This window comes from Nonomuraea maheshkhaliensis (genome assembly GCF_039529435.1).
Taxonomy (GTDB): Bacteria; Actinomycetota; Actinomycetes; order Streptosporangiales; family Streptosporangiaceae; genus Nonomuraea; species Nonomuraea maheshkhaliensis.
On record NZ_BAAAMU010000043.1, the window covers coordinates 17,852 to 75,018 of the forward strand.

General features: G+C 70.8%; 51 protein-coding genes and 1 tRNA gene (1 of these 52 cut by a window edge). 26 read left to right on the top strand and 26 right to left on the bottom strand.

Going from position 1 to position 57,167, the window contains the following annotated elements:
- Positions 1–1,184: 1,184 nt before the first annotated feature.
- The 8 genes from ABFX54_RS26980 to rpmH all read right to left on the bottom strand — a co-directional run bounded on the left by ABFX54_RS26980 (position 1,185) and on the right by rpmH (position 7,746).
- Entirely contained in the window at positions 1,185–2,159 is a 975-nt protein-coding gene (locus ABFX54_RS26980) for a ParB/RepB/Spo0J family partition protein (RefSeq protein ID WP_346109206.1), read from the bottom strand.
- A 1,107-nt stretch (positions 2,160–3,266) separates the two neighbouring features.
- Complete coding sequence (locus ABFX54_RS26985; protein WP_346109299.1) at positions 3,267–4,202, bottom strand: ParA family protein; 936 nt, start codon at positions 4,200–4,202, stop codon at positions 3,267–3,269.
- A 137-nt stretch (positions 4,203–4,339) separates the two neighbouring features.
- Positions 4,340–5,044: a 16S rRNA (guanine(527)-N(7))-methyltransferase RsmG gene (rsmG, locus tag ABFX54_RS26990; protein ID WP_346109207.1), complete on the bottom strand. Its 705-nt coding sequence runs from the start codon at positions 5,042–5,044 to the stop codon at positions 4,340–4,342.
- Positions 5,045–5,444: 400 nt separating this feature from the next.
- The gene (locus ABFX54_RS26995; protein ID WP_346109300.1) at positions 5,445–5,933 is read right to left on the bottom strand and encodes a Jag family protein; all 489 of its coding nucleotides are present in this window, start codon (positions 5,931–5,933) and stop codon (positions 5,445–5,447) included.
- 20 nt (positions 5,934–5,953) lie between these two features.
- Positions 5,954–6,904, bottom strand: coding sequence for a membrane protein insertase YidC (yidC, locus tag ABFX54_RS27000; RefSeq protein WP_346109209.1), 951 nt, complete (start codon positions 6,902–6,904; stop codon positions 5,954–5,956).
- A 4-nt stretch (positions 6,905–6,908) separates the two neighbouring features.
- Positions 6,909–7,190, bottom strand: a complete 282-nt coding sequence (yidD, locus tag ABFX54_RS27005; RefSeq protein ID WP_346109211.1) for a membrane protein insertion efficiency factor YidD — start codon at positions 7,188–7,190, stop codon at positions 6,909–6,911.
- A complete protein-coding gene (gene rnpA / locus ABFX54_RS27010; protein WP_346109213.1) occupies positions 7,187–7,549 on the bottom strand; it encodes a ribonuclease P protein component in 363 nt (120 codons plus the stop codon). Before rnpA ends, yidD begins: the two co-directional genes overlap by 4 nt.
- Before the next feature lie 59 nt (positions 7,550–7,608).
- A complete protein-coding gene (rpmH, locus tag ABFX54_RS27015; protein WP_043614899.1) occupies positions 7,609–7,746 on the bottom strand; it encodes a 50S ribosomal protein L34 in 138 nt (45 codons plus the stop codon).
- 446 nt (positions 7,747–8,192) lie between these two features.
- On the opposite strand from rpmH, the gene dnaA reads away from it, so the two are divergent.
- The 11 genes from dnaA to ABFX54_RS27070 all read left to right on the top strand — a co-directional run bounded on the left by dnaA (position 8,193) and on the right by ABFX54_RS27070 (position 21,753).
- A complete protein-coding gene (dnaA, locus tag ABFX54_RS27020) occupies positions 8,193–9,773 on the top strand; it encodes a chromosomal replication initiator protein DnaA (protein ID WP_346109215.1) in 1,581 nt (526 codons plus the stop codon).
- Between the two features lie 541 nt (positions 9,774–10,314).
- Entirely contained in the window at positions 10,315–11,454 is a 1,140-nt protein-coding gene (gene dnaN / locus ABFX54_RS27025) for a DNA polymerase III subunit beta (protein ID WP_346109302.1), read from the top strand.
- A gap of 49 nt (positions 11,455–11,503) precedes the next feature.
- Complete coding sequence (gene gnd / locus ABFX54_RS27030) at positions 11,504–12,448, top strand: phosphogluconate dehydrogenase (NAD(+)-dependent, decarboxylating) (protein ID WP_346109217.1); 945 nt, start codon at positions 11,504–11,506, stop codon at positions 12,446–12,448.
- Between the two features lie 137 nt (positions 12,449–12,585).
- Positions 12,586–13,830: a DNA replication/repair protein RecF gene (gene recF, locus ABFX54_RS27035; protein WP_346109219.1), complete on the top strand. Its 1,245-nt coding sequence runs from the start codon at positions 12,586–12,588 to the stop codon at positions 13,828–13,830.
- Positions 13,820–14,449, top strand: coding sequence for a DciA family protein (locus tag ABFX54_RS27040; RefSeq protein WP_346109221.1), 630 nt, complete (start codon positions 13,820–13,822; stop codon positions 14,447–14,449). The genes recF and ABFX54_RS27040 overlap by 11 nt, the downstream gene beginning before the upstream one ends.
- A gap of 305 nt (positions 14,450–14,754) precedes the next feature.
- Positions 14,755–16,698, top strand: coding sequence for a DNA topoisomerase (ATP-hydrolyzing) subunit B (gene gyrB / locus ABFX54_RS27045; RefSeq protein ID WP_346109223.1), 1,944 nt, complete (start codon positions 14,755–14,757; stop codon positions 16,696–16,698).
- A gap of 21 nt (positions 16,699–16,719) precedes the next feature.
- Entirely contained in the window at positions 16,720–19,218 is a 2,499-nt protein-coding gene (gene gyrA, locus ABFX54_RS27050) for a DNA gyrase subunit A (protein WP_346109225.1), read from the top strand.
- Between the two features lie 3 nt (positions 19,219–19,221).
- Entirely contained in the window at positions 19,222–19,929 is a 708-nt protein-coding gene (locus ABFX54_RS27055) for a DUF3566 domain-containing protein (protein ID WP_346109227.1), read from the top strand.
- A 128-nt stretch (positions 19,930–20,057) separates the two neighbouring features.
- Positions 20,058–20,134 (top strand) — tRNA-Ile (locus tag ABFX54_RS27060).
- A gap of 366 nt (positions 20,135–20,500) precedes the next feature.
- On the top strand, positions 20,501–20,713 hold the full coding sequence (locus tag ABFX54_RS27065; RefSeq protein ID WP_346109229.1) for a hypothetical protein: 213 nt from the start codon (positions 20,501–20,503) through the stop codon (positions 20,711–20,713).
- Positions 20,714–20,997: 284 nt separating this feature from the next.
- Positions 20,998–21,753, top strand: coding sequence for an SCO6745 family protein (locus tag ABFX54_RS27070; protein ID WP_346109230.1), 756 nt, complete (start codon positions 20,998–21,000; stop codon positions 21,751–21,753).
- A 64-nt stretch (positions 21,754–21,817) separates the two neighbouring features.
- Here ABFX54_RS27070 and ABFX54_RS27075 read toward each other — a convergent pair whose 3' ends face one another.
- Complete coding sequence (locus ABFX54_RS27075; RefSeq protein WP_346109232.1) at positions 21,818–22,000, bottom strand: hypothetical protein; 183 nt, start codon at positions 21,998–22,000, stop codon at positions 21,818–21,820.
- A gap of 492 nt (positions 22,001–22,492) precedes the next feature.
- Between ABFX54_RS27075 and ABFX54_RS27080 the strand changes: the two genes are divergently transcribed.
- On the top strand, positions 22,493–22,918 hold the full coding sequence (locus ABFX54_RS27080) for a hypothetical protein (protein ID WP_346109233.1): 426 nt from the start codon (positions 22,493–22,495) through the stop codon (positions 22,916–22,918).
- 79 nt (positions 22,919–22,997) lie between these two features.
- Positions 22,998–23,726, top strand: coding sequence for an SDR family NAD(P)-dependent oxidoreductase (locus ABFX54_RS27085; protein ID WP_346109235.1), 729 nt, complete (start codon positions 22,998–23,000; stop codon positions 23,724–23,726).
- A gap of 39 nt (positions 23,727–23,765) precedes the next feature.
- On the opposite strand, the gene ABFX54_RS27090 is transcribed toward ABFX54_RS27085, so the two are convergent.
- The 6 genes from ABFX54_RS27090 to ABFX54_RS27115 form a co-directional block, all read right to left on the bottom strand.
- On the bottom strand, positions 23,766–24,143 hold the full coding sequence (locus tag ABFX54_RS27090) for a hypothetical protein (RefSeq protein ID WP_346109237.1): 378 nt from the start codon (positions 24,141–24,143) through the stop codon (positions 23,766–23,768).
- 51 nt (positions 24,144–24,194) lie between these two features.
- Entirely contained in the window at positions 24,195–25,487 is a 1,293-nt protein-coding gene (locus ABFX54_RS27095; protein ID WP_346109238.1) for an MFS transporter, read from the bottom strand.
- A 145-nt stretch (positions 25,488–25,632) separates the two neighbouring features.
- Complete coding sequence (locus ABFX54_RS27100; RefSeq protein WP_346109240.1) at positions 25,633–28,014, bottom strand: ATP-binding cassette domain-containing protein; 2,382 nt, start codon at positions 28,012–28,014, stop codon at positions 25,633–25,635.
- Positions 28,015–28,142: 128 nt separating this feature from the next.
- Complete coding sequence (locus ABFX54_RS27105) at positions 28,143–28,493, bottom strand: VOC family protein (protein ID WP_346109242.1); 351 nt, start codon at positions 28,491–28,493, stop codon at positions 28,143–28,145.
- Between the two features lie 146 nt (positions 28,494–28,639).
- Positions 28,640–29,188, bottom strand: a complete 549-nt coding sequence (locus tag ABFX54_RS27110) for a hypothetical protein (RefSeq protein WP_346109244.1) — start codon at positions 29,186–29,188, stop codon at positions 28,640–28,642.
- A gap of 22 nt (positions 29,189–29,210) precedes the next feature.
- Positions 29,211–30,212, bottom strand: coding sequence for a 3-oxoacyl-ACP synthase III family protein (locus tag ABFX54_RS27115; RefSeq protein WP_346109246.1), 1,002 nt, complete (start codon positions 30,210–30,212; stop codon positions 29,211–29,213).
- 192 nt (positions 30,213–30,404) lie between these two features.
- Here ABFX54_RS27115 and ABFX54_RS27120 point away from each other — a divergent pair, with 192 nt between their 5' ends.
- Genes ABFX54_RS27120 through ABFX54_RS27130 form a run of 3 tightly spaced genes read left to right on the top strand, consistent with a single transcriptional unit; the run spans position 30,405 to position 32,346 of the window.
- Positions 30,405–30,656: an acyl carrier protein gene (locus tag ABFX54_RS27120; RefSeq protein ID WP_346109248.1), complete on the top strand. Its 252-nt coding sequence runs from the start codon at positions 30,405–30,407 to the stop codon at positions 30,654–30,656.
- Positions 30,653–31,879 carry a beta-ketoacyl-[acyl-carrier-protein] synthase family protein gene (locus ABFX54_RS27125; RefSeq protein ID WP_346109250.1) on the top strand — a complete coding sequence of 409 codons (1,227 nt, stop codon included), beginning with the start codon at positions 30,653–30,655 and terminating at the stop codon, positions 31,877–31,879. The genes ABFX54_RS27120 and ABFX54_RS27125 overlap by 4 nt, the downstream gene beginning before the upstream one ends.
- An 11-nt stretch (positions 31,880–31,890) precedes the next feature.
- The gene (locus ABFX54_RS27130) at positions 31,891–32,346 is read left to right on the top strand and encodes a hypothetical protein (RefSeq protein WP_346109252.1); all 456 of its coding nucleotides are present in this window, start codon (positions 31,891–31,893) and stop codon (positions 32,344–32,346) included.
- Here ABFX54_RS27130 and ABFX54_RS27135 read toward each other — a convergent pair.
- Positions 32,343–32,567: a hypothetical protein gene (locus ABFX54_RS27135; protein WP_346109254.1), complete on the bottom strand. Its 225-nt coding sequence runs from the start codon at positions 32,565–32,567 to the stop codon at positions 32,343–32,345. The two genes, ABFX54_RS27130 and ABFX54_RS27135, sit on opposite strands and share 4 nt — an antisense overlap.
- An 86-nt stretch (positions 32,568–32,653) precedes the next feature.
- Between ABFX54_RS27135 and ABFX54_RS27140 the strand changes: the two genes are divergently transcribed.
- From ABFX54_RS27140 to ABFX54_RS27150, 3 genes are read left to right on the top strand one after another with little or no spacing between them, the layout of a single operon-like run.
- Positions 32,654–34,252, top strand: coding sequence for a fatty acid CoA ligase family protein (locus tag ABFX54_RS27140; RefSeq protein ID WP_346109255.1), 1,599 nt, complete (start codon positions 32,654–32,656; stop codon positions 34,250–34,252).
- Complete coding sequence (locus ABFX54_RS27145; protein ID WP_346109257.1) at positions 34,249–35,307, top strand: NAD-dependent epimerase/dehydratase family protein; 1,059 nt, start codon at positions 34,249–34,251, stop codon at positions 35,305–35,307. Before ABFX54_RS27140 ends, ABFX54_RS27145 begins: the two co-directional genes overlap by 4 nt.
- Positions 35,308–35,314: 7 nt before the next feature.
- Positions 35,315–36,217 (top strand): alpha/beta fold hydrolase, encoded by a 903-nt coding sequence (locus tag ABFX54_RS27150; protein ID WP_346109258.1) that lies wholly within the window; start codon positions 35,315–35,317, stop codon positions 36,215–36,217.
- Here ABFX54_RS27150 and ABFX54_RS27155 read toward each other — a convergent pair.
- Positions 36,154–38,319 (bottom strand): MMPL family transporter, encoded by a 2,166-nt coding sequence (locus ABFX54_RS27155; RefSeq protein ID WP_346109260.1) that lies wholly within the window; start codon positions 38,317–38,319, stop codon positions 36,154–36,156. The two genes, ABFX54_RS27150 and ABFX54_RS27155, sit on opposite strands and share 64 nt — an antisense overlap.
- 227 nt (positions 38,320–38,546) lie before the next feature.
- Between ABFX54_RS27155 and ABFX54_RS27160 the strand changes: the two genes are divergently transcribed.
- The 3 genes from ABFX54_RS27160 to ABFX54_RS27170 all read left to right on the top strand — a co-directional run bounded on the left by ABFX54_RS27160 (position 38,547) and on the right by ABFX54_RS27170 (position 41,253).
- On the top strand, positions 38,547–39,497 hold the full coding sequence (locus ABFX54_RS27160; protein ID WP_346109262.1) for an MBL fold metallo-hydrolase: 951 nt from the start codon (positions 38,547–38,549) through the stop codon (positions 39,495–39,497).
- A gap of 169 nt (positions 39,498–39,666) precedes the next feature.
- A complete protein-coding gene (locus tag ABFX54_RS27165; protein WP_346109264.1) occupies positions 39,667–40,419 on the top strand; it encodes an SAM-dependent methyltransferase in 753 nt (250 codons plus the stop codon).
- Positions 40,420–40,533: 114 nt separating this feature from the next.
- Positions 40,534–41,253, top strand: coding sequence for a hypothetical protein (locus ABFX54_RS27170; RefSeq protein ID WP_346109266.1), 720 nt, complete (start codon positions 40,534–40,536; stop codon positions 41,251–41,253).
- 349 nt (positions 41,254–41,602) lie between these two features.
- Here the strand turns inward: ABFX54_RS27170 and ABFX54_RS27175 are convergent, their stop codons facing one another.
- Positions 41,603–42,220, bottom strand: coding sequence for an FMN-binding negative transcriptional regulator (locus ABFX54_RS27175; protein ID WP_346109268.1), 618 nt, complete (start codon positions 42,218–42,220; stop codon positions 41,603–41,605).
- A 34-nt stretch (positions 42,221–42,254) separates the two neighbouring features.
- Here ABFX54_RS27175 and ABFX54_RS27180 point away from each other — a divergent pair, with 34 nt between their 5' ends.
- Positions 42,255–43,583 carry an aminotransferase class I/II-fold pyridoxal phosphate-dependent enzyme gene (locus ABFX54_RS27180; RefSeq protein WP_346109270.1) on the top strand — a complete coding sequence of 443 codons (1,329 nt, stop codon included), beginning with the start codon at positions 42,255–42,257 and terminating at the stop codon, positions 43,581–43,583.
- A gap of 20 nt (positions 43,584–43,603) precedes the next feature.
- Here the strand turns inward: ABFX54_RS27180 and ABFX54_RS27185 are convergent, their stop codons facing one another.
- From ABFX54_RS27185 to ABFX54_RS27195, 3 genes are all read right to left on the bottom strand, one after another.
- A complete protein-coding gene (locus tag ABFX54_RS27185) occupies positions 43,604–44,719 on the bottom strand; it encodes a Dyp-type peroxidase (RefSeq protein WP_428834578.1) in 1,116 nt (371 codons plus the stop codon).
- Positions 44,716–45,246, bottom strand: coding sequence for a copper chaperone PCu(A)C (locus ABFX54_RS27190; protein WP_346109272.1), 531 nt, complete (start codon positions 45,244–45,246; stop codon positions 44,716–44,718). The genes ABFX54_RS27185 and ABFX54_RS27190 overlap by 4 nt, the downstream gene beginning before the upstream one ends.
- Before the next feature lie 95 nt (positions 45,247–45,341).
- On the bottom strand, positions 45,342–45,881 hold the full coding sequence (locus ABFX54_RS27195; protein WP_346109274.1) for an MFS transporter: 540 nt from the start codon (positions 45,879–45,881) through the stop codon (positions 45,342–45,344).
- 115 nt (positions 45,882–45,996) lie between these two features.
- Between ABFX54_RS27195 and ABFX54_RS27200 the strand changes: the two genes are divergently transcribed.
- Positions 45,997–46,692, top strand: a complete 696-nt coding sequence (locus ABFX54_RS27200) for a hypothetical protein (RefSeq protein ID WP_346109276.1) — start codon at positions 45,997–45,999, stop codon at positions 46,690–46,692.
- 193 nt (positions 46,693–46,885) lie between these two features.
- Here the strand turns inward: ABFX54_RS27200 and ABFX54_RS27205 are convergent, their stop codons facing one another.
- The 3 genes from ABFX54_RS27205 to ABFX54_RS27215 are packed head-to-tail and all read right to left on the bottom strand — an operon-like array spanning position 46,886 to position 53,218.
- Complete coding sequence (locus tag ABFX54_RS27205; RefSeq protein ID WP_346109278.1) at positions 46,886–49,753, bottom strand: LuxR C-terminal-related transcriptional regulator; 2,868 nt, start codon at positions 49,751–49,753, stop codon at positions 46,886–46,888.
- A 48-nt stretch (positions 49,754–49,801) separates the two neighbouring features.
- On the bottom strand, positions 49,802–49,963 hold the full coding sequence (locus tag ABFX54_RS27210; RefSeq protein WP_346109279.1) for a hypothetical protein: 162 nt from the start codon (positions 49,961–49,963) through the stop codon (positions 49,802–49,804).
- A 48-nt stretch (positions 49,964–50,011) separates the two neighbouring features.
- Positions 50,012–53,218, bottom strand: coding sequence for an AfsR/SARP family transcriptional regulator (locus tag ABFX54_RS27215; protein ID WP_346109281.1), 3,207 nt, complete (start codon positions 53,216–53,218; stop codon positions 50,012–50,014).
- 109 nt (positions 53,219–53,327) lie between these two features.
- Here ABFX54_RS27215 and ABFX54_RS27220 point away from each other — a divergent pair, with 109 nt between their 5' ends.
- The gene (locus ABFX54_RS27220) at positions 53,328–53,846 is read left to right on the top strand and encodes a universal stress protein (protein ID WP_346109283.1); all 519 of its coding nucleotides are present in this window, start codon (positions 53,328–53,330) and stop codon (positions 53,844–53,846) included.
- 9 nt (positions 53,847–53,855) lie between these two features.
- On the opposite strand, the gene pdxR is transcribed toward ABFX54_RS27220, so the two are convergent.
- Positions 53,856–55,223 carry a MocR-like pyridoxine biosynthesis transcription factor PdxR gene (pdxR, locus tag ABFX54_RS27225; RefSeq protein WP_346109285.1) on the bottom strand — a complete coding sequence of 456 codons (1,368 nt, stop codon included), beginning with the start codon at positions 55,221–55,223 and terminating at the stop codon, positions 53,856–53,858.
- Positions 55,224–55,584: 361 nt separating this feature from the next.
- On the opposite strand from pdxR, the gene ABFX54_RS27230 reads away from it, so the two are divergent.
- Positions 55,585–56,718, top strand: coding sequence for an MFS transporter (locus ABFX54_RS27230; RefSeq protein WP_346109287.1), 1,134 nt, complete (start codon positions 55,585–55,587; stop codon positions 56,716–56,718).
- On the opposite strand, the gene ABFX54_RS27235 is transcribed toward ABFX54_RS27230, so the two are convergent.
- Positions 56,696–57,167, bottom strand: the 3' portion of a protein-coding gene (locus tag ABFX54_RS27235; protein WP_346109289.1) for a hypothetical protein. 269 nt of this gene lie beyond the right edge of the window; the window shows 472 of its 741 coding nt (coding positions 270–741); its start codon lies off the right edge, out of view — the gene reads right to left on this strand; its stop codon occupies positions 56,696–56,698. The genes ABFX54_RS27230 and ABFX54_RS27235 overlap by 23 nt on opposite strands.

Below are 57,167 nucleotides of genomic sequence, written 5' to 3' on the forward strand. Positions count from 1 at the left end.
CGGCGGGCGACGCGAATGGCGGGGGACGCGTACGGCGGGCGACGCGAATGGCGGGCGATACGGATGGGGCGCAGCATGCACGCCATCAACCCTCACGTCGCACGCCACGTGAGGACGCCAGCACCGGAACGTGCCCCGGACGGCACACGGCAGACGGCGGCACACGCACCCGACGCCCGGGGGTGCATACGCCGGGCGACCCGAAGCCGCACAGCCCGGGCGGCGGCAACACCGGCACGCACTTCGGACAGCACACAACGGGCGGTGACACGGACACCCGGAGGCCCGCAGACCGGAGGTGTGTGCCCGGGCAGCGTGCGCACCGGGTGCCCCGCACGGCAGGCGGCCCGGTCGTCGCACAGCCCGGACGGGCGCCAGCGCCGGCACACGCGTCGGACGACCCGCGCACCAGGGCGGCGCGCACGGGTGCCGATCCTCACGCGCGCCTTCTGTTCGCCCCGCTCCCCCATCCCTCACGCCCCTTGGTTTCACGTGAAACATGCCCGTGCGGTCGGCTCGCCGACTGCCCCCGGATGTGTTTCACGTGAAACATCGGCGAGCAAGCCGCTCCCATCCACATAGGAACGACACCTACCTACGCCCCCGCTTCGTCGCTGACGAGAGGATGCAAGGCGGGGTGCCGTGTCATGTCCACCCGATCGCACCGCTCATCAGTCAGCGCGGGCAGCCTCGGGTCGACTCAACAGGCCCACGCGAAGGCGCTGTGATCGAGGAAGCAAGCGGCGGGAAGTCACGGAGCCGAGACAACGGGCGGCGGACGGCGATCAGAAGCGGGGCGAAGACGGCGCTGCCTTCGACGAGGTAGATGAGGGAGACGATGAACGGCCGAGCACCCGGACGAGCGAGACGCCAGAAGGAGGCGGAGATGGCGGACGCGCCGGACGCGGGCACCGCCGGACGCGGGCACCGCCGGACGCGGGCACCGCGGGAGGGGTCGTGGGGTCCGGAGGTGCGTGGCGACGGTGGAAGGGGCGGACTGGCGAGAGGCGTCACGACGACGGAAGGGGTGTGCGGTCAAGAGGAGGGAGCGGCGAGGGGCGGGAGGGGGGTGTGAGTCTGGGAGAGGCGTGGCGACGACGGGAGGTCGGGGAAGCGGAGGGTGGCCGACAAGACGAAGGGCGTGTGTTTCACGTGAAACACACGCCCGTTCTACCCTTGAATGCTCACTCCTCAGAATCCCGCATCGCCCGCACAGCCTCCGGAGCCATCGTCCCGATGATCCGCTCAAGGTCGTCGATCGTGGCGAACTCCACGACGATCCGCCCCTTCCGCCGCCCCAGGTCCACCTTCACCTTGGTCTCGAAGTGATCCGAGAGGCGGTCGGCCAGATGGGTGAGGCCGGGGGCGGTGGGCTTGGCGGGCTGGCGCTCCCGGGGTGCCTTCTCGGCCCCCGCGGGGCTGCCCGTGGCGCTGCCCGTGGCGACGATCTCCTCCACCGCTCGTACCGAGAGGAGCTCGGCGACGATGCGCTTGGCGAGCTTCAGTTGCGCTTCGGGGCTTTTGAGCCCGAGGAGGGCGCGCGCGTGGCTGGCGCTGATGACACCGGCCGCCACCGTACGCTGGACTTCGGGCGGGAGGCCCAGCAGGCGGAGAGTGTTCGTGATGTGAGAACGGGAGCGGCCGACCTTCTGGGCGAGCTGTTCGTGGGTCGCCTGGAAGTCGTCGAGCAGTTGCTGATAGGCCGCCGCCTCTTCCAAAGCGTTCAGTTGCTCGCGCTGCAGGTTTTCGATCAGCGCGTCCCGCAGGAGATCGGTGTCCTGGGTGTTGCGCACGATCGCCGGCACCGGATCCAAGCCGACCTGCTGGCAGGCCCGCCAACGCCGCTCCCCCATGATCAGCTCGTACTGACCACCACCCACCGAGCGGACCACGATCGGCTGCAACAGACCGACTTCGCGGATGGATGCCGCCAACTCCTCCAAGCGCTCCAAGTCGAAGACGTCACGTGGCTGACGTGGATTGGGGACGATCGCGGACAAGGCGACCTCTTTGAAGTACGCCCCGGCGATCGGCTTCGGCCCCGTCTCCCCCGTTGAACCGTTCGCAGGGGACGGCGCCGTCCCCGTGCCGTCAACGATGGGACCGGTCGGGATGAGCGCCCCGAGCCCCTTGCCCAATCCCCGCCGCTGCTGACTCACTGCGTCTCCTCATCCAGCCGGTCGATTCCGGTCACTCCAGGAGAGGTTACCGTCGCGGGCCCGACGTAGTGCCCCCTCGCCACACACCGCCCCGTTGGATTTACACCGACACGGTCACGAACCTGCCCAACTCGTGACCGAGCCCCAAGATGCGGATCCAGGGGATGCAGCGGATGCACCCCGTTGTAAGTCCGTGCCCGCCCGCATGAGAGGTGCCCCCAGGGTTGCCGCACGCCGGTGCCCGCACGCCGGTACCCCCACGGAGGTGCCGAACGCAGGTCCCCGCGCGTTGGTGTCCGCCGGAGATGCCGGCCCCGGGTGCCCGTGCGTGGATGTCCCGCACGAGTCTGCCCGCGCGAGAGTGCTCACACACGTGGGTCCCTGCACGCGGGCGCCAGCAGGGCAGCTCTCACATGTGGTCCCTGCACGCGGGCGCCAGCAGGGTAGCTCTCACACGGGATGCCTGCACGGGTGTGCGCAAGACTCACAGTGCGGGCCGTCGGTGATGAAGGTGACGATGACCGGCCCCACATGGGAGTGAGGTGACCCCTCGTCCAGGGCCCCCGCGGGGTACTCGCAAGCGGTGCTCACGCGCGCCATCCGGGTGCGTTTCCATTCCATGCGAAACGCTCAGAGGGCTCCCGACCGCCTGGAGCGAAGTCCTGTGGCACGGTAGGTGACAAGGCAGCACGACCGCGATCAGATCAGGGCCCCGCACACCAGATCGGTGCCAGCACACCAGATCGGTGCCGGACGTCAGAGTGGTGCCGAGCGTCAGAGCGGCTCGGCACGAAAAGAACGGCGTCGCACGACAACGACCGCTCCGCGCACGACCCAGCACATGGCTCCCCCAAAGCGCGCATGACGATGCCGACCACGACGCTATGCACCCATGACGATGCCGGGCCTCGGTGCCGTGGAGCAGACACCTAAATGACCCATGGCCGGGGCGAGGGGCTGACGAGATCGTTTCGTCGGGACGGCGAGTCGCGACACCCGTGACCCGCCCGTCCCCCGCCCAGATCAACCGGCCTCGTGAGGCAGGCTAGCGCGGACGCCCAAGCGTTCTCAGCAGCCGCAACCGCTCACGCAGCCGAGCGGTGAAGGTCAGGCGACGGTGGCGCGGTGGGCTATCTCGCGGGCCGCGTCCATGTACGCCATCGCCCCACTGGATCCCGGATCGTACGTCATCACCGACTGCCCATAACTGGGCGCCTCCGACAACCGCACGCTCCGCGGGATCACCGTGTTGAGCACCGTGTCCCCGAAATGCGCCCGCACTTCGTCGGCCACCTGCGAGGCGAGCCGGGTGCGGCCGTCGTACATCGTCAGCACGATCGTCGACAGGCGCAGCGTCGGGTTGAGGTGGGCCTTGATCAGGTCCACGTTCCTGAGCAACTGCCCGAGGCCCTCAAGGGCGTAGTACTCGCACTGGATCGGGATCATCACCTCGTCCGCGGCGACCAGCGCGTTGACGGTCAGCAGGCCGAGGGACGGTGGGCAGTCGATGATGATGTAGTCGAGCTCCATCGCCTCGTACGCCGCCAGCGCCCGCCGCAGTCGCGCCTCCCTGGCCACCAACGAGACCAGCTCGATCTCAGCACCGGCAAGATCAATGGTGGCGGGAGCGCAAAAGAGGTTCGGCATCTCCGGCACCTGCTTGACGATGTCCGCCATGGGGAGATCGTCCACGAGCACCTGGTACACGTCGGGCACATCGCCACGATGCTCGGTCGCCAGGGCGGTGGAAGCGTTGCCCTGGGGGTCGAGGTCCACCACGAGGACGCGCTGGCCGTGCATCGACAGGGCGGCGGCGATGTTGACCGAAGTGGTCGTCTTGCCCACGCCACCCTTCTGGTTGGCCACCGCGATCACTCTGGTCTGGGACGGGCGCGGCCAGGTGCCGTCGCCATCGCCGGAGGTCTCGCCGGTCTGGGCGGCCGTCTGGGTTGCAGATGTTTCACGTGAAACCACTGAGCTGAGCGCCTCTCGTACCAACGGCGAATCACCGGGGTTCAGGGGGGTCTGGGTCACGTTGGCCATCCTTTCAACCAGTGGTGTGCCGGTGCCGGGAATTTGCTGTCGCGACACGCCCATTTCGGGCCAGCCAACTCCGGTTGGGCTCTCAGACGGACGGTTGTCCGGCCAGCCAAGACCGCTTGACGCGACTGGCACAACCGTCACCTCCTTCGTCGCCGCCTGGCACGCTCCGGCGCGCGACCCGCTACCACCCGAACCAATGTTGCAGGCGGCTCGACCTTACCGTGCCCGACGGTCACAAGCTCGGCCGTTCGTGCTCCACTGGCCTGCAATTGCGACTGCGCCTCGGCGAGTTCACCGGCGGCCCGCTCCCCCTTCATGGCGATCAGCTCGCCGCCCTCACGCAGCAGCGGCATCGCCCACGTCAGGAGGCGGTCGAGCGGCGCGACCGCACGAGCGCTGGCCACGTCGAACTCGCGCTGGCCGGCCAGCTCCTCCGCCCGGCCGCGCAGCACCTCGACGTTGTCGAGCTTGAGCACCCCGACGCATTCCTCAAGAAACACGGTACGACGCAGCAGCGGCTCCAGCAGCGTAACCGTGATGTCCTGCCGGACGATCGCCAGCACCAGCCCGGGCAGCCCGGCGCCGGAGCCGATGTCCACCAGCCGAACCTCCTCCGGTACGGCCTCGGCCACGACGGCGCAGTTGAGCAGGTGGCGATCCCAGATCCGGGGCACCTCCCGCGGACCCAGCAGCCCGCGGACCACGCCGGGTCCCGCGAGCAGCTCGGCGAACGCGCGTGCGCGATCCCAAGCCTCCCCGACGAAGACGTCCCGCGCTATCTCCGGAGGCTCCGGAAGCTCATCGCTCACTGGTCGGTGGCCTTTCTGGGGCTGGTCGCCCATGCTCGGTGTTTCGCTGGAACGGGTTCGCCGCCCGGTCTCGTGACCCCCGACGCGAAAGAAGCGGGGTCAACACGGTAAGGCGACGGTGTCTGAGAGTCCGGTCTTCACCCAAGGCTAAGGGTGAGATCACAAGGGAAGACTATCGGGCCCGGATGAAGGTGGCCTGTGAGCACGCCGTCAGCCAACCCTGGGGGTGCGGCCGTCCCCCGCTGCTACCGGCCCTGCTGAGGGTGACCCCGGCGTGAGTGATCCCCGAGTGGGTGATCGCGGCGCCCGCTGCCGGCCGCACCTCCGTACCGAGACAAAGGCTCCGTACCAGAACAGAGGGTCAGGAACGCGAAACGGCCGTCTACCACGCGCGACGGCGGGCAGACGGCCGGATCGGATGGTGGGACGCGCCTCAGGCGGGCAGGACCACCACGTACCGCTGCGGCTCCTCGCCCTCGGACTCGCTGCGGAGCCCGGCGGCGGCCACCGCGTCGTGGACGATCTTGCGCTCGAACGGGGTCATCGGCTGCAGCGACTTGGGCTCGCCGCGCTCCTTGACCTGGTTGGCGATCTCGGTGCCGAGCTTGGTGAGCTCGGCCCGGCGGCGCTCACGGTAACCCGCCACGTCGAGCATCAGCCGCGAGCGCTCCCCCGTCTGCCGGTGCACGGCCAGACGGGTCAGTTCCTGCAGCGCCTCAAGGACCTCTCCGGCCGGCCCGACCAGCTCCGTGCCCTTCAGTCCGACGACGGAGACCAGGGCACGATCGCCTTCGACGTCCATGTCGATGTCGCCGTCGATGTCGGCGATGTCGAGAAGCCCTTCGACGTAGTCGGCAGCGATCTCGCCTTCCTGCTCCAGCGCATTGAGATCAGGAGCCTTCTCCTGCTCGGCCTCGGTCATGGCCGGCCTCTCCTTCGTGTTCACGACTTCTTGCTGCCGGTGCGCTTGCTGCGGCTCTGCCTGCTCGGCTGCTGTCTGATGATCTTAGGCTCCGGAGGGGGCGGAGGGGCCTGTTCTTCCGGAGTGGTCTTGCGGAGCTTGGCGATCAGACCGGCCTTCGGCTCGACCGGGATCACGTTGCCCTTCGCGTCGTACTGCGGCATCGGGTGGCGGCTGTAGAACCAGTGCTGCTGACCGAGCGTCCACAGGTTGGTGGTGACCCAGTACATGATCAGACCGAGGGGGAAGTTCAGGCTGAAGAAGGCGAACAGCGGCGAGATGTACATGAGGATCTTCTGCTGCTGCGCCATGGGGTTGTCCGGCATCTGCGCCATGGAGCGGGTGACGCTCTGCCGGACGGTGAGGAACGTGGTCAGCGAGCTGACCGCGACGAAGATCCCCAGAACGATCTTGGTCTGGATGTTGCCGGCCCCGAACGTCTGGAGCTGCGCCTCCGACATGAAGAAGTTGGCGGGCAGCGGGGCGCCGAAGATGTGCGCGGCCCGGGCGCTGTCGACCAGTTCCTGCGTCATCCCGTACTTCGCGTGACCGTCGGCCATGTTGTGCAGCACGGTGAACATGGAGATGAAGATCGGGAACTGGGCCACGACCGGGAGGCAGCCGCCGAGCGGGTTGGCGCCGGCGCCCTGGTAGAGCGCCATGACCTCCTGGTTCATCCGCTGCTTGTCGTTCTTGTACCGCTTGCGCAGCTCCTGAACCTTGGGGGCGAGTTCCTGCATCTTCCGCGACGAGCGCATCTGCTTCAGGAAGAGCGGGAAGATCAGGATCCGCATGAACACGGTCAGCGTGATGATCGTCAACGCCCAGGTCAGCCCGCTGTCCGGGTTGAGGACCGTGCTGTATGCAGTATGGATCCAGATGATGACTTGGGCTACGGCTTGGTACAGCCAGCTCAGCCAGGACAGCTCCACCGAGCTATCTCCCTTGCGTTTCGTGGGACCGGACCGGGCGTGGGGGCACCGGGTCAATACCTCCGGGATGGAATGGGTGGCACCGCCCGATGCGCCGGACAGTCAGCCAAATGCCGCGCAATGCTCCATGTACGGCGATCGCTTCGAGTCCGTACGCGCTGCAGGACGGGTAGAACCGGCAGCGTGGACCGAGCATGGGGCTGATGAACGCCCGATAGAACCGGATGGGGACGATCAGCGCCTGGGCCGCCAGGCCCGGCGCCGCCCCTTGCGGTTGCTCCGTCATCTCTGTCCAGCCGTCGAGGACTCGCGCCGCCTGAGCAAACGAGCCAGCGCGAGATCGAGTTCGGCGGCCAGTTGCTCGAATCCCGCGGACGCGGCCGGTGGATTGGCGCGTACCACAAGCAGGCTACCTCGTGGCAGCGCGTCGAGACGGTCCCGCATGAGGTGTCGAAGCCGCCGCTTGACCTTGTTCCGGGTCACCGCGCCACCGACGGCCTTGCTCACGACGAAACCGACCCGGGGTGACTCTTCCCCGGAAATGGTGAAATGCACCACGAGGGTCGGGCGGCCGGCGCGTTTGCCGCGCTTGACCGCCGCCTCGAACTCCTCCCCGCGGCGCATGCGGGATTGACGGGACAGCACCGTATACGTCTAACGCCCGCCGGTATGAGGCACCGGCGGGCTGCTAACGCGAGGGACGATCAGGCCGACAGCTTCTCGCGGCCCTTACGGCGGCGAGCGGCGAGGATGGCGCGACCGGCCCGGGTGCGCATCCGCAGCCGGAAGCCGTGGGTCTTCGCGCGGCGACGGTTGTTCGGCTGGAAAGTACGCTTGCTCACGGGTGGGCTCCAGGCTTGATGGTGCGCCACGAAGGCGCCTAACACTCATGGATGGCCTGCCAAGGAAGCGAGGGCACGGCAAATAGCCGTCGCGTGACAAGCCGACCGTCGTACGTTACGGGGCAAGCACCGTCCAGGTCAAACCGGACCGGTTATCCACTAATCCACAGGCCACTTGTCCACCGCCGGCCCCACGTCCACAGTATGTGTACCCAGCTACCACTAGGCTGTGGACAACGTCTTGAACACAGCTGTGCACATGGATACTGTCGGCCCTTCCAGGCCCGCTCAAGCGCTGTGGACAGTCTGTGGATCTCCTGTGGAGAGCGTGGGCGGGATGCCCGGCCGACACGTGTGGACGAAGGGCCGTCGATCATCAGCGGGCGGTCGTGCCATGTGGATAAACGATCGCGGGGGGCCGCGAGATGGAGGAGGGGAACCGCACCATGAACGGTGTCGACCTCGGCACGGTATGGGCGAGCGCCCTGAGTAACTTCCTCAACGAGAACGTGCCCATCCAGCAGCGCACCTGGCTGTCGATGGTGCGTCCGATCGCCCTGGCCAACGACACGATCGTGCTCGGCGTCCCCAACGACTTCCTCAAGGACCTCATCGAGGGCAAACTGCGCCCGCTGGTCGCGCACGCGCTCTCGCAGGAGCTCGGCCGGACCATGCGCCTGGCCGTGATGATCGACACCACGGCCCCTGAACAGCCGACGGTCGACTCTCATCAACAGCCTGTGACTCAGAGTTATCCCCAGGGTGTGGAGAGTCAGCTGCGTTATGCACAGCCCGCGCAACCGCAGCACAACCCGGCTTCCGAGCCCCCTCAGTTCTATTCTCCACAGCCCGAGCCGCCGCAGATATCCACCGAATATCCACAGCAGGGCTTCTCTTTTGAACAGGCGCAGCCGTACACACCGCCTGTGGAGAAGACGCCGGAACCGGCGCCGAATCGGTGGGAGGCGAAGAGCAACAAGCCCAGCGAACCGGCCAGGCTCAATCAGAAGTACACATTTGAGACATTCGTCATCGGTGCCAGCAATCGCTTCGCGCACGCGGCGGCGGTGGCGGTGGCCGAGTCGCCGGCGAAGGCGTACAACCCGCTGTTCATCTATGGGGACTCCGGGCTGGGCAAGACGCACCTGCTGCATGCCATCGGGCATTACGCCCAGAGCCTGTACGACGGCGCCCGGGTCAGATACGTGAGCTCCGAGGAGTTCACCAACGACTTCATCAACAGCATCCGCGATCACAAGGCCGACGGCTTCCGCGGCCGCTACCGGGCGATCGACATCCTGCTCGTGGACGACATCCAGTTCCTGGAGGGCAAGGAGCAGACGCAGGAGGAGTTCTTCCACACCTTCAACACGCTGCACAACGCCAACAAGCAGATCGTCATCTCCAGCGACCGGGCGCCCAAGCAGCTCATCACGCTGGAGGACCGGCTGCGCAACCGGTTCGAGTGGGGCCTGATCACCGACGTCCAGCCGCCCGAGCTGGAGACCCGGATCGCCATCCTGCGCAAGAAGGCCATCCAGGAGGGCCTGGCCGCGCCGCCCGAGGTGCTCGAATACATCGCCAGCCGCATCTCCACCAACATCCGTGAACTGGAGGGCGCGCTGATCAGAGTCACCGCGTTCGCCAGCCTCAACCGGCAGGGCGTCGACCTGCAGCTGGCCGAGGTCGTGCTGAAGGACCTCATCACCTCGGAGTCCGACACCGAGATCACCATCGCGGCGATCATGAACCAGACCGCTCAATACTTCGGCATCAGCATCGACGACCTGTGCGGCACCTCCCGCAGCCGGGCGCTCGTCAACGCCAGGCAGATCGCGATGTACCTCGCCCGCGAGCTGACCGAGCTGTCGCTGCCGAAGATCGGCCAGCAGTTCGGCGGCCGCGATCACACCACCGTGATGCACGCCGAGCGCAAGATCCGGTCACTGATCGCGGAGCGCAGGTCGATGTACAACCAGGTCAACGAGCTGACAATGCGGATCAAGCAGACACAGCGTGGATCTTGAGTTCATACACAGCCTGTGGAAAACGCTGTGGACCAGCGCAAACGCAAAAATTCACTCGCCGTTCGCCCGGCAATGGTGGGAAAAATCCGTCCACAATGGCTGGGGACAAGGGTGGGGACATCCTGGGGAGAACCTGGGGACTACCAGTGGACAGCGTGTGGACAGACTGTGAACAACGGATCTGGGGCTCCAGAAGGGCCCGTTTTACCCCGTGGACAACCTGTGGAAACCTCGTGGATAACCCCGGTCTTACGGTGGATGAAGGCACCATGATCTGGGGACGGCCTGTGGGCGAAGAATCGTCATCCCCAGGCGCGGAAGTTCTCCCCAGGCGTCACCCACATCCCCAGTGGATGAAAATATGGCCGCTGACCAGCCAAGACGCCGGTTGTCCACAGTTCCCACAGCCCCTAGTGTGATGACCTCTATATCTCTAACTAGGAAACTCAAAGACCCATAGAGGGGTTCTCCCGGAGCGCGAGTCCGGGAGGGTGGATCCTTGAGATCCTTGAATCAACGACGACCCAGGAGGCTGATGACCGTGATGTTCCGAATCGAGCGAGACGTCCTCGCTGAGGCGGTGGCATGGACGGCACGCAGCCTCCCGGCGCGTCCATCGGTGCCCGTTCTCGCCGGCATGCGCCTTGAGGTCACGGAGGGGACGCAGCTCAAGCTCTCCGGATTCGACTACGAGGTCTCCGCCGAGGTGACGCTGGAGGTCCACACGGGCGAGCCGGGCGTCGTGCTGGTCTCGGGCAAGCTGCTCGCCGAGATCACGCGCGCCCTTCCCGCACAGCCTGTGGACTTCGTGGTGGACGGAGCCAAGGCCGTCGTCACGTGCGGCAGCGCCCGCTTCACCCTGCTGACCATGCCTGTGGAGGACTACCCGTCCCTGCCGGCCATGCCCCCGGCCGCCGGCCGCGTCGGCAGCGACGTGTTCGCCTCCGCCGTCGGCCAGGTCGCCGTCGCCGCGGGCCGCGACGACACGCTGCCGATGCTCACCGGCGTACGGATGGAGATCGAGGGCGACACGGTGACCCTCGCCGCGACCGACCGCTACCGCCTGGCCGTGCGCGAGCTCAAGTGGCAGCCGGGCCAGCCCGACTTCTCCGCCATCGCGATGATCCCCGGCAAGACCCTCGCCGACACGGCCAAGGCGCTCGGCGCGACCGGCGCGGAGGTCGAGATCGCGCTGAGCTCCGCCGGAGGCACCGGCGAGGGCATGATCGGCTTCTCCAGTGCCGGACGCCGTACGACGACGCGCCTGCTCGACCCCGAGTTCCCGAAGTACCGCTCGCTGCTGCCGACCGAGTTCTCCGCCCGGGCCGACCTGTCCACAGGCCCGTTCGTCGAGGCGGTCAAGCGCGTGGCCCTGGTCGCCGAGCGCAACACGCCCGTACGCCTGGCGTTCAAGAGCGGCGAGGTCGTGCTGGAGGCCGGCAGCGGCGACGAGGCGCAGGCCGTCGAGGCGCTTCCGGTGGATTACGAGGGAGATGAGATGAACATCGCCTTCAACCACCAGTTCCTGCTGGAAGGTCTCGGGGCCATCGACTCCGACGTCGCGCGGCTGCAGATGACCACGTCCACGAAGCCCGCTATCCTCACCGGTGGCAAGCCTGTGGAGGACCAAGCCACCACGGACTACCGTTATCTGATCATGCCCATCCGCCTGTCAGGCTGAACCGGTCGTCGGGAATGATGGAAGCCTGACAAGGGGGTAGAGGACAGTCATGCAGATCGGCATGGTGGGATTGGGCAAGATGGGCGGCAACATGGCCGAGAGGCTGCGCCGCGGCGGTCACGAGGTGATCGGCTACGATCGCGACCCGGCGGTCAGCGACGTCGGCAGCCTCAAGGAGCTGGCCGAGCGCCTCGAGACGCCGCGTGCGGTCTGGGTCATGGTCCCGGCGGGCAAGGCCACCCAGAGCACCATCGACGATCTCGGCGAGCTCCTCAGCGAGGGCGACCTCGTGGTCGACGGCGGAAACTCCCACTATGTGGATGACCAGAAGCACGCCGCCGAGTTGTCCAAGAAGGGCATCGGCTTCGTCGACTGCGGCGTGAGCGGCGGCGTCTGGGGCCTGCAGAACGGCTACGCGCTCATGTGCGGCGGTGACAAGCCCGACGTCGACCGCCTCATGCCGATCTTCGACACGCTCAAGCCTGAGGGCGAGGACGGCTTCGTCCACGCCGGCGACGTCGGCGCGGGCCACTTCGCGAAGATGGTCCACAACGGCATCGAATACGGCATGATGCAGGCCTTCGCCGAGGGCTGGGAGCTGCTCGAAGCCTCCGACGTGGTGAAGGACGTCAGGGGTTCCTTCAGCAGCTGGCGCACCGGCACCGTGATCCGCTCCTGGCTGCTCGACCTGATGGTCAGGGCGCTCGACGACGACGAGCACCTCGAACAGCTGCGCGGCTACGCCCAAGACTCCGGCGAGGGCCGGTGGACGGTGCAGGCCGCGGTCGACCACGCGGTCCCGCTTCCTGTGATCACCGCCGCGCTCTACGCCAGGTTCGCCTCGCGGCAGGACGACTCCCCCGCGATGAAGGTCGTGGCGGCGCTGCGCAACCAGTTCGGCGGCCACGCCATCACCTCGGCCGAGGGCGGCACCGAGAAGGGCGCCGACTCCCCCGGCGCCGACGTGAAACCGCCGCGCGAGGCCGAGCGCTGACCGTCAGGGCCGCTCCCTGCTCCGGAATCCCGCGCCGCTGGCGTCCGGCAGCGAGGTTTTCCACAACGGCCAGGGTTTTCCACAAGAACGCATGCCGGTGACCCCGGTGACCCGCGAGGCCCACTAACCTTCGTGGGGTGCATGTCGCCCACCTCTCGCTGACCGACTTCCGGTCCTACGCGTCCGTGGAGCTCGGCCTGGAGCCGGGCGTCACGGCCTTCGTGGGGCCCAACGGCCAGGGCAAGACCAACCTGGTCGAGGCCCTCGGCTACGTCGCGACGCACTCCAGTCACCGGGTGGCGGGCGACGCGCCGCTCGTACGGCAGGGCGCCACCAGGGCGATCGTGCGCTGCGCCGTCCAGCGGGACGACCGGCGGGCGCTCATCGAGCTGGAGATCAACCCGGGCCGGGCCAACCGCGCCCGGCTCAACCGCTCCCCCGTGTCCAGGGCCCGCGACGCCGTCGGCCTGCTGCGCACCGTCCTGTTCGCCCCCGAGGACCTGTCGTTGTCCAAGGGCGACCCGTCCGAGCGCCGCCGCTTCCTCGACGACCTGCTGGTGGCCAGGGCCCCCAGGTTCGCCGGGGTCCGCGCCGACTACGACCGCGTGCTGAAGCAGCGCGGCGCCCTGCTGCGCACGGCCGCGCAGGCCCGCAGGGGCAGCAGGAGCGCCCGGCGGCAGGAGGGCGACAGCGGGTTCGCGGCGGGCGGCGCGGGCGACGTGCTGAGCACTCTGGAGGTCTGGGACGCCCACCTCGCCCGGCACGGCGCGGAGTTGCTGCGGGCCCGGCTCGAGCTCATCGAGGCGCTGCGTCCGCTGGTGGCCGGGGCCTATGCCGCGCTGGCCCCGTCGAGCGCTCCGGCGACCCTCGCCTACCGCAGCACGTTGTCCACAGGCGGGGACCAGGGTGAGGGTGATCAGGAGGGCGAAGTCCCCGGTGAGCGGGGATCTTTCGATACACAGACGTTATCCACAGACTTGGGGAAAACCCTTGAAGAACGTCTGCGGGAGCGGCTATTGGAGGTCCGCCAGTCGGAGCTCGACCGAGGCGTCACCCTCGTCGGGCCGCACCGCGACGACCTGATCCTCGGTCTCGGCGACCTGCCCGCCAGGGGCTACGCGAGCCACGGCGAGTCGTGGTCGTTCGCGCTGGCGCTCCGGCTGGCCGCCTACGACCTGCTGCGGGCCGACGGCGGAGACCCCGTGCTGATCCTCGACGACGTGTTCGCCGAGCTCGACAGCCAGCGGCGGCGCCGGCTGGCCGAGATCGTCGCGCCGGCCGAGCAGGTGCTGATCACCGCGGCCGTGGCGGACGACGTGCCGGGGGAGCTGGTGGGAGGCAGGTACGACGTCGCGGAAGGGAGCGTGACCCGTGTCCGATGACGACAAGCCCGGCGTCGGCGCCGGGCCGCAGGCGGGCGGCGCCGCAGGCGCCCCAGGCGGCACGAGCGGGTCCGGGGACGTCGGTAACGGAGCCGCCGGATCCGGGGCCGGTCGTCCACAGGCTGAGGACAACGGCACGGTGGCCAGGGGCGTGGCGCTGGCGCGGGAGAAGCTGGCCCAGGCCAAGGCCGACGCCGCCAAACGCGGTCAGCTCCCCCGGCGCGAGCCCAGACGCAAGGCGGCGGGGCCGCGCAGAGACAGCGGCGATCCCCAGCTCTTCGGCCGCGCCATCGCCGACCTGCTGGCCGACCGCGGCTGGGAGCGTTCCGCGGCGGTCGGCGCGGTGTTCGGGCGGTGGGCCACCATCGTCGGCCCTGACCTGGCCATGCACACCAGACCCGAGTCCTTCGACGACGGAGAGGTGCTGATCGCGGCCGACTCGACGGCCTGGGCGACGCAGGTGCGGCTGCTCGCGCGCACCCTCGTGCGCAGGCTCAACGAGGAGCTCGGCGACGGCACCGTGACGAAGGTCAAGGTCAGGGGCCCGCAGAACGCGCCCCGGCCGTCGGGCGGGTTGCGGGTGACCGGAAGCCGGGGTCCCGGCGACACCTACGGCTAGCCTGCCAAGGGCGATCAGACCGCCGCAGACGCGATAAGCCCCCTTTCCGGAGGGGGGATGCTCGGCAGGGGGCAAAACGAGCTAGAGGGCATCACAGGCGCGTTCATTGCCACCTTGACCCTCCGGAAGCGGTAGAATGAAAAAGGATTCCGGACACGTCCGCTTGCGTGTCACCCCGGCAGCAAGCCGACTCTCCCGGGTGACCGCGCATCGGGGCACTCACGACGGTGACGGGCACGGCAGGGGCAGCTTTCGAACGTTGAACGCCTACCCAGCCGCGTGTCCGCGGCAGGAGGATTTCGCAGTTGTCCTACGACGCTAGCTCAATCACCGTACTCGAGGGGCTTGAGGCGGTTCGCAAGCGCCCGGGTATGTATATCGGCTCCACCGGTGAGCGCGGTCTTCACCATCTCGTCCAGGAGATCGTGGACAACGCGGTGGACGAGGCCCTGGCAGGTTACGCGACCAAGATCGACATCACGCTGCTCGCCGACAACGGCGTCCGCGTGGTCGACGACGGCCGAGGCATCCCCACCGGCATCCACCCGGTGGAGAAGATCTCCGCGGTCGAACTGGTGCTGACCACGTTGCACGCGGGCGGCAAGTTCGACAGCCAGTCGTACGCGGTCTCCGGCGGCCTGCACGGCGTCGGCTCGGCCGTCGTCAACGCGCTGTCCACCGCCATGGAGGTGGAGGTCAAGCAGAACGGCCACTACTGGCGCCAGCGCTACGAGATGTCCAAGCCCACGGCCCCCCTGGCCAAGGGCGAGGAGACCGACGAGACCGGCACCACGATCACGTTCTGGCCCGACCCCGACGTCTTCGAGACCACCACCTGGAACTACGAGACGCTCTCGCGGCGCTTCCAGGAGATGGCCTTCCTCAACAAGGGCCTGACGATCTCGCTGATCGACGAGCGCCCCGACCACATCAACGGCGAGCCCCACTCCGTCTCCTACCACTACGAGGGCGGCCTGGCCGACTTCGTGCAACACCTCAACGCCAAGAAGGAGCCGGCGCACGCGTCGATCATCTCCTTCGAGGAGGAGAGCGACGGCCTCGCGGTCGAGATCGCCATGCAGTGGAACAACTCCTACTCGGAGTCGGTCTACAGCTTCGCCAACGTCATCAACACCGCCGAGGGCGGCACCCACGAGGAGGGCTTCCGCGCGGCGCTGACGTCCATCGTCAACCGCTACGCGCGCGAGCAGAAGTTCCTCAAGGAGGGCAAGGACGACAACCTCTCCGGCGAGGACGTCCGCGAGGGGCTGACCGCGATCATCTCGGTCAAGCTGTCCGACCCGCAGTTCGAGGGTCAGACCAAGACCAAGCTCGGCAACACCGAGGCGAAGTCGTTCGTCCAGAAGGCCTGCAACGACCACCTGCGCGACTGGTTCGAGCGCAACCCCGGCGAGGCCAAGGACATCATCAACAAGTCCTTGCAGGCCTCACGCGCCCGCATCGCGGCCCGCCAGGCGCGCGACCTGACCAGGCGCAAGTCGCTGCTCGAAGCGGGCAGTGGGCTGCCGGGCAAGCTGGCCGACTGCCAGTGGAACGACCCGGAGAAGTGCGAGCTGTTCATCGTCGAGGGCGACTCGGCCGGCGGCTCGGCCAAGGGCGGCCGCGACTCGCGCTTCCAGGCGATCCTGCCCATCCGCGGCAAGATCCTCAACGTCGAGAAGGCGCGGATCGACAAGGTCCTGAAGAACAACGAGGTCCAGGCGCTGATCACCGCCCTGGGCACCGGTGTGCACGACGAGTTCGACATCACCAAGCTGCGCTATCACAAGGTCATCCTCATGGCCGACGCCGACGTCGACGGGCAGCACATCAACACGCTGCTGCTGACGCTGCTGTTCAGGTTCATGAGACCACTGATCGAGGCAGGTCACGTCTACCTGTCGTGCCCGCCGCTGTACAAGATCAAGTGGGACCGGAAGGGCGAGGACGCCTCCTACGCCTACTCCGACAGCGAACGCGACGCGGTCATCGCCGAAGGCATCGCCAACGGTAAGCCCGACCCGCGGCCCCGCGACAACGTACAGCGCTTCAAGGGACTGGGCGAGATGAACGCCGGCCAGCTCTGGGAGACCACGATGAACCCGGAGACCCGGCTGCTGCGCCTGGTCACGCTCGACGACGCGGCCCAGGCCGACGACCTGTTCAGCGTGCTGATGGGGGAAGACGTGGAGGCGCGGCGCGACTTCATCATCCGCAACGCGCGCGACGTGCGCTTCCTCGACGTTTAGCCACAAGAAGGACCTTTACCTGTGACGGACGTGAACACCACTCCCCCGGCTGACCGCATCGAGCCTGTGGACATCCAGTCCGAGATGCAGCGCAGTTACATGGACTACGCGATGTCCGTCATCGTGTCCAGGGCGCTGCCTGACGTGCGCGACGGGCTCAAACCGGTGCACCGGCGGGTGCTCTACGCGATGTACGACGGTGGCTACCGTCCCGACCGCGGCTACTTCAAGTGCGCCCGCGTCGTCGGCGACGTGATGGGCACCTACCACCCACACGGCGACACCTCGATCTACGACGCGCTGGTCCGCCTGGCGCAGTCGTGGTCGCTGCGATATCCGCTGGTCGACGGGCAGGGCAACTTCGGCTCGCCCGGCAACGACCCGGCGGCGGCGATGCGCTACACCGAGTGCAAGCTCGCGCCCATCGCCATGGAGATGCTGCGGGACATCGACAAGGAGACCGTCGACTTCCGCCCCAACTACGACGGCAAGTCGCAGGAGCCCGACGTCCTGCCGGCGCGCATCCCGCAGCTGCTGGTCAACGGCTCGGGCGGCATCGCCGTCGGCATGGCCACCAACATCCCGCCGCACAACCTGCGCGAGGTCGCCAGCGCGGTCAAGTGGGCCCTGGAAAACCCCGAGGCCAGCGAGGAAGAGCTGCTCGAAGCGGCCATCAAGCTGGTCAAGGGGCCCGACTTCCCGACCAAGGCGCTGATCGTGGGCCGGCGCGGGATCGAGGACGCCTACCGCACCGGGCGCGGCTCGATCACCATGCGGGCCGTGGTCGAGGTCGAGGAGGACAAGGGGCGGCAGGCTCTGGTCGTCACCGAGCTCCCGTACCAGGTCAATCCCGACAACCTGGCGCTGAAGATCGCCGAGCTGGTGCGTGAGGGCAAGCTGACCGGCATCGCCGACGTCCGCGACGAGAGCTCGTCGCGGGTCGGGCAGCGCCTGGTCATCGTGCTCAAGCGCGACGCGGTCGCCAAGGTCGTGCTCAACAACCTCTACAAGCACACCCAGCTCCAGGACACCTTCGGCGCCAACATGCTGGCGCTGGTGGACGGCGTGCCGCGGACCCTGCGGCTCGACCAGTTCATCCGCCACTACGTGGCGCACCAGATCGAGGTCATCGTCCGCAGGACCCGCTACCTGCTGCGCAAGGCCGAGGAGCGGGCCCACGTCCTGAGCGGCCTGCTGAAGGCCCTGGAGCGGCTCGACGAGGTCATTGCCCTGATCCGGGCCTCCGAGTCCGCCTCGCACGCCCAGCAGGGCCTGATGGCGCTGCTGGAGATCGACGAGATCCAGGCGCAGGCCATCCTCGACATGCAGCTGCGCAAGCTGGCCGCCCTGGAGCGGCAGGCCATCCAGGACGAGTTCGACTCGCTGATGAACCAGATCGCCGAGTACAACGCGATCCTGGCCAGCGAGAGCCGCCAGCGGGAGATCGTCAACGACGAGCTCGCCGAGATCGTCGGCCGCTACGGCGACGAGCGCAAGACCGAGATCATCGCGTACGACGGCGACATGTCGATCGAGGACCTCATCGCCGAGGACGAGATCGTCGTCACGATCACCAGGGGCGGCTACGCCAAGCGCACCCGGACCGACCTCTACCGGGCGCAGAAGCGCGGCGGCAAGGGCGTGCGCGGCGCGCAACTGCGCCAGGACGACATCGTCGACCACTTCTTCGTCACCACGACGCACCACTGGCTGCTGTTCTTCACGAACAAGGGCCGGGTCTACCGCGTCAAGGCGTACGAGCTGCCCGACGCCGGCCGCGACGCGCGGGGCATGCATCTGGCGAACCTTCTCGCCATGCAGCCCGACGAAACAGTCATGGAGGTTCTCGACCTACGCGACTACAACGTCGCCCCCTATCTCGTCCTCGCCACCCGCAGCGGGCTGGTCAAGAAGACGCGCCTGTCCGAGTACGACTCCCCCAGGTCCGGCGGTCTGATCGCGATCAACCTGCGGGACGACGACGAGGTCATCGGAGCCCGCCTGGTCTCCGAGTCCGACGATCTGCTGCTCGTCTCCAAGGGCGCGCAGTCGATCCGGTTCACCGCCTCCGACGAGGCCCTGCGGCCCATGGGGCGGGCGACCAGCGGTGTCATCGGCATGAGGTTCCTCGAGGGTGACGAACTTCTGGCCATGAATCGCATCGCCGACGGTCAAGATGTGCTTATCGCCACGAAGGCTGGGTACGCAAAACGGACGCCAGTGGATCAGTATCCGGTTCAAGGACGTGGCGGTAGAGGTGTGCTGACTGCGAAAATCGTATCTTCCCGTGGCAAGCTGGTCGGAGCCGTCATGGTCAACCCAGAGGACGAGGTCTTCGCGATCACGTCCGCCGGCGGGGTGATCCGGACGAGTGCCGGCGAGATCAAGCAGTCCGGCCGCCAGACCATGGGAGTGCGATTGATGAATCTCGCCGAAGGCGACAGCGTGGTAGCCCTCGCCCGGAACGCGGAGTCCATGGAGACTCCGATGGAGAGTGAGGAAGACGGGGGAGGAGAGTAAATCATGAGCGCCCAGGGTGGCACCGCCAGGACAAAGGCGGCTGCGGGTAACGGTCAGCAACCGAAGAAACCCGCAGAGACCGAAATATTCACGCCGGTCGAGGAAGGCAAGGACACCTCGCCCGCGCAGGGCCGGCCCCTGCCCGGCCCGCAGGAGGCCGGCAAGCCCGCGCCTCCTCCTCAGCCCGGCCCACCGCCAGGTGGCTCCGGCGGGCCTGGTGGCCCGCCGGAGGGCAACGACACCGTCCGGTTGCGTCCGTCATTGGCCACCGAGGCCCCGCCGGCCATCGAACTGCCCAAGAAGAAGTCGTCCAACTCCGCGGGGGGCCGGCTCCCCCGCAAGGCCCATCTGGTCCTGCGCCGCGTCGAGCCGTGGTCGGCCATGAAGTTCAGCTTCGTGGTCTCCCTCGTCTGCTTCGTGGTGCTGTTCGTGGCCGTGGCCGTCCTGTACGGCGTGCTGTCGGCACTGGGCGTCTTCGACTCCATCGTCGACCTGGTCAACCAGCTCGGAAAGGGCGAGCAGGGCCAGAGCTCGATCCCGATCGACATCGCCACGTGGTTCGAGCCGGTGCGCATCCTCGGCTACACGGCCCTGATCGGGGCTGTGAACGTCGTCCTGATCACGGCCCTGGCCACCTTGGGCGCGGTCATCTACAACATCGCCTCCGACCTGGTGGGCGGCGTTGAAGTGACGTTCAGCGAGGCCGAATAGGCATGAAGGCTCGCGCCGCGCGCACGGATCGCGCGGCGCGAGCAGCCTGCCGGACGCGGTAAGCTCTTCTCGTCCGAACAACCGGTTCGCCTCACTGGGGCGAATGCGATAACGTTCGGTGTGCGAGCGGGGCTATAGCTCAGACGGTTAGAGCGCTTCCCTGATAAGGAAGAGGTCCCAGGTTCAAGTCCTGGTAGCCCCACCAGAGGAAAGCCCCGAAGCGATCAAGCTCCGGGGCCTTTTTACTGCAACTGGTACTGCAACGGGCTCACTCGAACAGCCCGTGTCCATCTTGATCGCATCTTCCCGGCTGTCTCCGTCGCCGTGGGTGTAGATCCCCATCGTGACCGAGATCCGGCTGTGCCCGAGGATCTCCATCGCACACGTGGTGAGACTCCGAGCTTCTTGAGTAACGAGGCAGCGGTATGCCTCAAGTCGTGCACGCGAGTGGTGCGGAGTTTCGCCGCCTTGACGATTCGAGCGCGCGAGGTTCGATCGGAAGCCCTGATCTCGTGGTGAAGACCAGACCTGTGTCCGTCCAGCCGTCCCCCGTCTGCTCTCGCATGATCTCTTGCCCGCGACGCTGGATCTCCAGGGCTTCCCGGGCGATGTCGAGCAGGAGAAGCGATCGCTTGCCCGCGTCCGTCTTCACCGGCCCATGGTGCAGTCCCCTGCCCACCCGGACGAGCTGCCGGCGGATGTGCACGTGCCCCTCGGCGAAGTCCACATCCATCAAGCAGAGCCCGAGAGCCTCACCGCGCCGCGAGCCCTCCGCACGACGTGAATCGTCCCGATGGCGTGATCTCCGATGAGCATGCCATTCAGGACCGCCCTGGCGTGACTTGGACTTCATGTTGTCAATCTTCGCCCGCGCCTCGTCAGCGGTCTTGCCAATGAACCGTCTTGCGGGAGCAGGGGAGTTTGGCCCATGGCCACCAACCCTCGGCCTGCTCCCCGCGGGTCACGGATTTGATCAGCAAGTATCGGCAGGGGGGTCTCCCGGACATCGACCCGTCCACCCCTGATCCGCCACAATCACCGAGTCGGTTCTAGCGAAGGGAGCGCAAGGTGACACCCGGGGATGTGGTGCAGCACACGAAGCGGATCGTGATCACGGCCGGTGCCGCATTCGGTAAGACTGACCGCTTCAGGGCCCGTGGGGAAGGCCTGGGGCTTTCGCGCTGGCCGTTCTACTTCGGTGCACGCGCAGGAGTGCTCGGCAATGTGGACGCCGAGGTGGTGACCGCAGCTTGCGGTTTCTTCGCGCCCGAACTGGTCCGTAACGCGTGGGACACCGCACGGGCCGTCATTCCGCTCAGCAGCATTGTTGAGGCAGACGTGGAGGAGTGCACGCACTGGGCACGGACCACATACGGAGACCTGCCCGAGCTTGATCAGTTAGCCGACCTGGCCGAACACGTGGTGGAGGCAGCCGAACCAACCGACCGCCCGCTCTTCGCTGCGTGGCGATCGCTTACGGTGGCCGATGAGGACCCGGCATCCCGGGTCGGCCTCGCATTGCTGCGGTTGCGCGAACATCGGGGGGCCTCACATCTGATCGCCATCCATGAGCATGGCCTCACCCCGCTCGGAGCCATCCTCGCCGGACCGGGCGTCGACAAAGCGAGGGCGAGTGGATGGAGCGGACCATGGCCGTCAATGTCGACGACCGACCGCATAGCCCTCGCCGGAGCAGACCAGCGAACAGATGAACTTGCCGCCGCGCCGTATGCCGCCCTGACGCCGGCGGAGCGAGTCCACTTCGTGCGGCTTCTCGGCCAGGTTCATGACGCCTACCAGCGTAGACAGCAGGAACAGGCGTGAAAGATCATCAACGCTGGCGTGCAACTGGTTCCAGTCGTTGACGCTGCGTCGTCCGCGGTAGGGCTCAGGGGTCGACGTCGAGGAAGATCCACTCCTCGTAGCGGTGGCCTGCCCCGGGTGGCGGCGAGCCGTCCGGGACCGAGATGACGACCTCGTTCACGTACTCCGTCGACGGGCCTTTGTCGTAGACCGTGTTCTCGAGGACCTGGGTGCACAAGGCCAGGAGGAGCAGCGTGCCCGCGATCACGGCTCAGCGGGTGAGGCGGCGGCGGGTCGCCCTCGTCAGGGGCTCGCTTGGGGGTCGGGGCGCGGCCGGTGGGCGGTCCAGGACGGAGGGTTCGGGGGTGAAGCGCTTGAGGTCCGCGGCTGTGGGGGTGCCGAGGATGGGTACGGGGGCCGGCCGTCCGACTGGGAGCTCGGGGCCAAGAGCGGCGCGAGTGATGGGGATGGTGGGCGGTGGTTGGGGGTGGGGTCGGGTGGTGGTGTTCCGGGGGCGGCGTCGTGCTGCCAGGAGTGCCGCCACTAGCGCCACCGGGAGTGCCACGGCCGCCGCTGAGGCCGCTGCGAGGGTGAGCCGGGCTGCCCGGGAAGTCGTTAATCGCCGCACGTCCGGCAGGGTAGCCGGTTTCGATCATCATGGAGATCACGAATGGGGTGGGACGTGCGGGCGTTGGTTCTGACGGGGGGTCCGGCAGCGGGCAAGAGTACGGTGGGGCGTCTGGTCGCCGGGGAACGGCCGTTGGCCGCCTTCATCGACGTTGACGATGTTCGCCATCTGGTCGTCAGTGGGCATGCCGCGCCGTGGGAAGGCGCCGAAGGGCTGCGGCAGCGGCGGCTGGGGGTGCGTAACGGGTGTGCGGTGGCCGGGAACTTCCTGAGAGACGGCATCGACGTGGTGATCGCGGATGTGCTGACGGACGCGACCGCTGAGCTGTATCGGGAGCTCCTGCCTGGGGTGCTGATTCTGGAGCTCGTGGTGGAGGTCGGTGAGGCGGAGCGGCGGGCGGGGACTCGGGCTGCGCATCTGACAGCTGCGGAGTTTCGTATGTTGCACGAGCGGCAGGGCGAGTTCACGGTGGGTGATATTCAGGTGGATACGACACGGTTGTCCGTTCGGGAGGTTGTCGCGCGGGTGATAGAGGTCTGGGTCTCCCAGAATCAGTGATCTCGGCTGTTGCTCAGGTGACGATGGGGGCGCACAATCCACGGGTAACGCCCATTCCGCGCCTCCCCTAGGAGCGTTCATGAGCAGAGTTGCTTTGATCACCGGCGCGGCGAGTGGCATCGGGGCCGCCGTGGCGCGGCGGCTGGCCGCAGGCGGGGCCGACTGTGTGCTGGTCGATCGGGACGCCGAGGGCGTCGAGCGGGTCGGCAAGGAGGTCGGCGGTGTGTGGGTGGTGGGTGACGTCAGCTCCGAGGAGACGTCGGTACGAGCTGTGGCGCTCGCCAATGAACGCTACGGCCGCTTGGACCTCGTGCATCTGAACGCCGGCACTAATGGTGGCGTCGACTTCTCCGCGTTCGACGCCGAGCGGTACCGGACGGTGATGGGGATCAACGCCGACTCCGTCGTTTACGGCGTCGCGGCGGCGCTTCCGCTGCTCAAGAGCTCCGGTGGTGGCTCGATCGTGGTCACGTCGTCGATGGCGGGGCTGGTCGGGTTCGGCCCTGACCCGATCTACTCGATGAGCAAGCACGCCGTGATCGGGCTGGTCAGGGCGCTCGTGGAGCCGCTGGCCGCGGCGGGAGTCAGGATCGGTGCTGTCTGTCCTGGTTTCACCGATACGCCGTTGATCGCGCCTGCCAAGGACTTCCTGCTGGCGGCCGGGCTGCCGATGATGACCGCCGACGAGGTGGCGGAGGCCGTGGACGGGCTGTTCCGGGACGAGTCGTCCGGGACCGTGCTGGTGGTGCAGAGCGGGATGGAGCCGACGCCGTACCGGCACGCGGATCTTCCGGGACCGACCGGCTGACGGCGAGGCTCAGCTGGCGGGGCGGTCGCGGCGGCGGGTTCAGTTAGCGGGGCGGTCGCGATGGGTACGGCGGCGGGAGATGCCGTAGAGGCCGCCGGCCAGGGAGAGGCCCACGATCGCGATGAGGCGGATCACGTCGGGGCCGCCGGTAACGGCGAGCTCGCCGGTGGGCGGGATGAGGAAGCCGGTGGCCAGCGCCCAGGCCGAGACGCCCGTCACCGCGGCGGCCCACAGGTCGGCGGCGGCCAGCGCGTACGCGCATCCGGCCAGGCCCATCACGAAGAACCGCAGCTCGAACTGGGCGGCCGGAATCAGCACCGCGGTGATCGCGCAGGCCGCGACCGCCACGAAGAAGCCGATGCCGATCAGGAGCTCGGTGGGGCGTGAGGTGGCGGGTTTGAGGCTGCGGAGGGGCATGAATCCCCATTCAAGGGTGAGATGGTCTTCAGGGCAAGCGATCCCGGGTGTTCATGGGGATGGCTTTTTGCGGCGGCGGAACACCAGGAGGAGTGTGCCGGCGACGAGGCCGAGTGCCACGGTGGCCAGGCCCGAGCTGCCGAGTGTCGGGCGCGGGCCGAGGGCCGAGGTGAGTGGTCCGCCGAGGGCCGTGCCGATCGGTGACGCGGTGAGCAGTACCGCGCTGCGGGCGGCGAGCATCGCGGTCAGGTGCTGCGGCGGCGCCTTCGCCTGCATGAGCGTCACCGAGAGCGCCACGAACGGGCCGTAGATCATGCCCCCGAGCGCGAAGCCCGCGACGGTGACGGGCACCGGCACGTCGAACCAGAACGGCAGCAGGCACAGCCCCCAGCCGATCACGACACCGATCGTCACGGGCCAGAGCGGCAGGTGCCGCAGCGCGCCGGTCGCGAGCCCGCCGAGCATCGCGCCGATGCCGAACAGCATCCAGTACAGGCCCAACAGGGTGCCGGGCGCGTGCAGGTCGCCGGTCACGTGCAGCGGCAGGGCCACCTCGACGGGGCCGTACAGGAAGTTGAAGAACCAGGTGAGGGCGAGCAGGCCGAACAGTTCGGGGTGGGAGCGCAGCAACGCGAGGCCGCCGCGGGCGGCTGCCCGATCGACGGGTGACACGTGGGTGTCAGGGTCCGAGTCGGGCAGCGGGCCGGCGGGTGACACGTGCGCGTCGGGGTCCCGTTCTGGCAGCCGGGTCCGTACGACGAGCACGGCGAGGAACGCGTACGTCAGGGCGTCCAGGCCGAGGACGAGGGCCGCGTCCATGTACGTGACCAGCACCCCGGCGATCGCGGGACCGGCGATCGTGGCGGCGAGAGTGAGCGAGCTGAGGAGGGTGTTGGCGGCGAGCCGCTGCTCCCCCGGCAGCAGCTCGGCCAGCAAGGTGAACTTGCCCGCACTGCCCCACGCGTGCAGCAGGGATGAGAGGGCGAGCAGTGTCACGTACAGGGGCAAAGAGAGCAGACCGGCCAGCCAGCACAGCGGCACGGCGCCGAGGAGCACGCAGCGCAGCGCGTTGTCGGCGAGCAGCAGCCGCTTGGCGGGCACGCGGCGCAGCAGGCGGCCGAACGCCAGCGCCCCGACCACCCCGGGCAGCGTGGACGCGGCCACCGCGGCGCCCACCCACAGGCCCACGCTCCCCTGCGGCGCCAGCTCGATGGCGAGCCAGGCGACGGCGACGAAGCTCATGCCGTCGCCGAGGTAGGAGACGCCGAAGCCGAGGGTGAGCCGCCGGAACAAGCGGTTGGCCAGCACCGGACGGTAGGCGGAGGGAACCCGGATCAGGGGCATCGGCGCCTCAGGCACCGGGGGGTGCGGGTGGGGGGCAGCGGCATCGGGCGGCTCGGGTGGTGGGCGGCGGGACGGTACATGGGGCGGCTCAAGCCTGGGGGCGGACCCAGGCGAGGGCGGATCGAGCGCTCAAGGACACGGCGGCTCAGGCGCCGACGTACTCGGCGAGGTGCTCGGCCGTGAGGGTGGAACGGGCCGCGACGAGGTCGGCCGGGGTGCCTTCGAACACGATCCGCCCGCCGTCGTGCCCCGCTCCGGGCCCGAGGTCGATGATCCAGTCGGCGTGCGCCATGACCGCCTGGTGATGCTCGATCACGATGACCGACTTGCCCGCGTCCACCAGCCGGTCGAGCAGGCGGAGGAGTTGCTCGACGTCGGCGAGGTGGAGGCCGGCGGTGGGCTCGTCGAGGATGTAGACGCCGCCGCGCTCGGCCATGTGGGTGGCCAGCTTGAGCCGCTGCCGCTCGCCGCCGGACAGCGTGGTGAGCGGCTGCCCGAGGCTGAGGTAGCCGAGCCCGACGTCGGCGAGCCGGCCGAGGATGGCGTGCGCGGCGGGGGTGCGCGCCTCCCCCGCGCCGAAGAACTCCGCGGCCTCCTCGACCGACATGGCCAGCACCTGGCTGATGTCGCGCCCGCCGAGCCGGTGGTCGAGCACCGAGAGGTCGAACCGCTTGCCCTCGCAGTCTTCGCAGGTGGTGGTCATGCCGGCCATCATGCCGAGGTCGGTGTAGATGACGCCGGCGCCGTTGCAGCCGGGGCAGGCGCCCTCGGAGTTGGCGCTGAACAGTGCCGGCTTGACGCCGTTGGCCTTGGCGAACGCCTTGCGGATCGGGTCGAGCAGCCCGGTGTAGGTGGCCGGGTTGCTGCGCCGCGAGCCGCGGATCGCGCTCTGGTCGATCGACACCACGCCCGCGCCCGCCGGGATGGACCCGTGGATGAGCGAGCTCTTGCCGGACCCGGCCACGCCGGTGACCACGACGAGCACGCCGAGCGGGATGTCCACGTCGACGTTGCGCAGGTTGTGCGTGGTCGCGCCGCGGATCTCCAGCGCCCCGGTGGGCTTGCGCGTCTTCTCCTTGAGCGTGGCGCGGTCGTCGAGGTGGTGGCCGGTGATGGTGTCGCTGGCCCGCAGCCCTTCGACGGTGCCTTCGAAGCAGACGGTGCCGCCCGCCGTGCCGGCGCCGGGGCCGAGGTCGACGACGTGGTCGGCGATGGCGATCGTCTCCGGCTTGTGCTCCACGACCAGCACCGTGTTGCCCTTGTCGCGCAGCCGCAGCAGCAGGTCGTTCATCCGCTGGATGTCGTGGGGGTGCAGCCCGATGGTGGGCTCGTCGAAGACGTACGTGGTGTCGGTGAGCGAGGAGCCGAGGTGGCGGATCATCTTGACGCGCTGCGCCTCGCCGCCCGACAGCGTGCCCGAGGCGCGGTCGAGGGAGAGGTAGCCGAGCCCGATCTCCACGAACGAGTCGAGGGTGTGCAGCAGCTTGCCGAGCAGCGGCGCGACCGACGGCTCGGCCAGGCCGCGGATCCACGTGGCGAGGTCGGTGATCTGCATGGCGCACGCCTCGGCGATGTTGACGCCGCCGATCCGGGAGGAGCGGGCCTCCTCGCTGAGCCGGGTGCCGTCGCAGTCGGGGCAGGTGGTGAACGTGACCGCCCGATCCACGAAGGCCCGGATGTGCGGCTGCATCGACTCGCGGTCCTTGGCGAGGAACGTCTTCCTGATCTTGGGGATCAGCCCCTCGTAGGTGAGGTTGACGCCGTCGACCTTCACCTTCACCGGGTCCCGGTAGAGGAAGTCCTGGAGCTCCTGCTTGGTGTAGTCGCGGATCGGCTTGTCCGGGTCGACGAAGCCGGACTCGGCGTAGACGCGTACGGTCCAGAAGCTGTCGGACTTCCAGCCGGGGATGGTGAACGCGCCCTCGGTGAGCGACTTGGAGTCGTCGTAGAGCTGGGTGAGGTCGAGGTCGGAGACCGCGCCGCGGCCCTCGCAGGTCGGGCACATGCCGCCGATGCGGGTGAAGCTCGCCTTCTCGGTCTTGCGGTTGCCGCGTTCGACGGTGATCGCGCCCTTCGCGCGTACGGTGGGCACGTTGAAGGAGAACGCCTGGGGCGAGCCGATGTGCGGCTGCCCGACCCGGCTGAACAGGATGCGCAGCATCGCGTTGGCGTCGGTGGCGGTGCCGACGGTGGAGCGGGGGTCGGAGCCCATCCGCTGCTGGTCGACGAGGATGGCGGTGGTCAGCCCGTCGAGCACGTCGACCTCCGGCCGCGCCATCGTCGGCATGAAGCCCTGGACGAACGCGCTGTAGGTCTCGTTGATCAGCCGCTGCGACTCGGCCGCGATCGTGCCGAACACCAGGGAGCTCTTGCCCGACCCCGAGACGCCGGTGAACACCGTGAGGCGGCGCTTGGGCAGCTCGACGCTGACGTCCTTGAGGTTGTTGACGCGGGCGCCGTGCACGCGGATCAGGTCGTGGCTGTCGGCGACGTGCTGCTCGGACGACTGCTGAGGGGGCGTGCTCATCGTTTCTCCATCGTGTCGGGGGCTGCCTGGGCGGTTCCCGCCGGCGTTGACTCGAATTTAACCAGCTATGAGCGATATGTCCGTTTGGCTTCCGCTCCCGCCGCGAAGCGGAAGCGGAAGCGGGCCGCTCACTTGTCCTGCAGCAGCCCGAGAACGTTGCCGTCGGGATCGGTGAACGTGGCCACCACACGAGTGCCGCCCACCTTGCGCGGGGCCGACTTCACGGTGGCGCCGGCCGCGGTCACCTCCGCCAGTTTGGCGTCGATGTCGTCGACCTGCCAGTAGACCGTGGGCGAGGACAGGTCCTCGGTCTTGCCGCCGGGCACCAGCCCGATCTGCTCGTTGTCGCACTCGAAGCCGACGTAGTAGGGGTCGTCGATCTGCGGCTGGAAACCGAGCAGCGCGGCGTAGACCGCCTTGGCGGCCTCGATGTCGGACACGGGGTGCAGCACGGTCTTGATGCCCTGGGCGGAGGTCATGCTCGCTCCTGGATTCGTGGGTTCACCAGCCCGGAGACGGTGCTCCGGGCTGTTCGTGACCTTCACGCTAGGGGCGGGGCGAGGGGTGGCGCTTCTCGAATCCTGCTCGCTTGGTTTCGCCCTCCGCGAGCTGCTCAGCGAAGGGCTCAGAGGGAGAACGTCATCGTGCCCGCGCCGTGGACGCCGGTGATCCCCCGGGTGGCGCAGGTGCTCACGTTCGAGGTCGGGGTCGCGGTGCCGGCGGTACGGGCGCCCGCCAGCGGACCCTTGACGATCCTGCCGCTGAGCAGCATGTCGCCGGGGTTGTGGCTGCGTACCTGACCGGCCTCCGGGCGCAGGGCGGACACGCCCGCCTCCCGGCCGTCCGCGCCGTACCAGGTGATCTGGCCCTTGCCACGGATGTTCTGCACGCCGGTGCAGAAGGCACGGCCGGATCCGTGGACGGTCAGGCGGCCGGAGCGCAGGTTCGCCGCGGACGGAGCGGTGCCGGAGCAGCCGGTGAGAACGAGCGTCCCCTGGGCGGTGACCGTACGCGGGAGGAAGCCCACGGCCGGCGTGAACGTCACCGGCTGCCCGGCCGCGGTGCTGATCCGGCAGGTCAGGACGGTCTGCGTGGCCTGCGTGGACCCGCGCGTGGACACCGGCGGCGCAGCCGCGGCCATGCAGGCGACAGCGGCGAAAAGAATCTTGGACATGTTCGTGCTCCCTCGGTACGGGCTACCAGCGCAGCAGTACGGTCCCGGCGCTCACCCCGCTGGCCAGCCCCACCAGGGCGACCAGGTCGCCGCGCTGCACGCGCCCGGCTCGGATCGCCTGGTGCAGCTGCGCCGGCAGGCTGGAGGCGACCAGGTTGCCGTGCTCGACGATCGTCACCTCGACCTTGTCGAGCGGGATCCCGGCCAGCTCGCAGATCAGGTTCAGCGACGCCAGCGACGCCTGGTGCACGCAGATCGCGGCCAGGTCGTCCCAATCGAGCCCGCGCTCGGTCAGCGGCCCGGTCAGGGCGGCGTGGTCGAGTTTGCGCACGCCGACGGCCAGGTCCACGAAGTCGACCCGGAAGGGGGCCACCTCGAAGCCGCCCTCGGGGGCCGGCGTGATCGGCATGACGGCGGCCGGCCAGTGGCTGGAGTTCGCGCAGAAGCGGTGGGCGACGACGCCGGGCGCGGCGGCGGCCTGCAGCAGCAGGGCCGTGCCCGAGTCGGAGACGGTGTAGGAGGGGATGGCGGCGACGAAGTCGTCGGGCGACTCCACCCGCCAGCGGACGGAGGAGGTCGCGATCTCGCCGCAGGCGATGAGGATCGTCCGGTACTGACCGGCCGCGATGAGCGCGTCGGCCAGCTCGATCGCGTTCAGCACGCTGTTGCAGGCGTTGCGCACGTCGAACACCGGGCAGCCGGCGCCCAGCTCCGCGGCGACCATGTGCGCGGTGGCGGGCTCGACGGCGTCGCAGCTCACCCCGGCGAAGATGATCAGATCGAGGGACGGCGCGGCCAGGCCGGTCTCCTCCATCACCTGGCGGGCGGCGGCGACGGCCATCGTGGCGGCCGTCTGGCCGGGGGCGGCCAGGTGCCGCCGCTGTACGCCGGTGGCCTGCTCGATGAGGCCGCGCGGGATGCGCACACCGGGGCTGCTCTCGGCCAGCCGCTCCTCCAGCTCGGCGGTGCTCATGCTCCGCTCGGGCAGGTGCACGGCCACCCCGGCCACGTGCGCGTAGTTCATGCTCATCCCCCTCGTGTCCCCGTGCGGCCACGATAGGGAGGGGGCGGGATCGCGGCCGGTGCGCGAATCGCCGCACCGGCAAACTTGATCAATTCCTTAACGGGTGGCGTCGCGTCACAAGTGATCATCTTTCCCGTCATCGGCGAGGCTGGGCGACACAACGGTCAGCACGCCTGGCGGAAGGAATCGGACATGAGCGACGAGGAGATCACGACGTTGGTGCGCGAGCGCTGCGCGAGCATCCTGAAGGTCCACCCGAGCAGGGTCACCGAGGACGCGCGGCTGCGCGAGGACCTGGAGGCCGACAGCCTCGACCTGGCCGAGCTCCATGTCGTCCTGGAGGAGGAGTGGGGGCCGATGCCGCGCGAGGCGCTCGCCGACGTGCGGACCGTGGGCGACGTCGTGGTGCGCGCCCGCGAGCTGGCCGCGGAGCGCACGGGATGAGGCCGCGCGAACGCATCGCCGTCACCGGCATGGGCGTGCGCACGCCCGCCGGCTCACGGCTCAAGGAACTGTGGAACGCGCTGCTGTCCGGGCAGTCCACCGCCCGGCGCATCACCTCCTTCGACACCACCGGCATCGGCACCGAGTTCGCCTGCCAGATCCACGACCTGGACATCACGGACTACCTGACGCCCAAGCAGGCCTCCCGGATGGACCGCGTGACCCAGCTCGGGGTGTGCGCGGCGGCCGACGCGCTGGGCGACGCGGGCGCCTTCCGGGTGCCGGCCGAGCGGCAGGCGGTCGTGACCGGCAGCGGCTTCGGCGGCACGCTGACATTCGAGGACTGCTTGCTGGACGCGAAGGCCCCGGGGCGCGGGAACCCCGGGCCGCTGCACGTGCCGATGGTCATGCCGAACGCCCTGGCGGCCGCGATCAGCATCCGCCACCGGATCCTGGGCCCCAGCCTGTCGGTGGCCACCGCGTGCGCGTCCGGCGCCCATGCCGTCGTCGAGGCGGCCCGGCTGCTGCGCGACGGCACCGCGGACGTGGTCGTCGCCGGGGGCGCGGAGGCGTGCGTCACGCCGACCGTGCTGCTGGCCTTCCACCGCTGCCGCGCCCTGTCCGAACGCAACGAGGCCCCTGAGCTGGCCAGCAGGCCCTTCGACCGCGACCGCGACGGGTTCGTGCTGGCCGAGGGCGCCGCGTTCCTCGTCCTGGAGAGCCTGGAACACGCGCTGGCCCGCGACGCCCACGTCTACGCCGAGCTGACCGGCTGCGGGCTCACCTCCGACGCCCACCACATCACCGCGCCGCCCGCGCAGGGCGACGGGGCCGCCCGCTGCATGCGCGCCGCGCTCGCCGACGCCGGGCTCGGCGCGGAGGAGATCACGCACGTCAACGCGCACGGCAGCGGCACACCGCTGAACGACCTGGCCGAGGCTCAGGCGATCAGCGCCGTGTTCGGGGCCGGCGCGGTGCCGGTGACCTCCATCAAGGGCATCACGGGGCACGCGGTCGGGGCAGCCGGGGCGATCGAGGCCGTGGCCGCCGTGCTGGCGCTGAACGAACGGACGATCCCGCCCACGGCCAACCTCCATTCGATCGATCCGGAGTGTGCTGTGGACGTCGTCGGGCAGGTGCGGCCGATGGCGGCTGGGCCGGTGATGTCCAATTCGTTTGGGTTCGGTGGCCACAACGCCACGCTGATCTTCACGCCGGTCTGAGGAGAGCTTTCATGCGCGCATACACCGTCGCCTGCTGTGTCGCCCTCTGCGCCGCCTTCCTGCCTGCCGTCCCGGCGGTCGCCGACTCCGAGGACTCCGCGGTTCCCGTGGAGCCGGTGCCGGTCGGCGGGGATGTGCTGGGCAAGTTCTGCATCAGCGTTCCCGTGAGCACGCTCGCCAAGACCTTCGCCGCCTTCTTCGGCCTGGCCGGCACGGGTGGCGGGACGGTGATCGCGGCGCAATCCGGGGTCCAGCCCGCGGCGCAGGTGCCGGCTGCGGTCTCCGCTCCTGTGCCGGCTCCTGTGCCGGCTCCGGTCGTGGCTCCGGTCGTGGCTCCGGCTCCGGTTCCGGTGAACGCCTCGCCCGCCGGTACGCAGTCGCTCGCGGGCGTTCCGCTGATGGAGCGGCTTGTCATGGGTGCGGGCCTGCCACGGGACCTGACCATCCTCGAAGCCGTGCCCTGCTAGGCGAGGCCGCCTATCGGTGAGTTGTTGTAGAGGCCGCCGACGCAGATGAGGCGGCTGGGGCTGGCGGCGCTGGGGAGGACCACGCCGGCCCCCAGCACGCAGTCGATCGCGGTCACGGCGCCCGGCACGGGTGCGGCGGCGGCCTGGGCCTGGCCCGCGGCGGCCAGCGACAGCACGGCTCCGGCGGCTCCTGTGAGGACTACAGCGGCGAATCGGCGCATGGCTACTCCAATCGCTCTTAGTTATACTTCGCTACAGATCGTTACCAATAGTGGATCATCCAAAACGCGTGGAGGAGGTGGCATCGGTGGGTTCGGGGCTTTTCGACGTCGTGGCGATGACCGAGCGATGGGTGCACACCCGTCCCGACGCCGTCGCCTGCCACATCGACGGCCGTCGTCACGCCGAGACGCTCACGTACACGGAGCTGAACGACCTCATCGACCGCACCGCGCGGACCCTGGCGGGCGCCGGGGTGGGCGCGGGTACGAGGACGGCGGTGCTGGTGCCGCCGGGGCGGGAGCTGGTGGCGGTGGTCATGGCGCTGTTCCGGCTGCGGGCGGTGCCGATCCTGGTCGATCCCGGGCTCGGGGCGCGCGCCATGGGTGCGTGCTTCGCCGAGGCGGCTCCCGAGGCGTTCGTCGGGGTGCCGCGCGCCCACCTGGCGCGGGTCCTGCTGGGGTGGGGGCGCGGCAGCGTACGTACGACGGTCACGGTCCGCTCCCAGGGCCGCCGGCCGGCAACCGGGCAAGCGGTGGAGTCCGGGACGGGTGGTGCCGAGGACCTGGCGTTGATCGCCTTCACCTCCGGGTCCACCGGTCCGCCCAAGGGGGTGCCTTTCCGGCGCCGGCAGCTGGCCGGTCAGACGGAGTTGCTGGCCCGGCTCGGCGCGCTGACGCCCGGTGCGGTCGTCTACTCGACCTTCTTGCCGTTCGCGCTGGCCGCGCCGTCGATGGGCTGCGGATCGGTCATCCCCCGGCTCGGCCCGCGCCATCCCGAGCGCAGTGACCCGGCCGCGATGGCCGGCTCCATCGCCGCCCATGGCGTCACAGGGCTGTTCGCCGCGCCCGCGCTGCTGGACCGCCTCGCCCGTCACTGCGTCGAACGAGACCCGCGCCTCGCCACCGTCGAGACCGTGCTCACCGCGGGCGCGCCGCTGCCCTTCTCCGTGCTTCAGCGTGCCCAGCGGTGCCTGCCCGCCCATGCCGAGGTGTGCTCGGTGTACGGGTCGACCGAGTGCCTGCTGGTGAGCGCGGCGGTCGCGGCCGAGCTGACCGCGACGGCCCCGGCGACCGCGCACGGGGCGGGCACCTGCCTGGGCAGGCCGCTGCCGGGCAACCGGGTACGCGTCATCGCTGTCACCGACGAGGTCATCCCCGTGTGGTCGGACGACCTGCTGGTCCCGCCGGGAACGGTGGGGGAGATCACCGTGGCGGGCCCGGCGGTGAGCGACCCGTACCTCGGCCGTCCCCATGACACGGCGCTCGCGCGCATCGCCGACGAGGGCGGGCCTGTGCACCGCATGGGGGATCTGGGCCGGCTGGACGAGCAGGGACGGCTGTGGTTCGCCGGTCGCAAGAGCGAGCGGGTGCGTACGGCGGACGGCGATCTCTACACCGACCAGGTCGAACCCGTCTTCAACGCGCTGCCGGGCGTGCGCCGCACCGCGCTGGTCGGAGTGGGCCCGGCGGGCGGCCAGACTCCCGTGCTCTGCGTGGAGTGCGAGCCGGGCACGTCGCGGCGCGAACGGCGCGAGATCGCGGAACGGGTCCGCGCGCACGGCCCCGACCTGGGCGAGGTGCTGCCGCACCGGGGTTTCCCGATGGACGTCAGGCACGCCAGCAAGATCCGCCGCCCGCTGCTGGCCCGATGGGCGGCCCGCGAGCTGGGCCGGTGCGGCCGATGAGGGTCCTGGTGACCGGCGGCGGAGGCTTCCTCGGTCGCGCCGTCTCCCGGCTCCTCACCGAACGAGGCCATGAGGTGGCCACCTTCCAGCGCCACCCCCGTCCCGAGGCGCAGGCGACCATGCCCGAGGGCTTGGCCGCGGGAGGTGCCGTCCACCTCGCCCGCGACTCGGCCGCTCGGGATATCGTCCACCTCGCCGGTGATGTCCGTGACCCGGACGCCGTGTACGCCGCTGTCCAGGGTCGTGACGCCGTGGTGCACTGTGCCGCCCTGGCCGGGGTCTGGGGGCCTGCCCGCGACTTCCGGGAGGTCAACGTCGGCGGCACGGCCAACGTGATCCACGCCTGCCGGCGGGCCGGTGTCCCCCGCCTGGTGCACACCTCCTCGCCCAGCGTCGTCCACGACGGGAGGGATCTGGAGGGCGTGGACGAGTCGGCGCCGTACGCCCGCCGCTTCCTCGCGCCCTACCCCGCGACGAAGGCCGAGGCCGAGCGGCTGGTGCTGGCGGCCGATGGCGGGCGGCTCGCGACCGTGGCCCTGCGTCCGCACCTGATCTGGGGGCCGGGGGACCCGCACTTCCTGCCCAGGTTCGTGGAACGGGCGCGGCGCGGCCGGCTGGTGCTACCGCGCGTGCCGGGCAAGCGCGTCGACACCGTCTACATCGACAATGCCGCACGAGCACACGTGCTGGCGCTGGAGGCGCTCTCCCCCGGCTCGCCGGTCGCCGGCCGGGCCTACTTCGTCGCCCAGGACGAGCCGGCGCCGATCGCGGACTGGATCAACGGCCTGCTCGCGGCGGCGGGGCTCGCCCCGGTCAAGCCCCGGGTGCCGGCCCGCGTGGCCCGGCTGGCGGGCGGGGCCGTCGAGCACGCCTACCGGCTCGCCCGCGTACGGTCGCAGCCGCCGCTGACCCGGCTCACCGTCGTGCAGGCCACCACGTCGCACTGGTTCGACCTCACCGCCGCCCGCCGCGACCTCGGCTACGAACCTCTGGTCAGCACGGCGGAGGGCTTGTCACGCCTGACCGCCCACCTCGCAGCCGGCCACCGGAGTTAGGAGTGCCGTGACCCTGCCCGGTTACCCGTTCACCTCGCACTTCCTCACTCGCGCCGGCCTGACCCAGCACTACGTGGACGAGGGCGACGGCGCGCCCGTCCTCATGCTGCACGGCAACCCGTCGTGGAGCTACCTGTGGCGCCGCCTCATCGTGGCGCTGCGGGCCGAGCACCGCTGCGTCGCCCCCGACCACATCGGCATGGGCCTGTCGGACAAGCCGGACGAGGACCGCTACGCGTACACGCTCACCTCCCGCGTGGACGACCTGGACGCGCTCACCGATCACCTCATCGCCGCGCAGGGCGCCCCGGAGCGCGGGTGGACGGTGGTGATGCACGACTGGGGCGGCCCGATCGGCATGGCCTGGGCGAGCCGTCACCCCGAGCGGGTGGCCCGCCTCGTGGTGCTCAACACGGCCGCCTTCCCCAACCCGCACGGCGCACGAGTACGCCCCGCGCTGCGCCTGCCGCTGTGGCTGCTGCGCGAGACCCGGGTGGGCGCGCGGCTGTTCCTGCGTCACCACGCGTTCGCCAGGCTGGCCACGCTGCCGCCGTTCGGGGTGCGGCGCCGCCTGCCCAGGGAGGTGCGCGACGCCTTCCTCGCCCCGGACGACGGACGGGGGCACCGGGTGGCGGTGCGGCGATTCGTGGGGGACATCCCGCTCGGTCCCGGCGACCAGGCGTGGCCGTTGCTGACGCGGACGGGGGAGAGCCTGGGGGAGTTCGCCGACCGGCCCGTGCTGATCGGCTGGGGGCTGCGCGACCCGGTCTTCGACCCGCTCATGCTGACCGAGTGGCGGCGCCGTTTCCCCGCCGCCGAGGTGCACGCCTTTCCCGACGCGGGCCACTACGTGCTGGAGGACGCGTACGAACGGCTCGTCCCCGCCATCGAGGCGTTCCTGCGGCGCTGACCCGGCAGCCACCAGTTGTGCCGGCCGAGCAGCCGCATCAGCGCCGGGACCAGCACCATCCTGATGAGGGTGGCGTCGAGCACGATCGCGACGGCCACGGCGAAGCCGCCCTGCTGGAAGTCGAGCCGCCGGGTGAACATCAGCCCGGAGAAGGTGACGGCCATGATCGCGGCGGCCAGCGTGATCGGGCGCGCCGTGTGCCGCAGCCCGTGCAGCACGGCGGCCGTGTTGTCGCCGGTACGGCGGTAGTGCTCGTGGACGCGGTGGACGAGGAAGACCTCGTAGTCCATGGACAGGCCGAAGACGATGGTGAAGACGATCAGGGGGAGCAGCGCGTTGACGTCCTTCGCCGGATCCTGGAAGGCCAGCGTGAGCAGGCCGAACGTGGCGCACACGCAGAGCAGGTTCATCGCGACCGCCTTCAGCGGGATGAGCAGGCTGCGGAACGTGATCAGCAGCAGCGCGAACGAGGCCAGCAGGACGACGAGGAGCACCCGCCACAGCCCGTCGAGCGCCCCCGCCGTCAGGTCGCGCAGCCGCGTCGCCGGCCCGACGGCGAGCACCCGCTGACCGGCGGGCAGCAGGCGCGCGGCCCGTTCGTGCACGTCCCGCAGGAAGGCGACGGCGGCCGCGCTGTCCGGGGCGGACCGGTCGGCGACCAGCATCAGCGTCAGGTCCCTGCCGTTGTCGAACTCGCTGACCACGGACACCCTGGGGTCGGCCCGCAGCGCGGCGCTCAGCGCGCTCGTGTCCACCGGGCCTGAGCCGGGCGGATGCGGCAGGGCCAGGCTGGTCAGGCTGGCGACCTTGTCGGCTTCCAGCCGCTCCAGCCCGGTGCCCATGTCGGTGCCGGCCAGCGTGGCGCGGTCGTAGTGCAGCCCGGTACGCAGGTGCAGGGCCGGCAGGGCGAGCAGGAGCAGCACCGCGACGGCCGCCGCCGCGTACGGCACCGGATGGCGCATCAAATGCCGAGCGCCCCGCACCCAGGCGGGTTCGTGCGGCTCCCGGTCGCGTCGCCGCCAGGGGAGCGTTCCCCACGCGAGCAGCCCGTCGAGCCGGGGGAGCAGCGCCGGCGCCAGGGTCAGCGCCGCCGAGAGCGTGACCAGGGCGGACAGCAGACCGGCCAGCGCCATCGAACCCGCCCACGGCACCCCGGCCAGGAACAAGGCACACGAGGTGATCATGATGGCCAGGGCGCACCAGGTCACCGTGCTGCCCGCCGTGGCGACGGCGTGCCCGGCCGCGGACCCGGGGGACCGGCCGCCGGCCCGGGCCTGGCGGTACCGCAGCAGGATCAGCAGGCTGTAGTCCAGGCCGAGGCCCAGGGTCATGGTGACGGTGTAGGTGAGCATGGTCGAGTCGGCGTGTCCGTACGTACCGGCCAGGGCGAGCGCGCCCATGGCGGTCAGGATCGCCGCGCTCCCGACCAGCAGCGGCACCAGGGCCGCGCCCACCGCGCCGAGCCCGAGCACCAGCAGCAGCACGGCCACAGGAACGGTCATGGTCTCCATCGCCCGCAGATCGGCCATGTCGGTATGGGCGAGCTGGGCGAACGCGCGGCTGGCGCCCAGGATCGTGACCGAGACGGCGCCCGCCGACGCCTGCCTCGCCGCCTCCTGAGCGGTCGCGAGCTGGGCGGGCAGGTTGCGCTGCCGGGCCCGCTCGTCGCCGTGCACGCCGGTCAGCACGTACGCGTGCCCGGGATGCTGGCCGGCGACCTCGGGCAGCGGCAGCAGCGCCCCGACGTCCCGGCGCGCGGCCATCGCGTTCAGCACGGCGGCCATCACGCGCTGGTATCCCGGCTCGGCGGCACGCAGCGTGGCGGAGGTGAAGGCCAGCACCATCTGCTCGGTGCCCTGTTCGGGGAAGCCGCGCGCGATCACGGCCGCCGCGACGGCCGACTCCGAGCCCGGCACCTCCAGCGAGGGCGGCGCCAGCCGTCCAGGCAACCCGGGCAGCAGCGCCGCCGCGCCGGCGGCCAGGACCAGCCACAACGCGATCACCAGCCGCCCGCGGCGGGCCATCGCGGACCCCCACCCGCCCAGCGCGCCCGGCGCGGGTTCGACGAGGGCCGGATCACGACGGATGCTCCCGACCGGCATGAGTCCCGCCTTTCCCGATCAATCGGGGGCTCACAGTAGGCAAGGCAACGGCGGCGGACCCGGCTCACCCGCCCGGCCGCGCACACACGTTTGCCGGGGCATTGACCAGCTTTGATATCGGCTCCGCTATCGACGCGCGGGGGATCTCAATATTGGACGCCCCTTGATCGGCTCTGCTCTGCTGGAGCGACGTCGCATCCGGACGAGTGAAAGCAGGTACGAGGCGAATGTCCCTTCCGCAGTCCACCACGTCCCGCCGGGCCCTGCTGTCGGCCGCGGCCCTGCTGCCGCTGGCGGGCGGCACCCCCGCGCAGGCCGCCGCGCCGGGGAGCGCGCGTGACCACTACGCCAGGGCGGCGAAGCTGGCCGGCCGCGATCCGGTGCTCAAGTCCCTGGTCAAGGCGCTCACCCCGGGCGTGACGGCGCCCAACCCGAAGGCGCCGGAGCCGCTGCGGATCTTCGACGACGTGGCCGTGGTGAGCACCGGGTTCGTCTCGGTCACGGCCCTGCTCACCTCGGGCGGCGTCATCCTGATCGACGCGCTGGGATCCCCGGACGAGGCACGGAAGGTCATCGTCCCGCAGCTGAGCTCGCTGGGCGTCGACCCGTCGTCGATCAAGTACGTGGTGGCCGCCCACGGGCACGCCGACCACTTCGGCGGCGCCCAGTACCTCGCCGACCGCTACGGCGCCCGCGTCATGATGAGCCCGAAGGACTGGGATCTCCTCGCCGCGGAAAAACCGCAGCACGCCCCCAAGCGTGACCTGGACATCGCCGACGGCCGCCGCCTGACCCTCGGCGACACGACGATCTCCTTCCACCACACCCCCGGTCACACGCCGGGCACCGTCTCGATGATCTTCCCGGCGCGATGGAAGGGACGGCGGCACACCGCGATGTTGTGGGGCGGCACCAACCCGCCGGCGGCCGTCGCCGACAAGCGGGTCCACCTCGCCTCCGTGCTCGCCTTCGCCGCCCGGATGCGCGAGGCGGGGGTGGAGGTGGAGCTGAACAACCACGGGGGCGCCGACTACGGCCTGGCGCGCATGGAGGAACTACGCGCGGGTGCGGTGGCGAACCCGTTCGTCCTCGGACGGGCGCGGACGCAGCGGTTCATGAAGGTCATGGAGACCATGATGCGCGGCCGGATCGCCACGGACCTGGAGTCCGGGGGATAACCGGTGGACGTCGGCGGACAGGGTGCTCTAACCTCCCCCGGACGACTCTCTCCAGCCACTCGAAAACCACGCGAAGAGGTGCTTTGTATGAAGGTCCAGGCGCGTTCGGCCGGTGCGAACCGGTCTAGTCATGTACGAATCGTGTCTACGACCCTAAGGAACCTCAGAAGTGGATCTTCCACGTAGCATCACCATCCGCGAGCACAGCCACCGCATCCTCAACCCCGTCACCGCCGGCAAGCTCGCCACCCTGGGCCGGGCGCTCGACCTGCCGGCCGGCAGCCGGCTGCTCGACCTGGCCAGCGGCAAGGGCGAGATGTTGTGCACCTGGGCCCGCGACCACGGCGTACGCGGCACCGGAGTCGACGTCAGCACCGTGTTCACCGCGGCGGCGCGCGCACGGGCCGCCGAGCTGGGCGTCGAAGCGGCCGTCACGTTCGTGCACGGCGACGCCTCCACCTACGTCGCCGGCGAGCCGGTCGACGTCGTGTCCTGCATCGGGGCGACCTGGATCGGCGGCGGCCTGCCGGGCACCGTCGAGCTGCTCGAACGCAGCCTGCGCCCCGGCGGCCTGATGCTGATCGGGGAGCCGTACTGGCGGCTCGACCCGCCCGACCAGGCCACCGTCGAGGGCTGCCACATGCGCGACAAGGGCGACCTGCGCTCCCTGCCCGGGCTGGTCGGGCAGTTCGGCGAGCTCGGCTGGGACGTCGTCGAGATGGTCCTGGCCGACCAGGACAGCTGGGACAGATACGTGGCTCCGCAGTGGCTCAACCTGCGGCGCTGGCTCGACTCCAACCCCGAGGACGAGCTGGCGGCCGAGCTGCGCGCGGAGCTGACCGAGTCACCGGTGCGGCATGTCCGCTACCAGCGTGAATACCTCGGATGGGGCATCTTCGCCCTCATGAGGCGGTCCGGCTGACCCGGGGCGGGGCCCCGGTCCCTTCCTACCGGGGCCCCGCCGACCGCCGCTGATCAGTTCGAGAAATTTTGATCCGACGGGGTGACGCGCGGGTCCGCCGATACCATCCGGCCGGTGATGATCCAGAAGTTGAGCGTACGGACCGGCGCCGTCGTGGGCGCGGTCGCCGTGCTCGCCGGCATGAGCGCCCCCGCCCAGGCGGCGGAGAACTACGGCCAGTACTCCATGTTCGGCGCGCGCAGCGCCGGCCAGCACTGGGCCGACGGGCAGGCGGCGGGGCAGTGGACCTGGAAGCCCCTGTCGTCCACATCGTCGGAGATCAGCTGGGGCGACCCGAAGAAGTGGCCGCCCGCGTCCGCCGAGAAGTTCGTCCACAGCGGCGACTGGCTGATGCTGGACGGCTGGCGCGACAACGGCACCTACTACACCGTCCGGGTCACCAAGGAGCAGATCGGTGACGCCAAGTGCGGAAATCTCACGACTATCGCCACCTCGGGGCGGCAGCACTACGTCAAGTGGGCGATTCCCGCACAGGGCTACTGCATGAAGGCGTGGGGGACGATCACCGAGGAATCGTCGGGCAAGACCGTCGACTTCGGGCACACCCAGATCTGGTCGCCGCCGGCCTCCTGCTCGAACCAGTACCTGGGTACCCAGACCTGCGTCAAGCAGTGGGAGTCCTGGTGGGACAACCGGGGCAACCCGGGCAAGCCGATCACCAGGAAGCTCGAACGCGACCAGTACATCGCGCGGGGCAAGGGCATGGCGTTCAAGATTCACCAGTACTTCCCGAAGGAGTGGAAGTCCGAGGCGCGGTCGTACTGGAACTGGTGACGCAGGCCGCTCCACCGGGTCGTTCGTCCACAGGGTGTGGGGTGCGGGCTGGGGAGGGGCGCGTACCCGTCCCCATACAGGTACGGGCCCCTTCCTCGCCGCCGCTTCAGGCAGCTTTTGAGGTGTGGTACGGACACTCGTTGCCCGCCGACAGCATGGCCCTGACCTGGGAGAACGCACTCCGTGCCGAGGTGGGGCCCTGGGGTCGCCCGAGGTCATGGCCATCACGGCAGGACAGGCGGCGGCGGGAGCCGTTCGAGGAGAAGATCAAAACGACGTTATCCACAGGAGAGGCCGGTTATCCACAGACTGTGCATCGTGTGGAAAAGAGCCTCCGCCGAGCCGCTGTTCAGCCGCCGGCCGCGCGCCCGAGTTGCCGGGCCCGCGCGCCGGCGTCCGTGGGCAGGCCGCGCTCGGCCAGCCCGGCCGAGACCCGCTCGCGCACCTCCGGCCGGTGGTCGTCGAACTTGAACTTGGCCCGCACGTCCACCACCCGCAACCGCAGCCCGCGCAGCGCCGACAACATCTTGTGGTACGGCCCCGCGCCGGCGGCCATCTCGCCGTGATCGCCGTCCGGCTGGTGGTGGGCCAGCTGGCGGCGGACGATCTCCGCCTTGCCCTCCCCGTCGTCCACGATCTCGGCCTGGCAGACGAGCTGGACGGAGGCGTAGTAGCTGGTCGGCACGCCCGTCTCGGGAGAGTCGCCCCGCCAGCCGCTCGGGATGAAGGCGTAGTCGTCGTAGACGCTCACCACCGCCGCGGGGTTGGCCTCCAAAGCCGCCCAGATCGGGTTGGGCCGGGCCAGGTGCAGCACGATCTCCTCCCCGTCGAACAGGAAGTGGGTCGGCACCACCACAGGGGCCGCGCCGTCCACGCCGTTGACCGCGATCTGGCCGAAGTCGCGCGTACGCAGCCATTCACGCCACTCGTCCTCGTTCCTGGCGGCGTCCCATGGGTGGATGAGCATGCGAACCTCTTTGTATTAGTACATACTTAACATTGTGCTAGAAACATATCCGTTCACCGGCGGAACGGCCAGCGAGATCGCGTCCGGGGTCGAGGTCGCCGTGTCCGAGGGCCGGCTGCCACCAGGGGCGGTGCTGCCGCCGGTGCGCGAGGTGGCCGAGCAGGCGGGGGTCAGCCCCGGCACGGCGGCGGCCGCGTACCGGCTGCTGCGCGAGCGCGGCGTCGTGGAGACCGCCGGGCGGCGCGGGACGCGGGTCAGGCCGCCACCGGCCAGCACGTTCCGCGAGGAGATCCGCATCGAGGCGCCGCCGGGCGTGCGCGACCTGTCCAGGGGCAACCCCGACCCCGCCCTGCTGCCGCCGCTGCACGAGGCACTCGCCGCCGCCGCGCGGGCGCACGAGGAGAGCCCCGCCATGTACGGCACCGGCGACGACGAGGAGCTCGTCACCCTGGCCAGAGCCCGGCTGCGGGCCGACGGCGTGCCGGCCGAGGCGCCGGCGATCACCTCCGGCACCCTCGACGCCGTCGAACGCGTGCTGACCGCCCACCTGCGCCCCGGCGACCCGGTCGCCGTCGAGGACCCGGGCTGGACGGCCCTGCTCGACCTGGTCGCCGTCCTCGGGCTGCGCCCGGTGCCGATGCGGCTCGACGAGGAGGGTCCGCTGCCGGACGAGCTCGCGCGGGCACTGCGGGCAGGGGTGCGCGCCGTGGTGATCACCGCTCGCGCGCAGAACCCGACGGGAGCGGGCCTGTCCGCCGCGCGGGCGCGGGAGTTGCGGGCGCTGCTCGCGGCCAGCCCTGAGGTGCTGCTGATCGAGGACGACCACGGCTCCGGCTTCGTGGACCTGCCGCCGCACCCGCTGGCCGGGGCCACCGCGCGCTGGATCCACACCCGCTCCACGGCCAAGGCGTTCGGCCCCGACCTGCGCCTCGCCCTGATCGCCGGCGACCCGGTCACGCTCGACCGGCTGCGCGGGCGGCAGCGGCTCGCCGCGGGCTGGGTGAGTCACCTGCTGCAACGCGCCGTCGCCCACCTCTGGCGGACGGAGGCGGTGGACTCGGCGGCGGTCGCGGCGGCGTACGGGCTGCGCAGGAACGGTCTGGTGACGGCGCTGGCGGCGCGCGGCATCACCGCCTACGGGCGCAGCGGGCTGAACGTGTGGATCCCCGTCGCGGACGAGAGCACCGCGATCACCCGGCTGCTGGCCCGCGGCTGGGCGTGCGCGCCCGGCGCGCGCAACCGCATCGGCTCGCCGCCCGCGCTGCGCCTGACCGTCTCCACCCTGGCCCAGGAGGAGATCGAGCCGCTGGCCGACGACCTGGCCGGGGACCTGCGCCCTGCCCCGATGGGCAGGTACGGCTAGGGCGGCGGCCTGGCCGGTTGTCAGGAGAGCAGGGTCTCCCCGATCCACCCGCCGGGCGCGCACCCCGGCGGGATGGCGAACACGGCCGACCCGATCGCGCTGATCCACTCGTTCAGCAGGTCCCCCTCGGCCAGCATGCGCTGCACCGGGACGAACTGCCGGCCGATGTCCGCCTGGAAGGAGGCGAACAGCAGCCCCGAGTCCGACTCGCCCTCAGGGCTCAGCCCTTCGTCGTAGTTGTAGGGCCGCCGGAGCAGCCGCGACGCGGGATCGGCCACGTGCGCCCGCCGGATGTGGGCGAACTCGGAGATGACCGGGAACCCGAGCGTGTTCTTGCGGGCGTAGTCGGGCGCGTCGCGCTCGGCCGCGCCGGTCAGCGGCGCGCCGTCGCTCAGCCGCCGCCCGATGGTGAACTCCCTGGCCATCCGGTCGGCGGCGTCCCAGGTCTCCAGTTTCATCCGGATCCTGCGCAGCACCATCGTGGTGCCGCCGCGCATCGGGCCCTGGCCGATCCAGACGGCCTTGTCGAGGTCGGTGGCGTTGCCCGTGCCCTCGATCTGGCCCATCAGGTTGCGCCTGGTGGGGCTGTGAAAACCGCGCTGCGTCCACCGTACGCGGGCGAAGGAGCGGGTGTCCTTCACGATCATCCGGACGGCGTGCGCCACGCTCACGCTGTCGTCCGCGCACACCTGGACCAGCAGATCGCCACCGCTCCAGCGCTTGTCCAGCCGGTCCGTCTTGAACGCGGGCAGCGCGGCGACCGGCGAGTCCGCCCCGGCCGCCGCGAACAGCCCCGGCCCGAACCCGAACGTGCACGTGAGCCCGCCCGGGGTCATGGCCAGCTCTGGCTCGGTGTCCGCCAGTGCGGGCCGCCCCTGGGTGAGGCGGGCCGCGTCGTCGGTCAGGAGCTGGAGCAGCCGCACGATCGCCTCCTTGCGGGTGCGCGGCAGCAGGTCGAAGCCGAGGAACACCGCGTGCGCCTGCGGCGGCGTGGCCACGCCCGCCTGGTGCGTCCCGTGGAACGGCGTCACCTCGGTGGAGGTGAGCCTGATCACCTGCCGCTCGGCCCGGTGCGGCCCGAGCACGCCGGCGGCGGTGACGGCGCCGCCGGCGATCAGCCCTCTGCGGCTGATCACTTGTGCCCCGGCTGGTAGTCCTCCTCGCCGCCGGCGAAGTCCTTGCCCACGGCGGTGAACTCCAGCGGCGCGCCGCCCTGGACCTGCAGCGTGAACGAGATCTTCGCCCCCGGCCGCACCTCCTCGGTGACGCCCATCAGCATGATGTGGTCACCGCCGGGCTTGAGCTCGTGGGTGCCGCCCGCGGGCACGACGAACCCGCCCTCCTTGGGCCGCATGACCATCTTGCCGCCGGATTCCACCACCTCGTGCAGCTCGATCTTGGGCGACAGCGGGGAGGCGCCGGAGACGATCGTGACGGGCGCGGCGCCGCTGTTGACCAGCGTCCCGAACGCCGCGGTCATCCCTTCCTTCGTGGTCTTCACCCAGGGGTCGGTGATGCTCAGCCCGGCGGCCGGGGCGGCGGCCTGGGCTGAGGGGGTGGCCTGGGCCGAGGTGGTGGCGGGCGCGGCGGGCTCATAGGCGTCGGCGCAGGCGGTCAGCGCTACGGCGGTGGCGGCGAGTACGAGGGCATGTCGAACGAACATGGCAAAAGGCCTTTCTCCGCCCGGCATGCCGAAGCAGACCCAGCCGGGCGGCGGGGGTCGTCATAGAGGGGAGAACGTCTTGCCGGACCCGCGGGTCAGGCGGCGACGGCCCGCGGCGGGCCCCTTCTGCTGACGACGTGCCGCAGCACGGCCGAGCGCAGCACGCGCGGCTCGGGCGTACCCGGGGATGCGGAGAAAGGAGTGACGAGCCGCGGCAGCCGGACGAGGACCAGCAACCGCACGGCCAGGCGGCGCAGCAGCGCCCAGAGCGCGGCCTCGCCGCGCGCCAGCCAGAGCGCGGTCAGCCCGACCGCCCAGCCGTGGGCGGCGAGCATGCCCAGGCCCGGCACCAGCCCCGAGTGCAGGTGGACGGCCGGCGCGGCGGGCGAGACGGTGTGGGACAGGCTGAACAGCAGGTGCAGCAGCACCTGGAGGCCGGCGAGCAGCGGCAGGATCAGCGCGAGCGAGCGCTCACGCCCCGCCAGTGGGTACGCGGCCCCGAACGCCAGCCCTAACGCCGCCACCATGGCGGGGGCGGGCACGGACGAGCCGCCGAGCACGTGAGCCGCCACGCCGAGCCCGAGGCACACGACGGCGAACACCGCGGTGCGGGCGAGACGGAGCGACAGCGCCATGGATCAAGCATTCCACGCCGGCCCGGCGGTCCGGGCGTTGATCCCGATTCACGTGAAACCATCGCCCTCGCCACCGAGACCCGGATAATCGAGGCTGATGCCTAAATTTCGGGACTTGTCGGAGTATGCGGCGGAAATCGCCCCGGTCATCAACGTCGCCCACGTCAACGTGCACGCCTCGGCCGCCCAACCCCTCGCCGACCTGGCCACCACCTCGGGCCTGACCCCCGCGTACCTGTACGACCTGCGCTTCACCCTCCCCCTCCGTCCGCTGCCCCGCACCGGCCTGGCCGTCCTCTACCGGTACGCCTCCGACCTGGAACGCACCCTCCGGCAGCACCTCGACGAGGGCACCCTGACCGAGGACGGTGACGGGCTGCTGCGGCTGACGGACAAGGGCCTGGAGTTCGTGCACCACGTCTACGACCTGCACGCCGCCGCCGTGGCCCGCGTCTGGGCGGGCCATGACCTGGCCGGGCCGGCCGAGCTGGTGGGCCGGGTGCTCAACGCCGCCGAACGGCTGCCGGGCGGGGCGCTGGAGCTGGTGGCGCCGCTGTACGAGCCGGAGGGCACGGGGCCGGGGCTCCGCCTGTTCAACCGCCTCGCCGCCCTCCGCTACCACCGCGCCGACGCGCATGCGGCGGCGTGGCGTTCGGCGGGCCTGTCCGCGTCCGAGATCATCGACCTTCGGGACGGCCCCGAACGCACCGCAATCGAGGCGGACACGAACCGGCGCGCTGCGGCGCCGTACGGGGCACTGTCCGAGACGGAACGCGACACGTTGTACGACATCCTCCTCAAGCTCATCTGACCGACTTACGCGAGCCTTGCGTGAGACGGCCTCGGGCGGCTTGCGCAAGCCGGTCCGACCTGCGACGGCCCGAGCAAGCCGCCCCCGAGCGGCCTGCCCGAGCCGCCCCCGAGCGGCCTGGGCAGGTCGTGCCCGAGTGGTTTGCGCAGGCCGCGTCCGGATCGGTTCGCGAGGGCTGATCAGCACATCTCGCTCACAGGGCGGTCAGTAGGCGGGCCACCTGTGTGCGGTCGTTCACGCCGAGCTTGTCGTAGGCGGCCTGGAGGTGGTTGGCCGCCGTCCGAGTGGAGAGTGTCAGCCGGTCGGCGATCTGCCGGTTGGTCAGCCCGGCCGCCGCGAGCTGGACGATCTCCCGCTGCCGTGGCGTGAGCTCGGGTGTGGCCAGCTCGACCAGCGCCGGCGTGCTGATCCCCGAGCAGCGCCTGGCCAATGCCCATGCCCTCGTCCGCGCCCCCCTGGCCAGGGATCCGCGCCCCGACCCCCGGTACGCCGCCGCCTCGTGCGCCGTGGCCTCGGCCGCGTACAGCAGCAGGCCCCCGCGCTCGAACTCCCCGGCCACCTCCCGCAGCGCGCCCGGGTCCCCCAGCGCCCACGCGTGCCGGGCGAGCAGCTTCACCAGCGGCCCTTCCACCAGGGCAGCCAGCTCCCGCAGCCGCTCCACGGCGGCGGGCGCGGCCCCGAGCCGTACCAGGTCGTGCAGCGCGAACATCAGGTGGCCGCGCAGCTCGTGCCGCTCCGCGTGCTCGGCCGCCGCCAGGCAGCGCCGTACGGCGCCGGCCACGTCGCCACCCGCCGCCGTCACCCAGACGGAGGCGTGGAGCACGTGCTGGCGGGTGAAGGCCCACCGGGACGCCGCCTCCTCGGCCTCGGCCAGCGCCCGCGTGGCCTCGCTGAGCCTGCCGAGCAGCGCGAACGCGTGCGCCTGCTCGGCCAGGCAGCGCCCCAGGTACGGCTCCCGTTCCGGCAACCTGGCCAGATCGTCCCCGCACCGCCGCACGGCCTCTGCCGCGTCGCCCCGCAGCCTGGCCGCCATCGCCAGATGCGCCGCGAACCCGGTCACCGGCAACTCGGCGGCCGGCAACTCCATGCCCCGCTCCGCAGCACGTGCCGCCTCCTCCAGCCGCCCGGAGAACAGGTGAGCAGCACACAACGCGTCGAGCAACGTCGGCAGTGCGTGCGCGGACTCCGGCACGTTCGGCACTGTCGACAGCGCGTGCGCAGACTCCCGCGCGTCCAGCGACACGGGAGCGTGCGGGCGGTCCAGCGACGCCCGAGCATCTGCCAGGTGCAGCGGCGTCGGATTATTGGGCCGGTTTGTTCCGGTGTCCGCCGTTCGGCCGGCTCGGGCGAGGGCGCGTTCCTGACGGCCCGCGTAGGCGTCCACCCAGGTCTCCAGCGCTGCCGCGTGGGCGCGGCCGCGGGCGCTGGCGGGCACGCAGGAACGGGCCCCGGCCAGGGAATCGGCCGCGTCGCTCAGTCGGCCGGCGAAGCAGTCGGCGACGGCGCGGTAGACGTACGCCTCCTGCCGCAACCCCGGCCCGGTCAGCGTCGCGACCGCCGTGTCGAGCACCCGGCACGCTTCGGCGTCCGCACCCGCCCAGGCCAGGTTCATCCCCAGGCTGCAGGCGTGCTGCGCCCGCTCGCCCTCGGTCGTCGCATCCCGAGCCTCAGCAGCCCTCTGCGGCGGCCCAGCAGTCCCCTGAGCCGCCGACGTTCCCGAAATTCCCGAAACGCCCGCCGACACCCCCGCAACTGACGCCGACACCCCCGACGACAGCGCCGACCCCGACGCCGCTGACGACAGAGCCGCCGCTGACGACAGAGCCGCCGCTGACGACAGAGCCGACAGTGCCGGGCCGGCCTCGCCCAGTACCGTGAGGACCTCGCCGAGCACCGCCACCGCCCCCACCCCCGCCCCCGCCTCGATCGCGGCCCTGGCCAGCCGCGCCGCGAGCCGAGGATCCTGCCGGCTCCACGCCTGCCGCGCCGCCGACGTGAGCAGCCCGGGATCGGTGGGCGAGCCGCTGTCCAGCCGCCACACCGCAGCCCGCAGCTCGTCCTCGCGCCGCCGCAGCCCCGCCGCCTCCAGCCCTTCGGCCAGCGTCCGCAGCCGCCGCCGCGTCCGCAGGGTGCCGCAGTCGCCGCGGATCACCTCGCCGTAGAGCGGGTGGCCGAGCCGCAGGTTCTCGCGTCGGCCGTCGGTCACGGTCACGACCAGGCCGCGTGCCTCGACCCGTTCGACCGCCCGCCCCGAGGTGAGCGCCGTCAGCAGCTCGATGCCCACCGGCTCACCGAACGCCACCAGCTCAAGCACCTCGCGCTCGTCCTGGTCGAGATGTCCGATCCGGTCGCCGACCAGCTCGCGCAGCCGGGTGGTCATGGCCGGCTCGCCGCTCCAGCGCCACGCGCCCCGGCGTTCGGCCAGGCAGCCGGAGTCGCGTCCCGCGTGCACGAGCTCGCGCAGGTAGAGCACATTCCCTCCGCTCACCCCCGCGAGCTGCCGTACGGTCCGCGCCGAGACCTCCCCGCCGAGCGCCGCTTCGAGCACCTGCCCGACCTCCGCCACAGTCAGTGGCGGCAGCTCGATCCGCCGCAGCAGCTCGTCCTTCCACAGGGCGGTGACCGGAGCCGGCTGCGGCTCCTCCGACCTGACCGTCACCAGCAGTTGCGCCTCCCCGCTCTCGGCCAGGTAGTGCACCAGCGCCGCCGACGCCTGGTCCAGCCGCTGCGCGTCGTCCACGCTCACCAGCAGCCCCCGCCGCCCCGCCTGTCCGCGCAGGTGCCGCGCCGCCCAGCGCAGCAGGTTCTCGCCGCTGCGCGGCGGCCCCGTCAGCACGTGCGCGAACGCGCCGAACGGGATCGCGGCCGCGGTCTCCGTCCCGAGCGCGTGCACCACCGCGTATCCCGGCAGCCCGGCCACGGCCTGCGCCGCCAGCCTGCTCTTGCCCACCCCTGCCGCCCCGGCGATCATCATGCCCGCTCCCGACCGCAACGCCTCCCGTACGGTCGTGAGTGACCCCCCTCGCCCGACGAACGGCCAACAGCTCCCGTGCTCGCTCATCGTGCCTCCTCTCGTCACCCATCGTGGCGAGAGGTGTTCGCGGGAGGTTCAGGTCGAATCTCTGCGTAGTCCCGCGGCCACCATCAGCATCTCGATGACGGCTTCCGGGCCGCTGAACGGCACCGGTTCGCCTCCGACCTCTTCGAGCAGCCCACGGAGCTGGCCGCCGGACTGCTCGGGCTCGACCAGCCGGACGATGACCGTTCTCATCTGTGCACGATCTCGCCGGGCGGTTCAGGTCTGGTTCAGGTCGGGATGCTAGCCGGGGTACGGCGCGGGCTCGACCTCCAGCTCGCGCATGAGCTCCGCGTAGAACTGGTAGCGCCTGCGGGCGTCGCCGCGCCGGCCCGCCAGGTCGAGCACCCGTACCAGGCCGAGGTGGGCGCGCTCGTCGTAGCGGTCGCGTTCGAGCAGCCGCAGCCAGTAGCGGGCCGACTCGTCGTAGCGGTGCGCGCCGGCCCGCTCGGTGGCGAGCCTGGCCGCCGCCTGCACGTACGCCAGCCGGGCCTGCTCACGCAGCCCGACGGCCCAGTCGGCGTAGGGGTCCTCCTCGCAGAACTCCCCGCCGTACGCGTTCTCGGCCGCCGCCCACCGTTCCAGCGCCTCCGCCGCACGTCCGGCCTGATCGAGCCGTACGGCCTCAGCCACCAGATCCAGAAATATCTCGACATCGACCTGTACGTTGGCCAGCTCCAGCCGCAACGCCCCTTCCTCCGAGACCACGATCTCGTCCGCCGGCCACTCGTGCCCCGGATCCAGCACGGCACGCAGCGTGGACACCATCACGTTCAGCCGCCGCAGCCCCACCGCCTGGTCCTCCTGCTCCGGCCACAGGATCTCGACCAGCCGCTCCCTGCCGATCGCGCCGCCCCGGCGGCTGACCAGGATCTTCAGCAGGTCACGGGCCTTGCGCGACTGCCAGGCCGTACGCGGCACGGGCACCGCGCCCCTGAGCACGCGGAACGTTCCCATCGTCTCCACGACCACCTTCGCCTGGCGCGGAGGAGCGGCGCGGGCCACCAGCGCGTCGATGCGGTCGTCGAGCGCCCGGCAGCCGATCGCGTGCACCCGTTCGCGCACCGCCACGGCCACCTCGACGCCGGTCGCGGGGTCGGCCAGCGCGGCCCTGACCAGCTCGGCCCTGGCCCGGCCGATGGGATCGCCGAGCATCGTCCACCGGCGCACCGCCTCGTCGGCGGAGGCGACGTCGCCGTCCAGCTCCGCGCGCATCTCGGCGACGGCCGCCAGCGCGGCGTGGTCCCTGCGGCCGGTCGCCACCGGCTCGACCTGCTCCAGCAGCGCCCTGGCCTCCTCCCGCCGCCCGGCCGCCAGCGCCACCCGTACGGCGGCGATCCTGGCCGCCACCCCGGCGATCCCGTCGACGTACCGGAGCGCCTGCCGGGCGACGCGGGCGGCCTCGTCGGGATCCTCGTACGCGAGCAGCTCGGCCAGCCCGTTGAGCGCGTGCGACAGCGCCTGCACCTCCCCCGACGGCTCCGCCTGGGCGATCACCCGCCGGTAGAGCGCCGTCGCCGCCCCTCGGTCGCCGCGCAGCGCGTGCACGGCGGCGAGCTGGTTCATGCCGGTGCCGGTCAGCCTGGAGCCCATCGCCTCCCACCTGGCCACCGCGTCGGCGGCCTCGGTCAGCGCCTCCTCCAGGCGGCCCAGCCGGGTCAGGGCCTGGGCGCGGTTGGCCACGTTCAGGGCGGCGAAGGGGGCGAAAGCCACCAGATCCGACAGCCGGCCGGCGATCTCCGTCTCGGCCAGCGCGTCCTCGTACGCGGCCTCGTCCAGGTGGCGTGAGGCCCGGTTCGCGTGGATGCGGATCAGCTGGACCAGGTCGCCGGCCCGCTCGGCGTAGGCCAGCGCCCGCAGGTAGTAGGCGTCGTTGGCGCGGCGGTCGCCGTCGAGCGCGGCCAGCATCGCGAGGACCGTGTTGGCCATGGCCAGCGCGCCCGGATCGCCCAGGCTCCTGGCCTGCTCCAGCGCCTTGTCCGCCAGCTCGGCGCAGGACACCCGGTCGCCCTTCAGCCAGTGCACCGAGGCCATGGAGGCGGTGCACATGGCGGCGTCGGCTGGCGGCAGGCCGAAGGCGTGACCCTGCTCGTACATGGCCAGCGCCCGATCCAGCTCGCCGCGCAGGTGATCGATGAAGGCCAGCCGCCTGGCCACGGAGGCGTCGAACGCCGGCCCGTCGGCGGCCTGGGCGAGCAGCTCGCGGGCCCTGGTCCAGTGGCCGCGGTTCTGCTCGGCGAAGCCGGCCAGCTTGAGCATCGGGGGAGAGCGCCTGGCGGGCTCGGGCAGCAGCTCCAGCGCGGCCGGCACGTCACCGCGTTCGGCCAGGCGCGGGCCGTGCGCGTCGAGCAGCGAGGCGGCGAGCAGGGAGTGGGCGGTTGAGATCGCCGCGCGCAGGGCCAGCTCGGGCCGGTCGTGCTCGACGTACCAGCGGGCCGCGACCGCCGCCACGTCGTGCGCCTCGTGTCGGTCGAGCGGGGCGTGTTTGGCCAGCACCTGGCCGCCCTGGGAGGTCAGCCGGCAGCTCTCGCGGCCCGGCTCCAGGAATTCGAGGAACAGGCCGCGGCCGGCCAGCGCGTCCAGCGTGTCGGGTGGCGCGCCCAGCGCCCCGGCCAGGTCCGGCGTCAGCACCGGCAGCACCGTGGCGGCGCGCAGCAGCTCACGCATGGCGGCCGGCAGGTCCTCGAACGCGGCCAGCGTGAGCCGGTCGAGCGTGGCGGAGTTCGCCGTCAGCCCGGCCACGGTGCCACGCCAGGTGGCGGGGTCCTCGCGAGCCAGCGCGTCGAGCGCCGCCTGCACCGCCGCCGGCCAGCCGGCGCACGTACGGTGCAACTCGGCCGCGATGTCCGCGCCCGCCTCGCCCAGCAGCGCCCGCGCCCAGGCGGCCGTCTCCTCCGGCGTCAGCGCGAGATCGGTGGCGTCCAGATCGAGCACCTCGTGGTCCTGCCGCAGCCGGGCCGTCGGGAACGGCAGCGGCGCCCGCGACGCGGTGACCAGATGGAGGTGGCGGGGCGCGGCACGTACGAGCGTCTCCACATACCGCACGGGACCCGGCGCGCCCGCGATCACCTCGACACCGTCGAAGACCAGGACCAGCCCCCGCCGCAGCCGCCGCGACAGCGCCTCGGCCAGCGCACCCGCCAGTGCCGCCGCCCTTGACGCCTCGTCGGCGCCGGGCCCGAGCGGCGCCCCCGCCGCGGTCACCAGCTCGGCGGGCAGATCGGGCACCTTGGCCGCCACCGCAGAGGCCACCGTCGCGGCCAGCGTGGGCAGGTCACGATCGGCGCTCCCCAACCGGTGCAGCACCGCACCCACGGCCTGGCTCCAACCAGCCAGAACGGTCGACTTCCCGTAGCCTGTCGTCGCCACGAGCGAGGTGAGCCGGTGTACGAGTGCGCCGTCGAGCCGCCGGTCGAGGGCGGGACGAGGCCGCACCCACCCTCGTTCCACCCCCGCATGCTACGCCCGGCCTCGCCGGGGGACTCCAGAGTTCGCAAAGTGCCACCTCCCGGTAACCAGCGGGCAGGCGCACTATGGTCGTACTTCGACAGGAGGCACCGTGGAACAGGATCTGCCCGGCGGTGCGCGGCTGATCGTCGGGGTGGACGAAACCCCGGCGGCGCGCTGGGCCCTGGCCTGGGCCATCGGCGCGGCGAGGCTGCACCGGATGGCTCTCGTGGCCGTGCACGTCAGCCGCGCGCCCGTCCACCCCTTCCCCGAGGCGCTGCCCGTGCAGCACGCCGTCCGGGCGGGTGAGGAGGCGCGCTGCACCGAGGTGATCGCGGGCGTGTTCGAGGACGTGGCGGGCGGGGTGCCCGACGACCTGGCCACCTTCATGGTCGGCCGCGTCGGCGACCCCGGCTATCACCTCGTCGACCTGGCCCGCGAAGGCGACCTGCTGGTGCTCGGGCGGGGGAGACGCGGTGTGCTCAGCCGCATCTTCCTGCCCTCGACCAGCATGTACTGTGCGCGGCACGCCCGTACGACGGTCGTGATCGTGCAGCAGCCCTCCCCGCCCGACGACCCCGAGATGTCGGGGGAGCGCAACCACAGATTCTGGACCCGCCGACATCCCTGACCGGGGTCCCTATCGAATCGCCGACCTGAGCAGGCGCAGTCCCGCCGGGATGGCTTCGGTGCCGATCCCGCCGTACCCCAGCACCAGGCCCGGCTCCGCCGCGCTCCCGTCGTAGTAGGCCGCCAGCGACTCCACCGCCAGCTCCGGCACCGGACGCATCATCACACCCGGCGCGAACCGGGCACACAGGTGCAGCCCCGCCGTTGACGGCACGGGCAGCAGCCGGTCGTCTCCCGCAAGCGCCTCGGCGATCAGGGCGTGCCTGGCGGCGTACTCGCGGGTCGCCTTCCTGATGTGCCTGGCCAGCAGCCCCTCGTCGATGAAACGGGCCAGCGCCGCCTGCGTGGGCAGTTCGCCGTGCCAGTCGGACAGTTGCCTGGCCGCGCGCAGGGCCGGCGCGAGCGAGGCGGGCGCGACCAGGAAGCCGAGCCTGAGCATGGGGAGCAGCGTCTTGGAGAACGAGCCCACGTAGATGACGCGGCCCGCCCGGTCGAGACTCTGCAGCGGCTCCAGCGGCCGCTCGCCGAAGCGGAACTCGCTGTCGTAGTCGTCCTCGATCACCACCGCCCTGCGGCGCTCGGCCCAGGCCAGCAGGGCGGCGCGACGGGCCAGCGACATGGGCGTGCCCAGCGGGAACTGGTGCGACGGCGTGACGTACACGACGCGGGCCTCGCCCGGGATCGCCGTGACGTCGATGCCCTCGCCGTCCACGGGAACGCCGGCCACGCGGGCGCCCAGCGAGCGGAACAGCAGGCGGGCCGGGGGATAGCCGGGCTCCTCGACGGCCACGACCGCGCCCGGCTCGATCAGGACGCGGCCGATCAGGTCGAGCGCCTGCTGGGCGCCGTTCGTGATCAGCACGTCGCCGGGGCCCGCGTGCACCGAGCGGCTGAGGCTGATGTGGCGGGAGATCGCCGCGCGCAGCGGCTCGTGACCGGCGGGATCGCCGTAGCCGGCGGCGCTCACCCGCAGCTCGCGGGCCACCAGGCGGCGCCAGGTCTCCATGGGGAACAGGCGCGGGTCGGGGACGCCGGCGCGGAAGTCGTACCGGGCGGGGGTCATGGGCTGCGGGAGGGGCAGGTCATTCCAGACCGGACGCGGGCGTACGACGCCTTTCGGCGCGGCCCGGCCCCTGACCGGCTCCGCCGAGACGAACGTGCCCGCGCCCGCGCGACCGACGAGGAAGCCGTCGGCCACGAGGCGGTCGTAGGCGAGGGCGACCGTGTTCCTGGAGATGTCCAGGCTGCGGGCCAGGTCTCTGGTCGGGGGGAGACGTTCGCCGGATCTGAGGCGGCCGTCGAGGATGGCGTCGAGAAGCTGGCGGTAGACCTGTGCGGCCAGGTCACGGCGGCCTTGGAGGCTGATGTGGACGTCCATCTTGGCCCAATCATTTGGGGGATGATTGGAGCTTATCTCGGGACAAATGTGGGGCCAGGATGAGCGCATGACACCAGCTCCGGCCGTTGCGACCTCCGCCTCCGGCTCCCTCGCCACGTCCTCTGCCGCTCCTGTCGTCGTGGCCGGATCGCCGAGCACCGGCGCCGGTCCTGGGGACGTGAGCCGCGTGGATGCGAGCCGCGTGGATGTGAGCTGTGTGGATGTGAGCTGTGTGGACTTGAGCCCTGGGGAGGTGGGCCCTGGGGACGTGAGCTCTGAGGACGTGGGCCGCAGGGATCAGGGCCGCGGGGACGTAGGGCCCCAAATCCCGAAATATCGCCGCATCCTGTCACAAGCGCAGTTGGCGAACTCCATCGGCGACGGCCTCTACCTCGTCACCTCGGCGTTCTACTTCTCCCAGATCATCGGCCTGTCGGCGGCCCAGATCGGCCTTGGGCTCACCCTGGGCTGGGCCGTCGGCCTGGTGGCCGGCGTACCCCTGGGCCACCTCGCCGACCGGCGCGGCCCCCGCGGCGTCGCCGTCCTGCTCGCGCTCACCACCGCCGTGGCGGTCGGCTCGTTCCTGTTCGTCGGCTCGTTCGTGCCGTTCGTCCTCGTGGCCTGCCTGTACGGCACCGCCCAGACCGGTCTGTCGGCCGCCCGCCAGGCCCTGCTCGCCGCCCTGATCGAGCCCGCCGAGCGGACCACCGTACGGGCGACCTTGCAGGCCACGCTCAACGGCGGCCTGGCCGTCGGCGCCGGACTCGGCGGGCTCGCGCTGCACCTCGGAACCCGCGAGGGCTACCTGGCCGCGTTCGCGGTGGACGCCCTCGGCTTCCTCCTCGCCGCCGTCCTGCTCCTCCGGCTGCCTTCCGTACGGACGACCGCCGCCCCCGCCGGCCCCCGCCTCGCGGTGCTCAGGGACCGGCCGTACGCGCTCGTCACGCTGGTCAACGCGGTGATGCTCTTCTACATGCCGCTGCTCAGCCTGGTGGTGCCGCTGTGGATCGCCGGGCGTACCAGTGCGCCCACGTGGGTGGTCGCCGTGCTGCTGCTGATCAACACGGGTGGTGTGCTGCTGTTCCAGGTACGGGTGGCCAAGCGGGTCAAGAGCCTGCGGGACGCCTCGGCGGCGGTGCGGCGGGCAGGGATGACGATGTTCGCGGCGTGTGCGGTGTTCGCGTTGAGCCCGTACTGGTGGGGGTTCCTGCTCGTGGCGACGGCGCTGCTGGTGGCCGGCGAGATGCAGCTCGCCTCGGGCTCGTGGGAGATCGGCTTCGGCCTCGCCCCCGACGACCGGCAGGGCCAGTACCAGGGCTTCTTCGGCAGCGGCGTGGCCGTGGCCAGGATGCTCGGCCCGGTCGTGCTCACGACGGTCGTCCTGGGCGCGGGCACGCTGGGATGGCTCCTGGTCGGCGCCATGTTCGTCCTGGCCGGTGCTTCCATGACCCCGGCCGTCAACCGCGCATCGGTCAATGGGTGTGGTCGTGGGTAGCGGACGGGGCATGCCCATCGGACAGCGTGGCCGTCGCCGTGAAACTCGCCGTCCGCACCTTCCCCTCGTGCTTGAAGTCCAGGAACAGCCGGTAGTCGCCCCGGCTGGGCGCCTCGGCGACGAACGTGATCTCAGGCCCCGCCTCGTCGCTCTCCTCCGGATGCACGTGCAGGTACGCGAGATCGCCGGCACGCAGGGCGACCAGGTGGCCGTACGCGCCCAGGTAGGGCTCCAGGTCGTCGACCGGCTCGCCGTCCTTGCTGACGGTGAGGACGAGCTTGCTCGCCTGGCCGGGAATGATGTTCCCCGCGAGGTTCACGGTGTAGTCGTCGACGGCCGCCGTACGACTGACGTGCGGCAGCGGCTCGGGCCGGTAGTCGCCCGCGGCCTGCAGATCCACGCCAAGCGTGAGCTTCTTGCCTTTGGTGGGGACGAAGTCGGCGAACGCG

What these genes read in the sequence shown, in the direction of transcription:
- ABFX54_RS26985 (WP_346109299.1), bottom strand. Translation starts at nt 4,202, where the DNA reads ATGGCCAACGTGACCCAGACCCCCCTGAACCCCGGTGATTCGCCGTTG.
- rsmG (WP_346109207.1), bottom strand. Translation starts at nt 5,044, where the DNA reads ATGGGCGACCAGCCCCAGAAAGGCCACCGACCAGTGAGCGATGAGCTT.
- ABFX54_RS26995 (WP_346109300.1), bottom strand. Translation starts at nt 5,933, where the DNA reads ATGACCGAGGCCGAGCAGGAGAAGGCTCCTGATCTCAATGCGCTGGAG.
- yidD (WP_346109211.1), bottom strand. Translation starts at nt 7,190, where the DNA reads ATGACGGAGCAACCGCAAGGGGCGGCGCCGGGCCTGGCGGCCCAGGCG.
- dnaA (WP_346109215.1), top strand. Translation starts at nt 8,193, where the DNA reads ATGAACGGTGTCGACCTCGGCACGGTATGGGCGAGCGCCCTGAGTAAC.
- gnd (WP_346109217.1), top strand. Translation starts at nt 11,504, where the DNA reads ATGCAGATCGGCATGGTGGGATTGGGCAAGATGGGCGGCAACATGGCC.
- ABFX54_RS27055 (WP_346109227.1), top strand. Translation starts at nt 19,222, where the DNA reads ATGAGCGCCCAGGGTGGCACCGCCAGGACAAAGGCGGCTGCGGGTAAC.
- ABFX54_RS27085 (WP_346109235.1), top strand. Translation starts at nt 22,998, where the DNA reads ATGAGCAGAGTTGCTTTGATCACCGGCGCGGCGAGTGGCATCGGGGCC.
- ABFX54_RS27090 (WP_346109237.1), bottom strand. Translation starts at nt 24,143, where the DNA reads ATGCCCCTCCGCAGCCTCAAACCCGCCACCTCACGCCCCACCGAGCTC.
- ABFX54_RS27095 (WP_346109238.1), bottom strand. Translation starts at nt 25,487, where the DNA reads ATGCCCCTGATCCGGGTTCCCTCCGCCTACCGTCCGGTGCTGGCCAAC.
- ABFX54_RS27100 (WP_346109240.1), bottom strand. Translation starts at nt 28,014, where the DNA reads ATGAGCACGCCCCCTCAGCAGTCGTCCGAGCAGCACGTCGCCGACAGC.
- ABFX54_RS27105 (WP_346109242.1), bottom strand. Translation starts at nt 28,493, where the DNA reads ATGACCTCCGCCCAGGGCATCAAGACCGTGCTGCACCCCGTGTCCGAC.
- ABFX54_RS27110 (WP_346109244.1), bottom strand. Translation starts at nt 29,188, where the DNA reads ATGTCCAAGATTCTTTTCGCCGCTGTCGCCTGCATGGCCGCGGCTGCG.
- ABFX54_RS27115 (WP_346109246.1), bottom strand. Translation starts at nt 30,212, where the DNA reads ATGAACTACGCGCACGTGGCCGGGGTGGCCGTGCACCTGCCCGAGCGG.
- ABFX54_RS27120 (WP_346109248.1), top strand. Translation starts at nt 30,405, where the DNA reads ATGAGCGACGAGGAGATCACGACGTTGGTGCGCGAGCGCTGCGCGAGC.
- ABFX54_RS27125 (WP_346109250.1), top strand. Translation starts at nt 30,653, where the DNA reads ATGAGGCCGCGCGAACGCATCGCCGTCACCGGCATGGGCGTGCGCACG.
- ABFX54_RS27130 (WP_346109252.1), top strand. Translation starts at nt 31,891, where the DNA reads ATGCGCGCATACACCGTCGCCTGCTGTGTCGCCCTCTGCGCCGCCTTC.
- ABFX54_RS27135 (WP_346109254.1), bottom strand. Translation starts at nt 32,567, where the DNA reads ATGCGCCGATTCGCCGCTGTAGTCCTCACAGGAGCCGCCGGAGCCGTG.
- ABFX54_RS27145 (WP_346109257.1), top strand. Translation starts at nt 34,249, where the DNA reads ATGAGGGTCCTGGTGACCGGCGGCGGAGGCTTCCTCGGTCGCGCCGTC.
- ABFX54_RS27155 (WP_346109260.1), bottom strand. Translation starts at nt 38,319, where the DNA reads ATGCCGGTCGGGAGCATCCGTCGTGATCCGGCCCTCGTCGAACCCGCG.
- ABFX54_RS27160 (WP_346109262.1), top strand. Translation starts at nt 38,547, where the DNA reads ATGTCCCTTCCGCAGTCCACCACGTCCCGCCGGGCCCTGCTGTCGGCC.
- ABFX54_RS27175 (WP_346109268.1), bottom strand. Translation starts at nt 42,220, where the DNA reads ATGCTCATCCACCCATGGGACGCCGCCAGGAACGAGGACGAGTGGCGT.
- ABFX54_RS27190 (WP_346109272.1), bottom strand. Translation starts at nt 45,246, where the DNA reads ATGTTCGTTCGACATGCCCTCGTACTCGCCGCCACCGCCGTAGCGCTG.
- ABFX54_RS27195 (WP_346109274.1), bottom strand. Translation starts at nt 45,881, where the DNA reads ATGGCGCTGTCGCTCCGTCTCGCCCGCACCGCGGTGTTCGCCGTCGTG.
- ABFX54_RS27205 (WP_346109278.1), bottom strand. Translation starts at nt 49,753, where the DNA reads ATGAGCGAGCACGGGAGCTGTTGGCCGTTCGTCGGGCGAGGGGGGTCA.
- ABFX54_RS27210 (WP_346109279.1), bottom strand. Translation starts at nt 49,963, where the DNA reads ATGAGAACGGTCATCGTCCGGCTGGTCGAGCCCGAGCAGTCCGGCGGC.
- pdxR (WP_346109285.1), bottom strand. Translation starts at nt 55,223, where the DNA reads ATGGACGTCCACATCAGCCTCCAAGGCCGCCGTGACCTGGCCGCACAG.